Origin of the sequence: Rhodoferax lacus, from assembly GCF_003415675.1 — a bacterium.
Classification (GTDB): Bacteria; Pseudomonadota; Gammaproteobacteria; order Burkholderiales; family Burkholderiaceae_C; genus Allorhodoferax; species Allorhodoferax lacus.
Genome location: NZ_QFZK01000024.1, coordinates 1 through 50,075, shown reverse-complemented (window position 1 = coordinate 50,075; position 50,075 = coordinate 1). Strand labels below are relative to the sequence as shown.

Annotated in this window: 54 protein-coding genes and 1 rRNA gene; 28 read left to right on the top strand and 27 right to left on the bottom strand. The window is 62.2% G+C overall.

The annotated features are described in order from the left end of the window. Window positions 1-357: 357 nt before the first annotated feature. The 12 genes from DIC66_RS20580 to flgB form a co-directional block, all read right to left on the bottom strand. Window positions 358-582: a hypothetical protein gene (locus DIC66_RS20580; RefSeq protein WP_117180057.1), complete on the bottom strand. Its 225-nt coding sequence runs from the start codon at window positions 580-582 to the stop codon at window positions 358-360. Window positions 583-684: 102 nt separating this feature from the next. Beyond that, complete coding sequence (gene flgL, locus DIC66_RS20575; protein ID WP_117180056.1) at window positions 685-1,914, bottom strand: flagellar hook-associated protein FlgL; 1,230 nt, start codon at window positions 1,912-1,914, stop codon at window positions 685-687. Between the two features lie 21 nt (window positions 1,915-1,935). Further along, window positions 1,936-3,912, bottom strand: coding sequence for a flagellar hook-associated protein FlgK (gene flgK / locus DIC66_RS20570; protein WP_117180055.1), 1,977 nt, complete (start codon window positions 3,910-3,912; stop codon window positions 1,936-1,938). Window positions 3,913-3,923: 11 nt separating this feature from the next. Then, the gene (gene flgJ, locus DIC66_RS20565) at window positions 3,924-4,859 is read right to left on the bottom strand and encodes a flagellar assembly peptidoglycan hydrolase FlgJ (RefSeq protein ID WP_117180054.1); all 936 of its coding nucleotides are present in this window, start codon (window positions 4,857-4,859) and stop codon (window positions 3,924-3,926) included. A gap of 1 nt (window position 4,860) precedes the next feature. Further along, window positions 4,861-6,018: a flagellar basal body P-ring protein FlgI gene (locus tag DIC66_RS20560; RefSeq protein ID WP_117180053.1), complete on the bottom strand. Its 1,158-nt coding sequence runs from the start codon at window positions 6,016-6,018 to the stop codon at window positions 4,861-4,863. Between the two features lie 66 nt (window positions 6,019-6,084). Then, window positions 6,085-6,792 (bottom strand): flagellar basal body L-ring protein FlgH, encoded by a 708-nt coding sequence (locus DIC66_RS20555; RefSeq protein ID WP_117180052.1) that lies wholly within the window; start codon window positions 6,790-6,792, stop codon window positions 6,085-6,087. Window positions 6,793-6,822: 30 nt separating this feature from the next. After that, window positions 6,823-7,605 (bottom strand): flagellar basal-body rod protein FlgG, encoded by a 783-nt coding sequence (gene flgG / locus DIC66_RS20550; protein ID WP_117180051.1) that lies wholly within the window; start codon window positions 7,603-7,605, stop codon window positions 6,823-6,825. Window positions 7,606-7,639: 34 nt separating this feature from the next. After that, window positions 7,640-8,380, bottom strand: coding sequence for a flagellar basal body rod protein FlgF (locus DIC66_RS20545; RefSeq protein WP_117180050.1), 741 nt, complete (start codon window positions 8,378-8,380; stop codon window positions 7,640-7,642). Between the two features lie 13 nt (window positions 8,381-8,393). Continuing rightward, window positions 8,394-9,668 (bottom strand): flagellar hook protein FlgE, encoded by a 1,275-nt coding sequence (gene flgE, locus DIC66_RS20540; RefSeq protein ID WP_117180049.1) that lies wholly within the window; start codon window positions 9,666-9,668, stop codon window positions 8,394-8,396. Window positions 9,669-9,687: 19 nt separating this feature from the next. Continuing rightward, window positions 9,688-10,338 carry a flagellar hook assembly protein FlgD gene (locus tag DIC66_RS20535; RefSeq protein ID WP_117180048.1) on the bottom strand — a complete coding sequence of 217 codons (651 nt, stop codon included), beginning with the start codon at window positions 10,336-10,338 and terminating at the stop codon, window positions 9,688-9,690. Window positions 10,339-10,355: 17 nt separating this feature from the next. After that, on the bottom strand, window positions 10,356-10,760 hold the full coding sequence (flgC, locus tag DIC66_RS20530; RefSeq protein ID WP_117180047.1) for a flagellar basal body rod protein FlgC: 405 nt from the start codon (window positions 10,758-10,760) through the stop codon (window positions 10,356-10,358). 27 nt (window positions 10,761-10,787) lie between these two features. Next, window positions 10,788-11,234, bottom strand: a complete 447-nt coding sequence (gene flgB / locus DIC66_RS20525; protein ID WP_117180046.1) for a flagellar basal body rod protein FlgB — start codon at window positions 11,232-11,234, stop codon at window positions 10,788-10,790. A gap of 188 nt (window positions 11,235-11,422) precedes the next feature. Between flgB and flgA the strand changes: the two genes are divergently transcribed. The 3 genes from flgA to DIC66_RS20510 all read left to right on the top strand — a co-directional run bounded on the left by flgA (window position 11,423) and on the right by DIC66_RS20510 (window position 13,009). Further along, a complete protein-coding gene (gene flgA / locus DIC66_RS20520; protein WP_233506034.1) occupies window positions 11,423-12,178 on the top strand; it encodes a flagellar basal body P-ring formation chaperone FlgA in 756 nt (251 codons plus the stop codon). A gap of 93 nt (window positions 12,179-12,271) precedes the next feature. Next, the gene (gene flgM / locus DIC66_RS20515; protein WP_117180045.1) at window positions 12,272-12,583 is read left to right on the top strand and encodes a flagellar biosynthesis anti-sigma factor FlgM; all 312 of its coding nucleotides are present in this window, start codon (window positions 12,272-12,274) and stop codon (window positions 12,581-12,583) included. Between the two features lie 48 nt (window positions 12,584-12,631). Next, the gene (locus DIC66_RS20510; protein ID WP_117180044.1) at window positions 12,632-13,009 is read left to right on the top strand and encodes a hypothetical protein; all 378 of its coding nucleotides are present in this window, start codon (window positions 12,632-12,634) and stop codon (window positions 13,007-13,009) included. 120 nt (window positions 13,010-13,129) lie between these two features. Here DIC66_RS20510 and DIC66_RS20505 read toward each other — a convergent pair whose 3' ends face one another. From DIC66_RS20505 to DIC66_RS20450, 12 genes are all read right to left on the bottom strand, one after another. Next, the gene (locus DIC66_RS20505) at window positions 13,130-13,846 is read right to left on the bottom strand and encodes an RNA polymerase sigma factor FliA (protein ID WP_117180043.1); all 717 of its coding nucleotides are present in this window, start codon (window positions 13,844-13,846) and stop codon (window positions 13,130-13,132) included. Beyond that, the gene (locus DIC66_RS20500; RefSeq protein ID WP_117180042.1) at window positions 13,846-14,661 is read right to left on the bottom strand and encodes a hypothetical protein; all 816 of its coding nucleotides are present in this window, start codon (window positions 14,659-14,661) and stop codon (window positions 13,846-13,848) included. The genes DIC66_RS20505 and DIC66_RS20500 overlap by 1 nt, the downstream gene beginning before the upstream one ends. Next, on the bottom strand, window positions 14,654-16,147 hold the full coding sequence (gene flhF, locus DIC66_RS20495) for a flagellar biosynthesis GTPase FlhF (RefSeq protein ID WP_117180041.1): 1,494 nt from the start codon (window positions 16,145-16,147) through the stop codon (window positions 14,654-14,656). The genes DIC66_RS20500 and flhF overlap by 8 nt, the downstream gene beginning before the upstream one ends. Then, window positions 16,144-18,222, bottom strand: a complete 2,079-nt coding sequence (flhA, locus tag DIC66_RS20490) for a flagellar biosynthesis protein FlhA (protein WP_117180040.1) — start codon at window positions 18,220-18,222, stop codon at window positions 16,144-16,146. The genes flhF and flhA overlap by 4 nt, the downstream gene beginning before the upstream one ends. Further along, window positions 18,219-19,373 (bottom strand): EscU/YscU/HrcU family type III secretion system export apparatus switch protein, encoded by a 1,155-nt coding sequence (locus tag DIC66_RS20485; protein ID WP_117180039.1) that lies wholly within the window; start codon window positions 19,371-19,373, stop codon window positions 18,219-18,221. The genes flhA and DIC66_RS20485 overlap by 4 nt, the downstream gene beginning before the upstream one ends. 106 nt (window positions 19,374-19,479) lie before the next feature. Continuing rightward, window positions 19,480-20,124 (bottom strand): protein phosphatase CheZ, encoded by a 645-nt coding sequence (locus DIC66_RS20480; protein ID WP_117180038.1) that lies wholly within the window; start codon window positions 20,122-20,124, stop codon window positions 19,480-19,482. A gap of 2 nt (window positions 20,125-20,126) precedes the next feature. Continuing rightward, complete coding sequence (gene cheY, locus DIC66_RS20475) at window positions 20,127-20,516, bottom strand: chemotaxis response regulator CheY (protein WP_117180037.1); 390 nt, start codon at window positions 20,514-20,516, stop codon at window positions 20,127-20,129. Between the two features lie 61 nt (window positions 20,517-20,577). Continuing rightward, complete coding sequence (gene motB, locus DIC66_RS20470) at window positions 20,578-21,513, bottom strand: flagellar motor protein MotB (protein WP_117180036.1); 936 nt, start codon at window positions 21,511-21,513, stop codon at window positions 20,578-20,580. Window positions 21,514-21,531: 18 nt separating this feature from the next. Beyond that, window positions 21,532-22,389 (bottom strand): flagellar motor stator protein MotA, encoded by an 858-nt coding sequence (gene motA, locus DIC66_RS20465; RefSeq protein ID WP_117180035.1) that lies wholly within the window; start codon window positions 22,387-22,389, stop codon window positions 21,532-21,534. A gap of 103 nt (window positions 22,390-22,492) precedes the next feature. Then, window positions 22,493-23,029 carry a flagellar transcriptional regulator FlhC gene (gene flhC / locus DIC66_RS20460; RefSeq protein ID WP_117180034.1) on the bottom strand — a complete coding sequence of 179 codons (537 nt, stop codon included), beginning with the start codon at window positions 23,027-23,029 and terminating at the stop codon, window positions 22,493-22,495. A 31-nt stretch (window positions 23,030-23,060) separates the two neighbouring features. Further along, window positions 23,061-23,387 carry a flagellar transcriptional regulator FlhD gene (gene flhD / locus DIC66_RS20455; RefSeq protein ID WP_117180062.1) on the bottom strand — a complete coding sequence of 109 codons (327 nt, stop codon included), beginning with the start codon at window positions 23,385-23,387 and terminating at the stop codon, window positions 23,061-23,063. Window positions 23,388-23,711: 324 nt separating this feature from the next. Further along, window positions 23,712-25,220, bottom strand: coding sequence for a flagellin N-terminal helical domain-containing protein (locus DIC66_RS20450; RefSeq protein ID WP_117180033.1), 1,509 nt, complete (start codon window positions 25,218-25,220; stop codon window positions 23,712-23,714). Between the two features lie 431 nt (window positions 25,221-25,651). Here DIC66_RS20450 and DIC66_RS20445 point away from each other — a divergent pair, with 431 nt between their 5' ends. The 4 genes from DIC66_RS20445 (at window position 25,652) to DIC66_RS20430 (ending at window position 29,718) form a co-directional block, all read left to right on the top strand. Next, a complete protein-coding gene (locus tag DIC66_RS20445) occupies window positions 25,652-27,145 on the top strand; it encodes a flagellin N-terminal helical domain-containing protein (protein ID WP_117180032.1) in 1,494 nt (497 codons plus the stop codon). A gap of 196 nt (window positions 27,146-27,341) precedes the next feature. Then, window positions 27,342-28,811 carry a flagellar filament capping protein FliD gene (fliD, locus tag DIC66_RS20440; protein WP_117180031.1) on the top strand — a complete coding sequence of 490 codons (1,470 nt, stop codon included), beginning with the start codon at window positions 27,342-27,344 and terminating at the stop codon, window positions 28,809-28,811. Between the two features lie 167 nt (window positions 28,812-28,978). Continuing rightward, window positions 28,979-29,425 carry a flagellar export chaperone FliS gene (fliS, locus tag DIC66_RS20435; protein WP_117180030.1) on the top strand — a complete coding sequence of 149 codons (447 nt, stop codon included), beginning with the start codon at window positions 28,979-28,981 and terminating at the stop codon, window positions 29,423-29,425. Next, window positions 29,422-29,718 carry a flagellar protein FliT gene (locus DIC66_RS20430; protein ID WP_117180029.1) on the top strand — a complete coding sequence of 99 codons (297 nt, stop codon included), beginning with the start codon at window positions 29,422-29,424 and terminating at the stop codon, window positions 29,716-29,718. Before fliS ends, DIC66_RS20430 begins: the two co-directional genes overlap by 4 nt. Before the next feature lie 31 nt (window positions 29,719-29,749). Here DIC66_RS20430 and fliE read toward each other — a convergent pair whose 3' ends face one another. Then, entirely contained in the window at window positions 29,750-30,067 is a 318-nt protein-coding gene (gene fliE / locus DIC66_RS20425) for a flagellar hook-basal body complex protein FliE (RefSeq protein ID WP_117180028.1), read from the bottom strand. 172 nt (window positions 30,068-30,239) lie between these two features. Between fliE and fliF the strand changes: the two genes are divergently transcribed. The 13 genes from fliF to fliR all read left to right on the top strand — a co-directional run bounded on the left by fliF (window position 30,240) and on the right by fliR (window position 41,122). Further along, a complete protein-coding gene (gene fliF / locus DIC66_RS20420; RefSeq protein WP_117180027.1) occupies window positions 30,240-31,907 on the top strand; it encodes a flagellar basal-body MS-ring/collar protein FliF in 1,668 nt (555 codons plus the stop codon). Between the two features lie 27 nt (window positions 31,908-31,934). Beyond that, a complete protein-coding gene (gene fliG, locus DIC66_RS20415; protein WP_117180026.1) occupies window positions 31,935-32,936 on the top strand; it encodes a flagellar motor switch protein FliG in 1,002 nt (333 codons plus the stop codon). After that, window positions 32,936-33,622, top strand: a complete 687-nt coding sequence (locus tag DIC66_RS20410) for a FliH/SctL family protein (RefSeq protein WP_117180025.1) — start codon at window positions 32,936-32,938, stop codon at window positions 33,620-33,622. Before fliG ends, DIC66_RS20410 begins: the two co-directional genes overlap by 1 nt. Further along, window positions 33,612-35,072 carry a flagellar protein export ATPase FliI gene (gene fliI, locus DIC66_RS20405; protein ID WP_117180024.1) on the top strand — a complete coding sequence of 487 codons (1,461 nt, stop codon included), beginning with the start codon at window positions 33,612-33,614 and terminating at the stop codon, window positions 35,070-35,072. Before DIC66_RS20410 ends, fliI begins: the two co-directional genes overlap by 11 nt. A 12-nt stretch (window positions 35,073-35,084) precedes the next feature. Then, on the top strand, window positions 35,085-35,552 hold the full coding sequence (locus tag DIC66_RS20400) for a flagellar export protein FliJ (protein ID WP_117180023.1): 468 nt from the start codon (window positions 35,085-35,087) through the stop codon (window positions 35,550-35,552). Next, a complete protein-coding gene (locus DIC66_RS23520) occupies window positions 35,549-36,856 on the top strand; it encodes a flagellar hook-length control protein FliK (protein ID WP_233506033.1) in 1,308 nt (435 codons plus the stop codon). Before DIC66_RS20400 ends, DIC66_RS23520 begins: the two co-directional genes overlap by 4 nt. Window positions 36,857-36,970: 114 nt before the next feature. Continuing rightward, window positions 36,971-37,552, top strand: coding sequence for a flagellar basal body-associated FliL family protein (locus DIC66_RS20390; RefSeq protein ID WP_233506032.1), 582 nt, complete (start codon window positions 36,971-36,973; stop codon window positions 37,550-37,552). A gap of 22 nt (window positions 37,553-37,574) precedes the next feature. Further along, window positions 37,575-38,579, top strand: a complete 1,005-nt coding sequence (gene fliM / locus DIC66_RS20385; protein ID WP_117180022.1) for a flagellar motor switch protein FliM — start codon at window positions 37,575-37,577, stop codon at window positions 38,577-38,579. Beyond that, the gene (fliN, locus tag DIC66_RS20380; RefSeq protein WP_117180021.1) at window positions 38,569-39,003 is read left to right on the top strand and encodes a flagellar motor switch protein FliN; all 435 of its coding nucleotides are present in this window, start codon (window positions 38,569-38,571) and stop codon (window positions 39,001-39,003) included. The genes fliM and fliN overlap by 11 nt, the downstream gene beginning before the upstream one ends. Before the next feature lie 14 nt (window positions 39,004-39,017). Next, window positions 39,018-39,311: a FliO/MopB family protein gene (locus DIC66_RS20375; RefSeq protein ID WP_233506031.1), complete on the top strand. Its 294-nt coding sequence runs from the start codon at window positions 39,018-39,020 to the stop codon at window positions 39,309-39,311. 47 nt (window positions 39,312-39,358) lie between these two features. Then, entirely contained in the window at window positions 39,359-40,063 is a 705-nt protein-coding gene (fliP, locus tag DIC66_RS20370) for a flagellar type III secretion system pore protein FliP (RefSeq protein ID WP_199534811.1), read from the top strand. Between the two features lie 10 nt (window positions 40,064-40,073). Then, on the top strand, window positions 40,074-40,343 hold the full coding sequence (fliQ, locus tag DIC66_RS20365; protein ID WP_117180019.1) for a flagellar biosynthesis protein FliQ: 270 nt from the start codon (window positions 40,074-40,076) through the stop codon (window positions 40,341-40,343). 17 nt (window positions 40,344-40,360) lie between these two features. After that, window positions 40,361-41,122: a flagellar biosynthetic protein FliR gene (gene fliR, locus DIC66_RS20360; protein WP_117180018.1), complete on the top strand. Its 762-nt coding sequence runs from the start codon at window positions 40,361-40,363 to the stop codon at window positions 41,120-41,122. A 185-nt stretch (window positions 41,123-41,307) separates the two neighbouring features. Here the strand turns inward: fliR and DIC66_RS20355 are convergent, their stop codons facing one another. Continuing rightward, window positions 41,308-41,937, bottom strand: coding sequence for a response regulator (locus DIC66_RS20355; protein WP_117180017.1), 630 nt, complete (start codon window positions 41,935-41,937; stop codon window positions 41,308-41,310). Beyond that, on the bottom strand, window positions 41,934-43,052 hold the full coding sequence (locus tag DIC66_RS20350) for a hybrid sensor histidine kinase/response regulator (RefSeq protein ID WP_117180016.1): 1,119 nt from the start codon (window positions 43,050-43,052) through the stop codon (window positions 41,934-41,936). The genes DIC66_RS20355 and DIC66_RS20350 overlap by 4 nt, the downstream gene beginning before the upstream one ends. A 180-nt stretch (window positions 43,053-43,232) precedes the next feature. Here DIC66_RS20350 and DIC66_RS20345 point away from each other — a divergent pair, with 180 nt between their 5' ends. The 8 genes from DIC66_RS20345 to DIC66_RS20310 all read left to right on the top strand — a co-directional run. Then, on the top strand, window positions 43,233-43,676 hold the full coding sequence (locus tag DIC66_RS20345) for a hypothetical protein (RefSeq protein ID WP_117180015.1): 444 nt from the start codon (window positions 43,233-43,235) through the stop codon (window positions 43,674-43,676). A 35-nt stretch (window positions 43,677-43,711) separates the two neighbouring features. Continuing rightward, window positions 43,712-44,074 (top strand): response regulator, encoded by a 363-nt coding sequence (locus DIC66_RS20340; protein WP_117180014.1) that lies wholly within the window; start codon window positions 43,712-43,714, stop codon window positions 44,072-44,074. A 42-nt stretch (window positions 44,075-44,116) separates the two neighbouring features. Next, window positions 44,117-46,270 (top strand): chemotaxis protein CheW, encoded by a 2,154-nt coding sequence (locus tag DIC66_RS20335; RefSeq protein WP_117180013.1) that lies wholly within the window; start codon window positions 44,117-44,119, stop codon window positions 46,268-46,270. 11 nt (window positions 46,271-46,281) lie between these two features. Then, window positions 46,282-46,770: a chemotaxis protein CheW gene (locus DIC66_RS20330; RefSeq protein ID WP_117180012.1), complete on the top strand. Its 489-nt coding sequence runs from the start codon at window positions 46,282-46,284 to the stop codon at window positions 46,768-46,770. Window positions 46,771-46,824: 54 nt separating this feature from the next. Continuing rightward, window positions 46,825-47,682, top strand: a complete 858-nt coding sequence (locus tag DIC66_RS20325; RefSeq protein WP_233506030.1) for a CheR family methyltransferase — start codon at window positions 46,825-46,827, stop codon at window positions 47,680-47,682. A 39-nt stretch (window positions 47,683-47,721) separates the two neighbouring features. Then, a complete protein-coding gene (gene cheD / locus DIC66_RS20320) occupies window positions 47,722-48,426 on the top strand; it encodes a chemoreceptor glutamine deamidase CheD (RefSeq protein ID WP_117180011.1) in 705 nt (234 codons plus the stop codon). Between the two features lie 9 nt (window positions 48,427-48,435). Then, entirely contained in the window at window positions 48,436-49,518 is a 1,083-nt protein-coding gene (locus tag DIC66_RS20315) for a protein-glutamate methylesterase/protein-glutamine glutaminase (protein ID WP_117180010.1), read from the top strand. 449 nt (window positions 49,519-49,967) lie between these two features. Beyond that, a 16S ribosomal RNA gene (locus DIC66_RS20310) occupies window positions 49,968-50,075 on the top strand; the annotation flags it as partial.

Below are 50,075 nucleotides of genomic sequence, written 5' to 3'. Positions count from 1 at the left end.
AGGGGCCGCACACGCAAGTGCACAAAGCCCGGATATACGACTGCAATCTTCTCCTGTACGCCGTCAGATTCTGAAAGCTTGCACAAACGGGGGCGTCCATATACGCCCCAAGGCGGGACAGCCCCCTCGGGGGGCAGCGCAGCACACGCAGTGGCAAGCATGGACGCCACGTCCCGCCGCCGGGCCGCCTAAAGGCGGGACAGCCCCCTTGGGGCTGAGGCCTGCGGCTCACGGTCTGCCTGCGCAGACCGGGACAGGCCAAAGAGCAGCATGCCTCTGGCATCGGCACGACCAGCGCAGCACAAGCGTCAGGCGCTGAGCGCCTTCCTGGGCAGTGGCAAGCGTGGGGGCGCTATTTCAGCGGAATAGCTGCCGCGCGGTGATGACGATCAAAAAGCTCTCCTGGGCGCTCAGTGCCGGAAAGAGGTCCTTGAGGGTGCGATAGGCCAGGTGCTCCTGCGAGACATTGCACCATTGGGTGCCGGGGTCAAAGAAGGGACGCAGGGATTCGTAGGTCGGGGGGTAGGCCAGGCCGCTGGACGGGCCGGTGCGCAGAGGCGCTGCTGGGGAGTTGGAAGTCACGGGAGATGACACTGTTTGTAGTTGGACCTTCGCATGGTCGCACCGATAGCCTCAATGCACAAGCCAACAAACAGCTTGCAGGCTGCAGCAGCAAGGTGTGCGTCAGCTTATGTAGTTGAAGAGCGAGAGCTTCTGGATTTGCGCATACGACTGCAGCGCCGCCTGGTAGCCGGTCTGCTGCTTCTGGAAGTCGGAGATGGCCTGCACCATGTCCACGTCTTCCGCGCGGGACTTGTTGGCGGTCTGTTCGATGGTGCGCTTGTCATTGGTGCTGGAGATGCTGTCGGCGCGGTTGAGCAGGTCGCCCGCCTGGCCACGCACCGCGGAGATGCGGGCCATGCTGATGTCGATGTTGTTCAGCGCCTGCGACACAGCCTGGGTGGCTGCCGTGCTGTTGTTGGCTGCACTCAGGTCGGTCACCGCATGGTCCAGCGTTGCAAACACACTGGAGTTGGGATCCACCGTGACCGTGTCCCCCGCAGCGGGTGTGCCATTGACCGTCAGTGACAGTCCGGGCATGGTCGTCACGTTGAAGCCCCCGGCCGCGGTCCACGGTGCAGTAACGCCGGCTGTGGTGGTGGGAGCGCCGGTGACAGGTGTCTCGGTGATGCTGTAGGTCACCGTGTTGGCGGCAAAGCCGGTGACCTGAATGGAATACGAGGAGCCGTTGATCAGGGCTGAATTGGTCTTGCTGATGTTGCCGGTGCTCAGGGTTCCCGAGGCACTGCCCACCTTGACGTTGTAGACCCCGTCGCGTGCGGCCTGCAGCATGAAGGCGCTGTCGCCGTCCAGCGCTGATGCAATTGCATAGGTGGCGCCGGCTGCGGTTCCCGGCAGCCCGTTGAAGGCATAGTCGGGCGCGGTGGCCGGTCCGGCAAACGGTGTGAGGGCGCTGCCCAGTGCGCCAAACAGCGGCTGGCCGTTGCTGTCCAGGGTGTTGGCCAGGCTCAGGATGTGCTGGCGCAGGCCGGTGATCTGGTTGGCAATGGTTTTGCGGTCTGCTGCGGCAAGGGTGCCACTGCCCGCGTTGACCACCAGTTCGCGCACCTGCTGCATCGCATCGGTGATATCGCCCAGCGTGCTCTCGGCCGACGCAATCGAATTGCGCTGGACCTCCAGCGCACGCTGGTCGGTGGCAATGCGCGACAGGCGGTTCAGGGCGCGCTCGGCCTGTGCGGCAGCGGTGGGGTCGTCCGAGGGCGTGTTGACCTTCTTGCCGGACGACAGGCTCTCCTGCACATTGGACAGGGTGTTCTGGCGGTTCTGCAGATTGGCGATGGTGCTGTCGTAAGCGTTGGACGTGCCCAGGCGGGAAAAAGAGGTGACAGACATATGGTGGCTCCTGTGTCGGGCTTAGCGGCCCAGCGTCTGGATCAGGGTGTCGAAAATGGTTTGTGCAACCTGGATCATCTTGGCCGAGGCCTGGTAGGCCTGCTGGTACTGCAGCAGCTTGGCGGCTTCCTCATCCATGTTGACGCCCGAGACGCCGGTGCGGTCCTTCTCGGCATTCTGTGCGATGTTGGTAGACACCGTGGCGGAGTAGTTGGCGCTTTGCGCGCGCACACCGATTTCCGAAATCAGGCTGGCATAGCCATCGGACATGGCCGCGCCGTCAAAGGTGGGCACATCGCGCAGCGCCATCAGTGCCGAGGCGTTGCCGCCATTGAGCTTGAGGTCCAGGCTGGTGGTCTTGATGTCCTGGAGGGTGAAGGTATCCAGGTTTTGCGGTGCGCCTTGCAGTGTCAGGGACCAGGCGCTGGGTGTGCCGGTGCCCAGAATCGGCTTGCCCGAGGTGTAGGTGAAGCTGCCCGCCACGTCGCTGCGCGTGTAGCTGCTGGCCGATGTGAAGGTGATGGTGACGGGCACGTTGGTGGGCGGGTTCACGCCGGCCACCAGCGACGAGAGTTGCAGGCTGCCCTTGTTGGTTGTGCCCATCTTGCCGGCAATCGGGCTGGCCACAGCCAGCGCGCTGGGGGTGGAGAACTCCCGTGTGATGTTGCTGGCTGCAGTGCTGAAGGGCTGCAGGTAGAAGCGGTCACCGGTATTGGCACCGGCCAGGTTGGTCAGGGTCAGGCCGTCAAAGGTGATGGGCACTGCGGCGTTGGTCGGGTCAAAGGTAATGGGCACAGACGGGTTGGCAACGTTCACCGGAACGCTGACCCCATCGGACACGCGTGTGATGCTGACCTGCGTCGGCGATGTCACGGTGACCAGGTAGTCCGATGCCACCAGTGTACTGGTGTTGGTAACCGCCAGTGTCAAATCGGTGGCGGCACCTGAACCATAGGTCACACTGCCGGTATTGAGGGTGGCAGGTGCCGTGGGTGTCAGGATGTTGTTGACACTCACCGGGGTGAACAGGTCGCCGCCGGGCTGTCCATTGAGGTCCAGGCCCAGCGCGTGCTGGGCGTTCATGCTGCCGGTCACGGCCGTGGTCAGGCGCCCCAGCAGGTTGCGGCCCTCCACCAGGTCGGTGTTCTGGAAGCGCAGCAGGCCCGAGATCTCGCCGCCACCCAAGCGGCTCTCGTCCATGGTGACCGCATTGCCAGCCTGCGTGATCACCAGCTTGTTTTGCAGCGTGTCGCCAAAGTCATTCTTGGCCAGCGACAGGGTGGCTGCACTGGCGCCCAGCACCAGCGCCTGGCTGCCGCCGATGTACACACCCACCGAGCCATCGTCGGCCGCAATGGAGGTGGTCTGCACGTACTGATTGAGGTTCTTGATCAATTGGTCGCGCTTGTCCAGCAGGTCATTGGGGGGCTGGCTGTTGCCCATGGCGCGCGCAATCTGCTCGTTCACGGCGGCAATGTTTTTTGCCAGCGTGTTCACTGCACCGATTTTCTCCGTGAGGGACTGGCTGATGCCGGTCTGCAAATCGTCCAGGCTTTGCGAAGCCGCGCGCATGCGCCGCGCCGTCTCGTCAATGCGGGTCAGCGCCACCGTGCGGGCGGTCAGGTCCGTGGGGGCACTGGCAACGTCCGAGAAGGAGTTCATCATGTCGTTGATGGAGGCGCCGATGCCGTCTGTTCCGCCCTGGAAGATGTTGCTCAGTTGCGCCAGGTAGTCCGAGCGCGTGGCATCGGCGGCCTGGGTGGATGCGGCCAGCGCGCTTTGGCGTGTCAGGAACTGGTCGTAATTGCGCTGGATGGTGGCAACCGTGACGCCCTTGCCGATATAGCCCGCGCCGGTGTACTGGCCAGCCACCGTCTGCTGGATCACGCTTTGGCGCGAATACCCGGCGGTGTTGACGTTGGCAATGTTGTTGCCCGTGGTCTGCAAGGCCAGCAGATTGGCATTGAGTGCCTGTGTACCGATGTTGAGAATGCCCATGGTCTGTTCCTTCAGACCTGCACACGGCGCATCTGCAGCGTGGTGTTGATGGCCCGGCTGAGCTTGGCGGCGTATTCCGGATCGGTGGCATAGCCGGCCTTTTGCAACCCGCTGGCAAAGGCCTGGGGGCTGCTGGTCTGCAGCTTGGCCTGCGCGTAGCGCGGGCTGTCGCCAATCAGCTTGGCATAGTCCTTGAACGACTCTTCGTATGAACCATAGGCGCGGAACTTGGCGACCGTCTTGTGGGCCACGCCGTTCACATACTCGGTGGTGGTGACTTCAGCCACCTTGCCGGTCCAGCCTGCGGTGGCCTTGATGCCAAACAGGTTGAACGAGGGCGCGCCGCCTTTTTGCCGGATCTCGTGCTGGCCCCAGCCGGTTTCATGGCCGGCCTGGCCGATCATGTAGCCGGCCGGTATGCCGGTGGCCTTCTCGACCTGGGCGGCCGCGTCCGAGAGCTTGTTCACAAACTCCACCTGCCCGGCCGTGGGCGCGCGGCCAGACTTGCCCGCGTTGCTGTGGCTGCCGACATTGCGCGCCGGGTCTGCGGGCGCGGTCGTTGGTGTGGCGGGTGTGGTGGCCGTTGCCGGTGTATTGCCCAGGGCTGCGGCCTTCTGTTCTGCAGCCTGGCGGGTCAGCTGGGCCGCAATCAGTTGCGAGAGGCCGCCGGGCTGGCCCGACATCTGGACCGCAAACTGCTGGTCCAGCAGGTCGGTGCCCAGGTCGGAGCCGGCGTTGTCGTTCATGCCGGACTTCATGCTGGCATTGGCGTCGCGCATGCTCTTGATCAGCTCCTTCATGAACAGCGACTCAAACTGCTTGGCCGCCTCCTTGATGGATTCGGGCGTGCTGGTGCCCGCCTCGAGCTTGAGCTTGGCCAGCGACTGGCTGTCTGCCGCCAGGCCCTGGGTGAAGGACGATGTGCCGTGAATGGAACCGTAGCTCATGTCAGATCACCTCCAGCTCCGCGTTCAGGGCACCGGCCGACTTGATGGCTTGCAGAATGGCCAACAGGTCCTGCGGCGTGGCGCCCAGGGAATTGAGCGCCTTCACCACGTCAGCCAGCTGGGCTGCTGCGGGCAGCTGGATCAGTTTGCCGGGCTCTGCCTTGATGTCGATGGTGGGCTTGTCGGTGACCACGGTCTGGCCGCCCGACAGGGCATTGGGTTGGCTCACCTGCGGGTTGCTCGAGATGCTGATGGACAGGTTGCCGTGCGCAATGGCGCAGGCATTCAGGGTCACGGCCTGGTTGAGCACGATGGAGCCGGTGCGCGAGTTGATGATGACCTTGGCCGACTGGATGCTGGACTCGATGGGCAGCTCTTCCATTTCGGCAATGAAGCCGATGCGCTCGTTGGGTGCTGCGGGTGCCAGCACCTGCACCGTGCGGCCGTCCAGCGCGATGGCCGTGCCCGGGCCGTATTTGGTGTTCAGGGTTTGCGCCACCTTGCGGGCGGTCTGGAAGTCCGAGGCGTTGAGCGACAGGCTGATGCTGCTGCCCTCCAGGATGGCGGTGGGAACAGCGCGCTCCACCTGGGCGCCGTCCGGAATGCGGCCCACGCTGAGGTGGTTGACGGTGACCTTGCTGCCGCCAGCTGACGCCCCGGCCCCGGCCACGATCAGGTTGCCCTGGGCCATGGCATAGACCTCGCCGTCCACACCCTTGAGCGGGGTGGCAATCAGGGTGCCGCCCTTGAGCGACTTGGCATTGCCCACCGAGGATACGTTGATGTCCAGCGTCTGGCCCGGGCGTGCAAAGGCGGGCAGCTGGGCGGTGACCAGCACGGCGGCCACATTCTTCATCTGCAGCTGGCTGAGCTGGGCCACCGGCAGCGTCATGCCAAGCTGGCGCAGGTAGTTGGACAGGCCCTGGGTGGTGTAGGGCATCTGCGTGGTTTGGTCGCCCGTGCCGTCCAGGCCCACGATCAGGCCAAAGCCGCTCAGCTGGTTGCTGCGCACGCCTTCAATGGAGGCGATTTCCTTGAGGCGGGCGGCCAAGGCCGGGGCCGAAAAAAACAGGCTGAAAAGGGTGAGGCAGACCAGCACCAAGGACTTCAGCAGCTGCTGCTGGCCGGTGCCTGAGGGTGCGTGGTTCTGGGTTTTCATTGTGCAAGGTCGGTAACGGGGGGATTCGATGGAATCCTTTACCCCTCGGCACAATTCTGGAACTCTTTAGAACGGGTTAAAGCTCAAAAAGAAGCGGGATAACCAGCCAACTGTCTGCGCTTCGCCCTGCGCACCGCGTCCACGCGACTCCACCCGCACATTGGCCACCTGGGTTGAGCTGATGATGTTGTTGGGCTGCAGGAGGCGCGGATCCACCGTGCCACTGAAGCGCATCACGTCCACATTCTGGTTCACGCCGATCTGCTTTTCACCGGCCACCACCAGGTTGCCGTTGGGCAGCACCTCGATCACGGTGGCGCTGATGGAGCCGGTAAAGGTGTTGGCCGCGGTGGTGCCGCCCTTGCCCGAGAAATCGTTGTTGGTCTTGGAGGCCATGTTCAGATTCATCAGGTCCATGCCGATCAGGCTGCTGAGCGGCGCCGCCGAGAGTGTGTTGTCAGACGACGTGTTGCGGTTCACCGTGGAGGCGGTGACCTGGCTGGCGGCCAGGCTTTCCACAATCTGGATGGTGACGATGTCGCCCAGCAGGCGGGCGCGGCTGTCTTCAAAGGCCGGACGGTAGCTGGCCTGCTGGAACAGGCTGCCGTTGGGCGGCCTGCGCGTGGCCGCGGCGTTTGCCGCGGGCGTGGGGCTGGGCTTGGGCTCGGCAAAGTCCACCACCACTTTTTGCGGCAGGGGTGCGCAGGCGGCGCACAGGGCGACGGCCAGGGCGGCTGCGCTGCGGCGGGCCAGGTTGCGGGTGCGGGGTGTCATGGGGTGCCTCGGGTCTTCTGGCCTGCGGGATTACAGCTGGCCGAGCTTTTGCAGCATCTGGTCGGAGGTTTGGATGGCCTTGGAGTTCATTTCATAGGCGCGCTGGGTCTGGATCATGCTGACCAGTTCCTGCACCACGTTCACATTCGAGGTTTCCACAAAGCCCTGCATGATGCTGCCCAGGCCATTGCTGCCGGCGGTGCCGGCATTGGGCTGGCCGGAAGCCGCGCTTTCGGCATACACGTTTTGTCCCTTGGGCTCAAGTCCTGCCGGATTGACAAAGCTGGCCAGGGTGATGGTGCCTATGGTCTGCGGCGCCACGGTGCCGGGAATGGCAGCTGTGACGGTGCCGTTGGCCGCCACCGACAGGTTGGTGGCATTGCTGGGTACCGTGATGCCGCCCTGCACCAGGAGGCCGTTGGAGTTGACCATGCGGCCCTGGTTGTCGAGCTGGAAGGAGCCGTCCCGGGTGTAGCCGGTGGTGCCGTCGGGCATGGTCACCTGGAAGAAGCCGTTGCCCTGCACCGCCATATCCAGGTTGTTGCTGGTCTGCTGCATGCTGCCCTGGGCAAAGCTGCGGCTGGTGGCCACGGTGCGCACACCCAGGCCGACCTGCAGGCCGGTGGGCAGGGTGCTTTGCTCGGCGGTGTTGGAGCCGACCTGGCGCAGGTTCTGGTACATCAGGTCTTCGAACACCGCATGCGCCTTCTTGAAGCCGTTGGTGGAGACATTGGCCAGGTTGTTGGAGATAACGTCCAGCTGCATTTGCTGGGCTTCCATGCCGGTCTTGGAGATCCAAAGGGAGTTGATCATGATGCGGTTCCTTTTCCTTGTTCTGGTCGGGTGCTTAGCCTTGCAGGCCGAGCAACTGCGCGGCAGAGCGGTCATTGGCTTCGGCGGTGGTCATCAGCTTGGTCTGGGCTTCAAACTGGCGTGCGGTCTGGATCATGCCGACCATGGCCTCGATCACATTCACGTTCGAACCCTCCAGCACGCCCACATGCAGGCGCGCGGTTTCGTCGTTGTTGAGTGGCTCGCCCGAGAGGCTGCGAAACAGCCCGTCCTCGCCGCGCTTGAGCGGGTCTTCCGCCGTGGGCGTGACCTGCTTGAGCTTGGTCACCACCTGGATGGGTTGGCCTGGCGCCTTGGCGCTGATGCTGCCGTCATGGCCCATGGTCACGTCCGACCCCGCAGGCACGGTAATGGGCGAGCCGCCGATGTCCAGCACCGTGCGCCCATTGGCGGTGGTGAGTGTGCCGTCGGCGGTCACTTCAAAGCTGCCGTTGCGGGTGTAGGCCTCGTTGCCGTCCAGGCCTTGCACTGCAAACCAGCTCTTGTCGGTGGTCATGGCGTCCAGGGGGCGGTTGGTCTGCTGGGCCTGGCCCGGCAGGCTGGAGAAGCCGGCCGTGGCTTCCACCGCAAACACACGGGTGCTGGCACCTTCGCCGTTGAGCGGCACGGCGCGGTAGGTTTCGAGCTGGGCCCGAAAACCGTTGGTCGAGGCATTGGCCAGATTGGAGGACAGAATCGCCTGCCGGTTGGCGGCGGCATTGGCCCCGGTCATGGCGGTGTAGATCAGGCGATCCATGTTCTAGCTCCGGTTAGCGCAGGTTGACCAGGGTCGACATGACCTGGTCCTGGGTCTTGATGGTCTGGGCATTGGCCTGGTAGTTGCGCTGCGCGGTCATCATGTTCACCAGCTCGGCCGTCAGGTCCACGTTGGACTCTTCCACCGCGCCCGAGCGCAACTCGCCAAAGCGGCCCACCGTGGGCTGGCCCAGCACGGGCGCGCCGGACTTGTAGCTCTCCAGAAACTCGCCACCGCCCACCGGGGCCAGGCCCTGCACGTTGCGGAAGTCGGCCAGTGCAATCATGCCGCCGCTCTTTTGCGTCTGGCCGTTGGAGTAGCGGGTGGTGATCACACCCTTGTTGTCGATGGCCAGGCCGGTGAACTCACCCGAGGTATAGCCGTCCTGCGACAGGTTGGAGACGGCAAAGTTGGTGCCGTACTGGGTCACGCTGGCGGTGTCAACCGTGACTGCAAAGGGCTGTACGGCCGTGCCGGCAGGTGGCGTAATGGTCAGGCCGGCGGCAGGGGGGAAGGTGGAGCTTGCCAGGCGCACGCCATTCTGGTCGAACTGAAGCTGGCCCTGCAGGGTGGCTGTCGCTGCCGTGGAGCCTGTGTAGACCTCCCATTTGTCGATGCCGGGGACGGCTGCCACCGGTGGCGCTGCGGCAACGGCTGCCTGCGAGGCGATGCGCTTGAAGTACAGATTGAGTGCCTGCGGCTGACCCTGCGAGTCGAACACGGTAAGCGAGGTGCCATACGTGGACAGCGGTGTGTTGGGCGTGACGCTGGTGGCCACCGGTGCCCGCGCGTCCAGGTTGAACTCGGCCACGATGGCGCTGGTCTGCTTGGCGGCAATCGGCGCGCCTGTTGGCACCACCAGGTTTTGCGGAGTCTGGCTGGTGCGCACACCATTGATGTCGGTGGGATAACCCATCAGGAAGGAGCCGCCGTTGTTGACGATGTTGCCATCCTTGTCCAGCTTGAACTGGCCATCGCGCGTGTAGGCGGTGGTGCCATCGGTCTTGGTCACCTGGAAGAAGCCGCCGCCATTGACGGCCACGTCCAGCGTGTTGCCGGTGATGCTGACATTGCCCTGGCTGAAATTCTGCGAAATGGTGGACAGTGCCACGCCGATGCCCGCCGTGTTGCTGGTGCCGCCCGCGCCGATGGCAGAGGCCACCAGGTCGGAGAATTCACCGCGTGAGGACTTCATGCCAACGGTGTTGGCATTGGCGATGTTGTTGCCGATCACGTCCAGGCTCTGGCTGGAGGCGCTCAGGCCGGAGAGTCCTGTTTGAAAGCTCATGGTGGATTCCTTGTGGTGGTTAGAGGATGGATTTGATGGCGTCGTACTTGATGCTGGTGCCGCCCTTGAGCGCCAGGTTCATCGCGCCGCTGGAGTCGGTGCCGACCGAGGCAATCGTGTCGCGCACCAGCGGTGTGGCGGTGACGCTGGCACTGCCCTGCTTGGCCGTGACCGTGAAAGTGGGCGCACCCGAGCCGGTGTATTTGGAGGCGTCCCAGTTGATGTTGTGGGTGCCTGCGGCCAGGGCGCCCATGTCAAACTGGTCAATCACCTGTCCGCCCGGGGTGATCACCTGCACCTGCACGTTGGTGGCGTCGGTGTCCAGGCTCACTGCGGCGGTGCCCGCGCCGGCGTTCACGCTCATGGTATTGCCGTCGGCCACCACCTGGTGGCCAATCATGGCCGCACCCTGCATGACCTGCATGGAGGTGTACTGGGCCGACATGGACTTGATGGTGTCGTTGAGCTGCTGGATGCCCGAGACCGTGTTGATCTGCGCAATCTGGCTGGTCATCTGCGCGTTGTCCATGGGGTTCATGGGGTCCTGGTTGCTCAGCTGGGCCACCAGCAGTTTCAGGAAGCGGTCTGTCTGCGCCTGCGCGCTGGTGCTGGCACTGCTCAGGGCGGTGCTGGATGAGGCAGAAGAGGAGGAGGTGACGGCGGCGACCATAGGATTTCCTTAAGGACTTATTGGCCCATTTGCAGGGTTTTGAGCAGCAAGGTCTTGGCGGTGTTCATCACCTCGACGTTGTTCTGGTAGGAGCGCGAGGCAGAGATCATGTTGACCATCTCTTCCACCGGGTTCACGTTCGACTGGGTCACATAGCCGTCGGTATCGGCCGAAGGGTGTGTGGGGTTGTAGGTGCGCTTGAGCGGCTCCTGGCTTTCCTGCACGCGGCTCACCCGCACGCCGGTGGCGTCCTGCGAGCCCATGGGCACGGTCTCGAACACCACCTGGCGCGCCTTGTAGCCCTTGCCGTCCGGGCCAGCCACGGCGTCTGCATTGGCCAGGTTGCTGGCCACCACATTGAGGCGCTGGGCCTGCGAGCTGACGGCGCTGCCGGACACATTGAAGATGGAAAACATGGACATGGTGGGCTCCTGCGGTATGTCTCAGACCTACTGGCCCTGAATGGCGCTCAAGATGGTCTTGGAAGTGCCGTTAATAAAGCGAAGAGTGGCTTCGTAGTGCACGGCGTTGTTGACGAAGCTGGCACGTTCCTGGTCCAGGTCGACACTGTTGCCATCCATGGCGGGCTGGGTTTGTAGCGTGTACGCCAGGGCAGGAGATCCGTCGGGCTTGAGGCTGCCCAGCGTGCTCTGCATGGGAATATGTCGCGCATTGCTGGCTCCTGTGGTGCTGCTGCTGGCATTGAGGGAAAGCGGGGTGGAGGCCGAGCTGCTGCCCAGTGCAGCGTTCATGGCTTCCTTGAAATTGACGTCGCGGCCCACATAGCCGGGTGTGTCGGCGTTGGCAATGTTGCTGGCGATGACCCGCTGGCGCTCGGCCCGGATCACCAGAGCCTTGGCTTGAAAGTCCAGTCCACTGGTCAAATTGGCAAACATGGCGGTCCTCGTTGGGGGAAAGACAAGCTGCAGGGGGAGCCTGTGGCTTGCGACGTGAGGCAATTATGGGAAAAGCTTTAATTTTTGAGCCCGGGAATAGCGGGGGTTTTGGCCTGTATTTGGGGTCTTAGTCTGTGGGGGGCTTGCCTATAGTTGCCCGCATGTCCCCCGCACACAGGAGTCCCGTTATGCGTCATTACCTATTTGTGAGCCCTGCCCGGCGCAGCTGGCCCAGGCTGGCCGTGCTGTTGTGCGTGGTGGCCTGGATGCTGATGCTGCGCGATGCCCGGGCACAGACCCAGATGCCGGAGCCCGATTACCCCGCCATGGCCCTGAAGTGGGCGCGCGGTGTGGTGGCCCAGTCGCAGCCCGACCCGGCGGTGCGCTTGCGCATGGAAGTGTCGGTGGGTGCGCTGGACAGCCGCCTGAAGCTCGCACCCTGCGGCAATGTGGAAGCCTATTTGCCGCCCGGTGCCCGCCTGTGGGGCCACAGCCGCGTGGGCCTGCGCTGTGTGGATGGCATGGCCCGCTGGAATGTGTCGGTGCCGGTGCAGGTGAAGGCCTATGGCAATGCCTGGGTGGTGCGCGGCCAGATCATGGCCGGCAACCCGGTGACCCAGAACGATGTGGCTTCAGTGGAAGTGGATTGGGCCGAAGAAACCAGCCCGGTGCTGCAGGACCCGGCCTTGTGGCTGGGCCAGACCGCCTCACGCACCCTCAGCAGCGGGCAGGTGCTGCGCCAGGGTGTGGTGCGGCCCACCCAGGTGTTTCAGGCCGGGACCCAGGTGCGGGTGGTGGCTGAGGGCCCGGGATTCCAGGTCACCAGCGATGCCCAGGCCCTGGCTGCCGGGGTGGTGGGCCAGTCGACCCGCGTGCGCATGGACAACGGGCGCATCACCAGCGGCACAGTGCTGGACGCACGTACGGTGAAAATTGACCTGTGAGGGCCGGGACCATGCAATTTTTCCTAAAGTCCGTTAGATTCGAGCCGATAACCACCATACGAGGCTACGCGTATCGTAGTTTTGGAGCACGCAATGAAAGTATCCGGCCACACCACACCCGACCTGCTGGCGTCAAAGACGCCATCAACGAACACCCCCAAAGCCCCTGCGGAGGCGGCGCAGACAGCCACGTCCGCAGCCTCCAATGCCGGGGTGGCGGTGGTCATCACCAGTACCGCACGCGCCCTGGGCAAGGACCAGCTTTCCGAGGTGGATGCCAAAAAGGTCGCCACCATGAAGGCCGCCATTGCCAACGGCAGCTTTTCACCCAACGCGGAGGCGATTGCCGACAAGCTGCTCTCCAATGCCAAGGAAATGCTGGCCGCCGCACCCAAACAAGCCTAAGCCGGGGGGCCTCAACCCGTGCCATAACGCTGGCAAAGGGAGTCTGAGATGCAAAACCCCGCAATCCAACAACTCGACCTGGTCGAACGTCAGTTCAACCAGGTCGCGGCATTTCTGGCGGCCGGTGACGCAGCCCACCTGCAGGCCGCCGCAGCCCTGTTGCAAATCCTGAGTGTGGAGCTGGCCCGTTTGCTGCCCCCCCAAAACAAGGTGCAGGCCAACCAGGCTGAGCTGCACCGGCGCGTGCTGGCCATGGCCAAAGGCCTGCAGATGCTGCGCGACAACCTGTCACGCCAGGCCGCCATGAACCTGCAAGCGCTCAAGGTGGTGGTGCCCACAGCGGCCAAGTCCACGTATTCGGGCGGTACATCGGTGTATGGATCGGTGGCGCGGCAAAGCGGCGCCTTCAACGTGCTGGCGGCCTGAAGAGGCCGATAAAACAAAGGTGCAACTTGGCGAGCAAGGATTCGCCGCCGGGCCGCCCCAAGGCGAATCGCGGCCCCCTTGGGGGGCAGGAAGCCACACGAAGTGGGCGACCGTGGGGGCTTAATGTGATCGCATTTTGGCCCGCAGGCGCGCAATCGACTGGCTGTGCAGCTGGCAGATGCGGGACTCGGTCACATCCAGCACGGCAGCGATTTCCTTGAGGTTCATGTCCTGCTCGTAGTACATGCTCATGATGTACTGCTCGCGCTCGGGCAGCAGCTTGATGGCAGCCACCAGGGCTTCGCGCAGTTTGTGGTCGCGCAGCACGTTGAGCGGGTCGGCCTCGCTGTCGGCCACATGGCGGTCCAGGTAGGAGTCGTCGTCTTCGTTGCGGCCTGACATGTCTTCCAGGTAGACCAGCTGCGTGCCACGCACCTTGCCCAGCAGGCTTTGGTAGTCGGTCAGGCTCATGCCCAGTTCGGATGCAATCTCGGACTCCAGCGGCGTGCGGCCCAGCTTGTGCTCCACACGGCGCATGGCGGTCTCGATGTCTTTCTGGCTTTTGCGCGAGCCGCGCGACATCCAGTCGTTCTCGCGCAGCTCGTCGAGCATGGCGCCGCGTATGCGCTGGGTGGCAAAGGTTTCGAACTGCACGCCCTGCGAGGACTCAAACCGGGTGAGGGCGTCGGCCAAGCCGATCAGGCCGACCTGTATCAGGTCATCCACTTCCACGCTGGGTGGCAATTTGGCCATCATGTGGTGCGCCAGACGGCGCACCAAGGGCTGGTATTGCTTGATCAGCGCGTTGCGGTCGAGTTGACCTTTGGCCGTGTACATCAATGGCTCCTGCTCATTTCCCCAAACCTTACCCGTTCACGCGGCCGTTCGGCCGATTGTTCAAATCCTGCATCCTCTTGCGCCGTGCCGCATGGCAATGGCATCGCATGCTCCAGCAGCCGGGTGACCAGGCGGCGCATGTCGGCTTCAATGTGTGCTTCGGGCTGCAAAGGATCAATACGTACAGGACGGACATCGTACGCCAGAAAATTCCGGGCACATTCGCGCAGGGCATGGGCCACTCCAGCGGCTCCGGTACCTTGCGCGGCATCTTGCATCATATTCAGGATGGTGGGCTCCAGGCGCCCTTTGCGCAACAGGCGTTTCAAGGCCAGGTAGCTGGTCAGCAGCGAGCTTTTTTCACCCGATACGCTCAGCAGCGGCCGCACGGTCGAGCCACCCAGCAGGCGGATCAGTACGTCCGAGCCGGCATAGAGCACCAGTACGCCGCTGCTCTGCAAGGCCTGACCCAGGCGCTGCAGGCTGTGGGCGGGCTTGGCGCCCGGCGCGCACAGCGATTGCAGGCCCATGGCGGCAGGCAGCACGTTCCAGGCCGGCCCATCGTCCTCCAGGGCGCTGTGGCCAAACTGGTAGTCCAGCAGCTGCTGCAGACCGGGGTTGTTGACGGTCTCGGACATGGTGGCATCGAGCACCGTCACGCTGTAGCCGAGTTCGCTCAGGGCGCTGCTCAGTTGCCAGAGCAGGGGCTGTTCGGTGCGCGCGTCGCCATGCGACACCACGGCCAGCAGCTGGGGGGCCAGGGGTGCGGCCAGGCCCAGCAGCCCGACAGCCTGGTTCAGGGGTACATCATGCATGGAGCATTCCGGCGGTGGACTGGCTGGCGTGGCTGAAGATAAAGCCCAGGTCGGCGATCTTGGGGTCGTACACCGAATGGCCGGACGAGCGCATGGACGAGCGCACCAGCTTGTTGGCATTGGCCGCTTCCCAGTCTTCGGGTACGCGCTGGCCGGTGGTCACGCCACGCAGCACCAACTGGTGGCGGATGGCCACGTCCAGGGCGGGGCCCAGCTTGACGGCTTCATCAATCTTGGAAAAGATCACCTGCTGGTTGGCCGGCTGCTTGAAGTTGGCCACCGTGTCTTCCAGCGTGTCGCCATGGCCGCCAGCGTTGAGCACCAGCAGACGCTTCACGCCGGGTATTTCCAGCAGGTCCATCATCTCGCGCTTGCGCGGGTCGCGCGGGGCCAGGCCGGTGGTGTCAATCAGTACCATTTTCTTGTTGGACAAGAGGCCCAGCAGGTCTTGCAGGGCGGCGCGGTCATGCGCCAGGTGGGCCACGATGCCCAGCATCTTGCCGTAGGCGCGCAGCTGTTCCTGGGCCCCCACGCGGTAGGAGTCGAGTGTGATCAGGCCCACGCTGCTGGGGCCATGGGTGCGTGCGCACAGGCCGGCCAGCTTGGCCGCGGTGGTGGTCTTGCCAACGCCAGTGGCACCCACCAGGGCGAAGATGCCGCCTTCCTGGTGCAGGGCCGGGCCCTGGGCATCGGTGTGCAGATTGCGTTCCAGCACATCCAGCACCCAGTGCATGGACTGGGCGGCGTCGGCGTTTTCGGGCAGACGTTCCAGGATCGTGCGCGACAGCGTGGGCGAGAAGCCCGCGCGGATCAGCTTGAGCATCAGGTTGGCCTGGATCGGGTTCTGGCGCGCCTGGCCCAGCCAGTTCAGGGTGTTGAAGCGGTCTTCAATCAGATCCTTCATGGCATTGAGCTCGCGGCTGATGCTGGGCGACAAGGCCTGCGGGGCTGCGGCTTCGGGCTCGGGCCGGACCTTGATCACCAGGGGCTTGGGCTCGGGCGCGGCCGGCTGGAAGCTGTGGGCCGCCGGGCTGCTGGAGGAGGAGGGACGGGGCTCCTGCGGGCGGGTCTCGGGCGTGTCGTCACGCGGGATGCGGATGAGTTTGCTGCCCTCCGGAGCCTCTTCCTGGCGCCGGCGGGCCATGCGCTCACGCACATAGTCCTGGAAGGACAGGGTGCTCATGGCCAGTTGCGCAGCGTCGTCTTCCACGGCGCTGGCCACTTCCTTGAAGCTGGGTTCTGCGGCGCGCTGCGGGCTCGCGGTCTGGCGCTCCTGGCCAAAGCCGGCGTTGCGCTGGCCCGACTGGCCAAACGATGCGCTGTTGTCCTCGCCCAGGGTGGCCAGGCTGTCTTCGCCCGTTGCCACCACCTCGACGCCGTTTTCAATGGGGCGGTTGGACAAAATCAGTGTGCCGTCGCCAAAGGCCATGCGGGCCTTGGCCAGGGCTTCACGGGAGGTTGCGCCGGTAAAGCGTTGGATGTTCATGTTGCACCTCTAAGAATCGGACCAATGCGGATCGTGTGGGTTTCGGGTATTTCGCTGTGTGCCAGCACCTGCAGACGGGGTGCCACGCGGCGCAGCAGCCGGGCAATCGAGCCGCGGATCTGGTCCGGCACCAGCAGGCAGGCAGGCAGACCAATCTCTTCCTGGCGCATGGCAGTCTCGGCAGCGGTCTTGGAGAGCATGTCGGCCACGCCGGGGTCCAGGGCCGGGCCGGCCGTGTTGCCCAGGGCCTGCACCAGCAGGCGCTCCAGACCGGGGTCGATGGCAATCACATTGAGCTCGCGGGTGGGGCCATAGATCTGCTGCACGATGGCGGGCGACAGCGCCACGCGTACGCGCTTGGCCAGCTCGACAGGATCGGTGGTGGAGGTGGCGTTTTCGGCAATCGACTCGATGATGGTGCGGATATCGCGGATGTGCACCGACTCGTCGAGCAGCAGCTGCAGGACTTTCTGGAAGACGGCAATCGAGACCATTTTGGGCACGACCTCTTCGATCAGTTTGGGGGCCAGTTTGGCGACGTGTTCCACGAGTTGTTGGGTCTCTGTACGGCTGAGCAATTTGGAGGCTTGAACTTGCATCAAGTGTGACAAATGGGTGGCCATCACAGTCTCCGAATCAACCACGGTAAACCCGGCCATTTGCGCTGCTTCCTTTTGCCCGGCGTCGATCCAGTGGGCCGGCAGGCCAAACGCCGGATCGGTGGTGGCCGTGCCAATCAGCGGTGTGGTGATGCCGCCCGGGTTGATGGCCAGGAAGCTTTGCGGGAAGGCCTCGCCCTCGCCGACGATGACGCCGCGCAGGGTGATGCGGTAGGCACTGGGCTTGAGCTCCAGGTTGTCGCGCACATGCACGGGGGGCGGCAGAAAGCCCACCTCTTGTGCAAACTTGCGGCGCACGCCCTTGATGCGGTTGAGCAGGTCGCCCTGGCGCGTTTTGTCGACCAGCGCAATCAGGCGGTAGCCCAGCTCCAGGCCGAGCTGGTCCACGGGCTGTAGATCGTCCCAGGAGGCTTCACCGTCATTGGTGGCCACAGGTGCCACCACCTCGGCCTCGGTAACCACCGGGCGGTTGGCCAGGGCCCAGGCGCCGTAGAACAGCACCGCGGCAATGGCCAGGAACACAAAGTGCGGCATGCCGGGGATGATGCCCAGCACGAACATGATGGTGGCGGTGATGGCCAGCACCCGTGGCGAGGCAAACATCTGGCCCACGATCTGCTTGCCGATATCGGTGTCCTTGCCCACGCGCGAGACCACCATGGCCGCAGCCACCGAGATCAAGAGGCCCGGAATCTGTGCCACCAGCGCGTCACCCACGGCCAGCAGGATGTAGGTGTTGGCCGCTTCACTGGCGCTCAGGTCGTGCTGCAGCACACCGATGGTCAGACCGCCAAAGATGTTGATCAGCAGAATCAGGATGCCGGCCACGGCGTCACCGCGCACGAACTTGGAGGCACCGTCCATGGAGCCGAAGAAGTCGGCTTCTTCGCCCACCTCGGCACGGCGGCGCTTGGCTTCCTTCTCGTCAATCAGGCCGGCGTTCAGGTCGGCGTCTACGGCCATCTGCTTGCCGGGCATGGCGTCCAGGGTGAAGCGGGCAGACACCTCGGCAATACGCTCGGAGCCCTTGGTCACCACCACAAAGTTGATCACCACCAGAATGGCAAACACGATCAGGCCCACGGCAAAGTTGCCGCCAATCAGGAAGTGGCCAAAGGCCTCGATCACGGCACCGGCCGCACCGGCGCCGGTATGGCCTTCGAGCAGCACCACCCGGGTGGAGGCCACGTTGAGCGACAGGCGCATCAGGGTGGTCAGCAGCAGCACGCTGGGGAAGGCGGCAAAGTCCAGCGGCTTGACCATATAGGCGGCCACCATCATCACCATCAGGGCCACGGCGATGTTGATGGTGAAGAACGCATCCAGCAGGATGGGTGGCAGGGGCAGCACCATCATGGCCAGGATGGCCACCACCAGCATGGGGGCGGCAGCGCCCTGGACCACGTGGGCGTTGCTGCCGTACCACTGCTGCAGGCTTTTCAGCTGGGCGTTCATACGGTCACCGCTTTCAGGGTTTTGGAGTGGGGATCAAGTTCCGGCGGCACAAAGGGTTGTGGCACTTCGTCGGGCATGGGGCCTTCGCCCTTGAGAGCGGCGCGCAGGCGGTACACATAGGCCAGCACCTGGGCCACGGCGGTGTACAGGGCTGAGGGAATGTCGCGGTCCAGCTCGGCATTGGCATACAGGGCACGCGCCAGCATGGGCGACTGCAGCACCGGGATGGAGTGGTTCTTGGCGATGTCGCGGATCTTCAGGGCCAGCAGGTCGCTGCCCTTGGAAATCACCTGGGGCGCGGCCATGGTCTTCTCGTCGTATTTGATGGCCACGGCAAAGTGGGTCGGGTTCATCACCACGAAGTCGGCTTTGGGCACGGCGGTGACGCTGCTCTTTTGCGACATCTCGCGTTGCCGCTGGCGCTGCTTTTGCTTCATCTGCGGATTGCCGTCGCTTTCCTTGCCTTCCTGTTTCACTTCCTGGTGCGACATCTTCATCTCGCCCATGTGCAGGAACTTCTGCAGCGGCACGTCCACCAGGGCGGCCAGCAGCAGCACCAGCAGCATCAGGCCCAGGCCATTGGTGATCCACTGCACCAGGTGTGCCACGGCCGAGGCCGAGGGCTGCAGCAGCAGCGAAGAGATAGGCACCAGGCCGTTGCGCAAAAACAGCGTGGCCACGGTGAACATCACCGCGGTGATGAGCAGCATCTTGCCCGTGGTGATGATTTTCTTTTTGCTCAGCAGGTTGGCAAAACCGGTGAGCGGGTTGAGGCGGCTGAAGTCGGGCATCAAGGGGGTCAGGCTGTTGACCCAGCCGCCGGATGCCACGGCGGCAATGATGATGGCGGTCATGACAATGGCGGCCAGGGTGGCGCTGGCGGCCAGCCCCACGGTAACCGAATCACTCAGGCGCGGGAACAGGGTGCGGGGGCTTAGCAGGGTGCTGCCGTCAAAGCTGAGCTGCCGGATCATGTCCAGGCGCAGGTGGTCAAAGAAGGCCGGTGCCAGCACCAGGATGGCCACAGAGCCCACGCCCAGCACGGCCAGGTGGGTCAGGTCTTCGGAGCGGCTTACCTGTCCGTCATCGCGCGCTTTTTGGAGCTTGCGCTGTGAGGCGGGTAAATTGCGGTCTTGGCTTCCGGATTCCATGGTCAGAACTTTGTGTAGTTCTGACCATTGTCGTAAGCCCCTCCCGTTTCTAAAGGCTAAATAGCAGGGGGAAAGGCGGCCTGTTCAGTCGCCCTTTCAATTCTGTCTAGAACCCCAGGCTGGCGAGCAGATCGTCCACTTCAGACTGGTTGGTCACCACGTCCACTTTGCCTGTGGCATCCACCACCGGACCATCGAGTGCAGGCACATAGGGTTCGTGGGTGGAGGGGGCTTTGACGGTGGCGTCCGGCGGCGCTGTCTGTATCAGCAGCTGCACCAGTTGCTCTTCGATGGTGGCCGCCAGGTTCACCACCTTGGCAATCACCTGGCCGGTGAGGTCATGGAAGTCCTGCGCCATCATGATGGCGGTCAGGCTCTCGTCGACCTTGCGGCTGGCGCGGTCCACGTCTTCAATGAAATTCATCACATGGCCCTTGGCCACAGCGGCCACCGGATCCTTGACGATGAGCTGGCCTATGCGGTGGGTCTCTGAGGTGATGAAGTCGTGCTGGGCCTTGGCCTGGTCGACCTGGTTGAGCACTTTTTCAGCGGCCTCGCCGGTGAGGCGGGCGATGTAGGAGAGGCGGCTCTTGGCGTCGGGCAGTTCGCCTGCCCAGTTCTGCACCTTGGCGGTGAGGCCCAGGCCGTTGAGGGAGTCGTGTAGCTGGCGTGTCAGGGCTCCGAGCTGCTGGTGCACATCCGCCGCCGAGGCGGATGCAGGATCTACGGGGGTGGAGTCCTGCGTGGCCATGCTTACTTCAGCCCAACTTTGGTCAGGATGTTGTTGACCTTGTCTTCCAGCGTGGCCTTGGTAAAGGGCTTGACGATGTAGCCGGCAGCACCCTGCTGGGCCGCCATCACGATGTCTTCCTTGCGGGCTTCTGCGGTCACCATCAGCACCGGCAGGTGTTTGAGCTTGTCGTCCTTCTTGATTTCTCCCAGCAACTGGAAGCCGTTCATATTGGGCATGTTGATGTCACTGACCACAAAGTCAAAGGTGCTGTTGCGAAGCTTTTGCAGGGCAATGACTCCGTCTTCGGCCTCATCTGCGTCGGCATAGCCGCTCTCCTTGAGCAGATTGCGCACGATGCGGCGCATGGTGGAAAAGTCATCAACGATTAAAAAGCGTAATTCTTTGGACATGACTTGCTCTTTCGAGGTCGATTTTTCTGTTGATCATTAGTATGACCGAAATTTTCGGTCACTATGGTGTCGTTTTCGCCGCCGCAGCGGGTGGCACCGCCTCGGGTTCCGCTTCCACGGGCGCACTCTGGCCCAGCAAGCGCTCCTGCGCTTCCTTGGTCATGACCAGAATGCTGATGCGCCGGTTGATGGCGGCGTTGGGATTGTCGGGCTCAAAAGGCACGCTGGAGCCCATGCCCACCACCCGAGCCAGTTTGCCTTCGGGCATACCCGCGATCATCAGCTCGCGCCGGGCCGCATTGGCGCGGTCGGCAGACAGCTCCCAATTGCTGTAGCCGCGCACCGGGTCGCCAAAGGCCTGGCGGTCGGTGTGGCCGTCCAGACTGATCTTGTTTTCCACGTCCAGCAGGGCCAGGCCGATTTCACGCAGGATGTCGCGCATATAGGATTTGACGTCGGCACTGCCGCTGTCAAACATGGGCCGCTTCTGGTCATCCACGATCTGGATCCGCAAACCGTCGGGCGTGAGCTCCATCTTGATCTGCTTGCTGAACTCGGCAAGCTTGGCGTTGTTGGAAATGGTCATCGCAATCTTGGCACCCAGGGCCGAGAGGCGACGCGAGTCGGCCTTGACCTCGGCCGCCCGGAACTGTTCGGTGGCCACTTTTTTGGCGCGCTTCTCGTCGCCATCGGCCCTGGAGGTCTGGCCCACGCTCTGGCTGATGTCGTTGCCGCCACCATTGAGCAGGCTGTTGCTCGAGCCCGAGCCGCTTCCGCCTGCCAGGGCCACCTTCAGTGGGGACTGGAAGTAGTCGGAGATGCCCTTCTTGTCACCCTCGGAGGTGCTGCCCAAGAGCCACATCAACAAAAAGAACGCCATCATGGCGGTCACGAAGTCGGCGTAGGCAATCTTCCAGGCGCCACCATGCACCGCGTGGCCGCCCTTCTTGACCCGCTTGATGATGATCGGCTGTAGTTTCTTGGCGTCCCCTGCCATGCTCAGACTCCCATGGCCTTACTTCTTCTTCACGAAGGCTTCGAGCTCGGCAAACGTGGGCCGCTCGGTGGAGTACAGCACCTTGCGGCCGAATTCGATGGCAGTAGACGGGTTGTAGCCCTGCATGCTGGCCAGGAGGGTGGTCTTGATGCATTGCAGCTCCTTGCCCGACTCTTCCACCTTTTGCTCCAGCAGGCCAGCCAGCGGCTCGGCAAAGGCATAGGCCAGCAAAATACCCAGAAAGGTACCCACCAGGGCCGAGCCGATCATGCCGCCCAGCACGGCCGGGGGCTGGCCCACCGAGCCCATGGTATTCACCACGCCCAGCACGGCGGCCACAATGCCGAAAGCCGGCAGGCCGCCGGCAACGCGCTGGATGGCGGCCACAGCGGCGTGTTCTTCATGGTGGTGGGTTTCGATCTCGCTGTCCATGAGGGACTCGATTTCGTGGGCGTTGAGGTTGCCGGACACCATCATGCGCAGGTAGTCGGTGATGAACTCCACCACATGGTGGTCATGGCCGACGGTGGGGTATTTCTTGAAGATGGCCGATTCGTGGGGGTTCTCCACGTCGTTCTCGATCGCCATCAGGCCCTCCTTGCGGGCCTTCTGCAGGATGTCGAACATCAGGGCCATCAGGTCCATGTAGCGCGCCTTGCTGTACTTGCTGCCCTTGAAGCAGGCGCCCAGCCCCTTGAGGGTGGACTTGACCACCTTCATCTGGTTGTTGGCCAGGAAGGCGCCTACCGTGGCGCCGCCAATGGTCAGCATTTCCCAGGGCAGGGCGTGCAAGATGACGCTGATGTTTCCGCCGTGGATGATGAACACGCCGAATACGCAGGCCAGGCAGACGAGCCATCCGATGATTACAAACATAGGCGTGAGTGTGACAGCGAGGCCCGGGAGCCTAGGGGTTTAAATGGGGGGCTTTTGACGGCCTGTACCCATCATATCGTCCTGCCGGGGCCTGCACTTGAATTCAATGCAGCAATATGCCGCCCGCACCGGCACCTTTGCCAGCGCGTGCCGGTGGCGAGCACAGGCCGCATTCGAAGTGGCGGCTGTTCTCATAGGCTTCGGACACAAAGTGGCCGCCGCACTTGGAGCACTTGGTCATGGACAGCATGTTGTTGTCAATGAACTTCACCAGGCGCCAGGCGCGGGTGATGGACAAGAGGGGCTCCACGCCGCAGGCGGCGATCTGCTCCATGTAAAGCTTGTAGGCCTTCATGATGGCGTCAATGTCTTCCAGCGCGCTGACCTTGGTGAGGTACTCGTAGGTGTTCTGGAACAGCGAGGCGTGGATGTTGGGCTGCCAGGTCAGGAACCACTCGGTGGAGAAGGGCAGCTGGCCCTTGCTGGGGGAGCGGCCGGCCACTTCCTTGTACAGGCGCAACAGGCGCTCGTAGGACAGGTCGGTTTCGCTCTCCAGCACCTGCAGGCGCGCGCCCAGGTTGATCAGGGCCACAGCCCGCTCGACTTGCTTGGAATCATTCAAAACGCTTTTGGTGGCCATGGTGCTGCTCCGGAATATGTGGTGGTCTGGCTTACAGGGCTTCGGCAAAGCGGCCGGCCATCAGGATGCTGGCGTGCAGGCGGGTGGTGGAGTCGTTGTCCACCTTGGCAGCGGTGTGGTTGGTCAGCAGGTTCCAGACCACTTCATCGTCCATGCGGAAGCGGCACAGCAGCATGTTGCCGGAGGCAATCTTGAAGATCTGGGCGGGAGACAGGGCGCCGATCATGGTGGCCGACTCTTCGGACATGCCCAGGCGGAACAGGGCTTCGGCCTTGTCCTGGCGGATCAGGTTCTGGGCCAGCATCAGATAGGTCAAATTGGCTTCCCGGATTTCAGAAAGAATTTGTTCGTTTGTCATGGCTGGCTCCAGAAGTGAAACATGTATGTAGGGGGTGAACAGCATCTATTCATTTGCCGTTCACCATGGATGCAATTCTGGAAGCCTGAGCCAGAAACTTGAATCAGGGTTTGGATGGTTCGCATGTCAGTGCGCCAGCGCAGGTGTGTAAGGGAACTTCCTACAGCGCTGTCTGGCTGTGGACTTCCGGCTGGCACCCGCCTGCATACGCGTGCTGCGGTTTCACCAAGCACAAAGCACTGCAAGGCCAACCCTGGAGCGCAGCCCCAGGGTTGGCCTTGCAGTGCAAAGCGGTACGTCAGAGGCCTGAGGGCCCCGAAGCGATTACTTCAGCAGTTGCAGCACCTGCTGTGGCAACTGGTTGGCCTGCGCCACCATGGCCGTGCCGGCTTGCTGCAGGATCTGGGCGCGCGACAGGTTGGCGGTTTCCAGCGCAAAGTCGGTGTCCTGGATGCGTGAGCGCGAGGCGCTCAGGTTTTCTGCCGTGCTTTGCAGATTGGAGATGGCTGATTCAAAGCGCGACTGCAGGGCACCGAAGCTGGCGCGCTGGCCGTTGACGCTGGCCAGGGCCGAGTCCACGGTGGACAGGCTGCGGGTTGCCGAATCCACGGTGGACACGTCCAGCGTGTTGGCGGCCTGGAGCTGGCTGCCTGCGGTTGCGGCATTGAAGTAACCCGTGCCCGCGACTGCCTGGCCACCGGTGGCCACAACGCCGAAGGTCTTGTCCGAATCCAGGGTCAGCGCACCGTTGATGGTGGCTGTGACACCGGCTGCAATGGCTACGCCTCCCGCCGACACAGAACCTGTGGCCGCGTTGTTGACCAGCACAATGTCGGCGCCCGATGCGTTGGACAGCGTGATGCCGGTGCCGGCGGTGTTGAGCTTGGCGCTCACGCCGGTTTGGGAGGTCTTGTCGTTGAACGCCGTGATCGCAGCAGCCAGGCTGTCCGCGGTGCTCCCGGCAGCAGGGCCTGTTGAAAAGGCCACATTCACAGCGGTGCTGTTGTCGGAGGTGATCGCAATCGTGTAGCTGCTGGCAGCGGTGAACGCGGTCAGGTCAATGTCGGTGCGCGCCGTCGCGGTGACACCCGTGGTGCCGGACTGGGCATTCACGGCTGCGGCCACCGTCTTGGCACTGGCTCCGGCTGCCACGGTAATGGCGGTGCTGCTGCCGCTGGCGCCGTTGACGGTCAAGGTGCCTGCTGTAATGCGGCTTGTGGCACTGGCGACGGCAGTGGACAGCACGGCATTGGCGGTGGAGCCGGTCACCAGGTCACCGGTTGCGCCTGCGGTGGCGGCCACCACCGAACCAATACGGTTGTTGCCATATTTGCTGGTGCTGAAGTTGGCCGTCGTTGCGGTAATGGTCTGGTTGGCATTGGCGCCCACCTGGAAGGTGGCCGAGCCAAAGCTGCCGTCCAGCAGCTTCTGGCCGTTGAACTCGGTGGTCTTGGAGATGCGGTCCAGCTCGGAGGCCAGTTGCCCCACTTCGGCGTTCAGTGCGGCACGGTCGCTGGCCGAGTTGGTGGCGTTGGCGGACTGCACGGCCAATTCACGTACCCGCTGCAGGATGGTGGTCGCAGAGCCGAGTGCCCCTTCCGCCACCTGCGCCAGCGAGATGCCGTCGTTGGCATTGCGTGCGGCTTGTGTGGTGCCCCGAATCTGGGAGGTCATACGGTCGGCAATGGCCAGGCCTGCGGCATCGTCCTTGGCGCTGTTGATGCGCAAACCCGAGGAGAGTCGCTGCATCGACATCGCCAAGGAAGACTGCGACGTGCTCAGGTTGCGCTGGGCCGTCATGGACGAGATATTTGAATTGATGGTGGATGCCACGGCGAAACTCCTTTAAAGATGTACAAATCGGCTTCGCTGCCGATTGCATAGCCTGCTTACCCACAGACAATCAGAAACGATGGGTAAATTGTGGAGAGGTCGCGCCGGGGTGATTTGCCGATAAGAGCGGTAAATACCCGGCAAATGTGCAATTCAGACGCCGCTGCAGGCCGGCCGGGCGCCTATGTGCAAATACTGGGCGGCAAAGACCGTGCTCTTCTGCTTGAGAGCACCAAGGCCTTGCGCTGGCAATGCGCCGCTGCAGATTGTTCTCAAGTTTGTCCGCAGGCATCCGAAAACTATTCCAACGGGTCTCAAACACCTGTCGTCCGGAGATGCCAAGGGGCTACCCCGGTCATGGCGGTCAGCAGCGATGCTGGCGTTTAGATCGGCAATTCGCCGGATATAGATAGTTTTTTAGGAGTTATCCCATGTCAAACAGCATCAACAGCAATATCAATTCCCTGTCTGCCCAGCGCAACCTGACATCTTCCCAGGCCTCGCTGTCGACAGCCATGCAACGCCTGTCTTCCGGTTTGCGCATCAACAGCGCCAAGGACGACGCCGCTGGCCTGAACATCTCGGAGCGCATGACCTCGCAAATCCGCGGCCTGACACAGGCTTCCCGCAATGCCAATGACGGCATCTCGCTGGCGCAAACGGCTGAAGGTGCATTGGGCTCTGCCACCACCATTCTGCAGCGTGTGCGTGAACTGGCTGTGCAGTCCGCCAATGCCACCAACTCCGCCAGTGACCGTGCCGCCCTGAATGCTGAAGTGGGCCAGCTCTCTTCGGAACTGGACCGCATCGCCAAGACCACCGAGTTCAACGGCCAGAAGCTGCTGGACGGCAGCTTCGGCTCGGCCACCTTCCAGGTGGGTGCCAATGCCAACCAGACCATTACCGCCACGACGGCCAACTTCAGCACCAGCAAGTACGGCAACAACCGCATTGGCTCGGTGGTGGCGACTACCGCCGGTGGAACCGGTGATCTGGTGACCGGGTCCACTGCCGGTTCGAACGTTTCCAAGGGCGTGGTCAGTGCTACCAGCACCATCGTTGCCGATGCCACTTTTGCCGTGAACGGCGCGGTCGGCTCCAAGGTGATTGGCGTGGCCGCTGGCGACAGCGCCAAGACAGTTGCTGCCAACGTAAATGCACAAACCGGTGTGACCGGTGTATCGGCCACTGCCCGTACCGAAGTGGACGCCACCTTCAAGGTTGCCGACAGCTTCACCATGACGGTCAAGTCGGACAACTCGTCTGCCGTGACCGTGTCGTTTGCCACAGGTGCAGCGGCCAATGCGGATGGTTTGGCTGCCGCGATCACCGCGTTCAACGACAAGAGTTCGCAAACCGGTGTGACTGCCAAGCTCAATTCGGCTGGCAACGGCCTCACACTGACCAATGCTTCGGGTGCTGACATTGCCATCACCAACTCGTCTGCCACGGGTACGGCCACCATCGGTGGTGCGGCTGTAGTGGTTGCCACCGGTGTCGCCTATGTAACCGGTGCCGTGACTCTGGACTCTGACAAGACGTTTGGCGTGGTCAGCACCACCGGTGCTGCCGGCGTGAGTTATTTCCTGGGCGCTCAGTCCAGCCAGCTCCAGGCCGCCAGCACCATGGACGTGTCCACCGTTGACTCTGCTACCCGCACACTGAACACCGTGGACTCGGCACTCGCTGCAGTGAACGGCCAACGTGCCAGCTTCGGTGCCTTGCAGTCACGCTTTGACACCACCATTTCCAACCTGGCTACCACCAGCACCAACCTGAGCGCAGCCCGTTCGCGTATCCAGGACACAGACTTTGCCGCAGAAACGGCCAACCTGTCCCGTGCGCAGATCCTGCAACAGGCCGGCACCGCCATGGTGGCCCAGGCCAACCAGCTGCCCCAGGGCGTGCTGGCCCTGCTGCGCTAAGGTGCAGGCAACTTGGGCGCCCAAGCGCTCAAGTTGTTCCACAAATGGTCGATACTGAAACGACGGGGAACAAAAGTTCTCCGTCGTTTTTTTGCTTTTTGGGGCAATACCCGGTGCAATCCGGGCTAGTTCCGGGTTTATGTTCCACGCCAAGATGGGACACTTGCCAGGTTTTGATGGCTAAGGAGTTGCTGGTATGGCTACGATTTCATCTGCAGGTATTGGAAGTGGGTTACAGGTTGAAAGCATCATCACGCAACTGGTGGCGCTGGAAAAAAATCCGCTGAAAACCCTGACCGCCAAGGCCACCCTGGTGCAAAACCAGATTTCCGCCATTGGCACCATCCACTCCGAGTTTTCTGCCCTGGCAGATGCCGCCAAGGCGATGATGAGCCCCACTGCGTGGTCGGCGCGCACGGCCTCCAGCTCCAACACCGCCGCGGCTACCGTGACGGCCACGGCCACTGCCAATGCCACCTCCATCAGCCTGGATGTGGACAGCCTGGCCAAGCCGCAGTCGGTCACGTCACCCACCCTCCCGGCCGGTGGCCTGGTGGGCGCCGGCACCCTGGTGCTGCGTACCGGGTCGTGGGCAGCAGGGGTTTTTACCCCGGGTGGCGCCAGTTCGGATATCACTATTACCGCCGAGGCCACGGACACCGTGGCAAGCCTGGCGGCCAAGATCAACAGCGCCAATTCCGGCGTGGTGGCAACGGCCTTCAATGACGGCACCAGTGACCGCTTGCTGTTGCAGTCCAAGGTGACTGGCACCTCTTCGGGCTTTCGCTTGCAGGTCACCACCGACGCGGACAGCGTCGCCACTGACAACGCAGGGCTGTCGCGCCTGTCGTTCGACCCCGCAGCAGGTGCTTTTGGCATGGCAACGGCAGGCTTGCCGGTGCAATATGGCTCCAATGCCAATGCGCGCATCAATGGCATGGCCGTGACATCCCAGACCAATACCCTGACCAACAACATTCCCGGCGTGACGATTGTGCTCAGCGCCACCACCACCACCAACTACGGGCTGGTCAATGAAGCGCTGGCGCCGGTGACGGTGGCGGTCCGTGAAGATGTGACCCCGGCCGTCAAAAGTGTGCAGGCGTTTGTGACGGCCTACAACACGTTGGCGGCGTCGCTGGCCGATGGGACCAAATACGATTCAGCCACCAAGACTGCGGCCATATTCCAGGGCGACTCCACGGTTGTCGGCATGCAGAACGTGCTGCGCAATATGCTGGGGTCCATCAGCGCGGGCAGTGCCTACCAGCGGCTGGCTGACGTGGGCATTCAAAGGCAGCTCGATGGCTCGCTGACGCTGGACACCACCAAGCTGAGCACGGCGGCAAACAATGGAACCGAACTGCAGAAGCTGTTTACCGCCAACAACAGCAACCCGCTGACCGACGGCTTTGCGAAAAAGTTCTACGCCTTGGCCACAGGCGTTCTGGCCACAGGGGGGCTGGTGACCAACAAGGCCAATGCCCTGCAAAAAGTGCTCAACAACAACGGCACCGAGCAGACGCGGGTGAACGACCGTGCGGCAGCGGTGGAGGCGCGCTTGCGCAAGCAGTACACCGCACTGGATACGCAGATGGCCGGCCTCAACGCGCTCAACGCCTACGTGGCGCAGCAGGTCACCACCTGGAACAAGTCGACGGCCTAGCGCCTGCCTGGCTTGCAAACCGCCGGGTCTTCCCTTTAAATGGGGGGCCCGCGCTGCAAAATTGCTGAAAAACCTTTACGCAGGTTCACCCGGATTTCCCCGGAAAAAGTCCTTCAGTCAGCAGCAGTAGTGTCGATAATTAATGCAAGAACATAAGGAATTGCATCATGTTTACCTCTGTCGCCAATCGGTCTGCTGCTGCCTACAAGCGTGTTGGTGTTGAAACCAGTGTGAGTTGTGCGGACCCCCACAAACTGGTAAGTCTGCTGTTTGACGCGCTGCTGCAGGCGCTGGGTGGCGCGCGCATGGCCATGACGGCCGGCGACGTCGGGCTCAAGGGCCGCAAGATCGGCACGGCGGTGCGCATCCTCGAAGAGGGCCTGATTGCGCCCTTGAATCTGGAAGAGGGCGGAGAGCTGGCCGCCAACCTGCACAACCTGTACCGTTACTGCGTGAAACAAATCACCCTGGCCAATGTGCGCAACGACATGGGCCTGCTGGAAGAAGTCAGCCGCCTGATTGAGCTGGTGTCCAGCGGCTGGAACCAGATCGACGGCAAGCAGCCGGCGTATCTGCAGCCCGTGTCTGCATCGGCTTCGGGAGCACACGCATGAGCCAGCAACTGATTGACTACTACAAGGCCATTGAAGACAGCAGCGCCAAGATGCTGGGCGCGGCCAAAGCCGAAGACTGGGATGGCGTGATGCGCTACGAAGGTGCATGCGCCGTACTGATCGAACAGCTGCGCTACCGGGCCCAAACCGAGAAGCTGGACCAGTTGGCCATTGCCGAGAAGTCCAGAATCATGCTGCGCATCCTGCACAACGATGCCCAGATCCGCTACCTGGCCGAGCCCTGGCTGGCCCACTGCGAGCAAAAGCTGGACGGACCGCAGCTGCTGCACTGAACCACCAAGCCGCTTTTCCAAGCGGCTTTTTTCATACCTGCATGTTCATGATGTCGGTGTAGGCCTGCACCATGCGGTTGCGCACATGCAGCGTGGCCGTGAAGCCGATTTGGGCTTTCTGGATGGCCACCATGGTTTGTTCCAGGCTCACACTGGGGTTTTCCATCTGCACTTCCTGCTGCAGGCGGGTGGATTCGTTCTGCGCGGCGCTGACCGAATTCAGGGCGCTCTTGAGGGCGCCAGAGAAGCCGCCCCCGGAGTCAGCCACGCCCGCCGTGGCGCCAGGACGCACACCCGCGCCGGGGCGCACCGAGGTGGGCATCGTCAGGGGTGAGAGTTTGAGGTCCATGGCAGTTTCCGGGTGAACTTGATTGGGGCTAATACTAGGGCGCAAGGCGCGGGGGCATTATTTTCAAATAGGCGGTAAACACGGCGCTTTTCAAGCTAATGTTTTGCGGGGTGGGTCGAATAATCAGACCCAATCGCAGGGTGAAGTGGACCTTGCACTATTGGAAGCCCGTATGCCAGCACCTACCGCCATCACCGTGAACCCGACCATCGTCCAGCGCTTCAGCGGCCTGGACCAGGGGCAGCGCATGCGCCTGGTGTTGGGCATTGTGCTGTTTGTTGCCATTGCCATCGGTGGCCTGGTGATGGGCCGCCAGGCCGAGTGGCGGGTGCTGTACTCCAACCTGGCCGACAAGGATGGCGGCGCCGTCATCGCCCAGCTGGGCACCATGAACATTCCCTATAAGTACTCCGACGGTGGTGGCGCCATCCTGGTGCCCGCCGACCGGGTGCACGATGCACGCCTGAAGCTGGCGTCTCTGGGCCTGCCCAAGGGCTCGGTGACGGGCTTCGAGATGATGGAGTCCAACCGCTTTGGCATGACCCAGTTCCAGGAACGCCTGACCTTCCAGCGCGGCCTGGAAGGCGAATTGACCCGCTCCATCCAGTCCATCGGCTCGGTGTCCAATGCCCGTGTGCACCTGGCGCTGCCTAACCAGAATGGTTTTTTCCGCGACCAGCAAAAGCCCTCGGCCTCGGTGCTGCTGAGCCTCAACGCCGGGCGCAGCCTGGACAAGGCGCAGCTGGCCGGCATTGTGCATCTGGTGTCCTCCAGCGTGCCGGAAATGGAACCCTCTGCCGTGAGCGTGCTGGACGATACCGGCAAGCTGCTCTCCAAGGCCGGTGATGGCTCCGCCTCCGGACTCAACATCGATGCCGAGCAACTGCAGTATGCCCAGCAGCTGGAGGCGGTGTACAACCGCCGCATCCTGGACATTCTGGAGCCTCTGGTGGGCGCACAGAACGTCAAGGCGCAAGTGACCGCCGATGTGGACTTCTCGCAAAGCGAGTCCACCACCGAGTCGCACAAGCCCAACCTGGCGCTGGACACCAGTGCCGTGCGCAGCCAGCAAACCGTGGAAAGCACCAACGGTGTGGCCAGCACGCCCGCCGGCGTGCCCGGCGCTACTTCCAACCAGCCGCCGGCCCAGTCTTCTGCGCCCATCAACGGCCAGCCCCAGCCACTGACGGCCGCCGGCCAGAGCGGTGCCAACAACAGCGTCAAGAAGGAGTCCATCGTCAACTACGAGGTGGACAAGACCATCAATGTGGTCAAGGGTGCTTCGGGCGTGGTCAAGCGCATCAATGCGGCGGTGGTCATCAACAACTTCAACAAGACCGATGACAAGGGCAAGACCACCAGCACACCGCTGACCGATGCCCAGATTGAAAAGATGACCGCCCTGGTGCGCGAGGCTGTGGGCTTCAACAAGGACCGGGGTGACTCCGTCAACCTGATGAATGCGCCGTTTGCGACCGAGAAGGTGGAGGTGGCTGACATCCCCCTGTGGCGCCAGCCGATGGCCCTGGACCTGGCCCAAAGCCTGGCTTGGCCCTTGGGCACCCTGGCCCTGGCTGCTCTGGTGCTGCTGGGCTTTGTCAAGCCGGCCCTGAAGACCCTGGCAGAGAGCCGCCCGCACGCACGTGACATGCAGCTCGATGCCACCGAGTCCGAGGAGCCCGAACGCCCCCAACTGGCCGCACCCCGGGCAAGCAATGAGCCTGCGGTGATCAGTGATTCCGAGCTGCGCATGGAAGAGGCACGCAAATTGACGCGTGACAACCCGGCTGCAGTGGCTAACATAGTGAAAACCTGGATCAACGGGGAAGCGGCCGCTTAAGTAATCGGGCGCACCGAATAAAACACTATGTCAAACGAAGACGGACTCCAAAGCGCTGCCATCCTGATGATGTCTCTGGGAGAAGCAGAGGCGTCAGAAGTGTTCAAGCATTTGTCACCCAAAGAGGTGCAAAAGCTGGGCGAGGCGATTGCCAAGACCTCCCAGATCACCCGCGAGCGGGTGGACGATGTGGTGCTCAAGTTCCATGGCGTGGCAGCCTCGCAGAGCCTGTTGGTCTCCAACTCGGGCGACTATGTGCGCTCAGTGCTCAAGCTGGCACTGGGTGATGACAAGGCCGCGCTGCTGATTGACCGCATTTTGCAGGGCGGCGACGTCTCCGGCATCGAGAGCCTGAAGTGGATGGACCCGCTGTCGGTGGCCGAACTGCTGCGCAACGAACACCCGCAAATCGTGGCCGCCATCCTGGTGCACCTGGAGTTTGACCAGGCCGCAGACGTCCTGAAGCAACTGCCCGAGCGCCAGCGCAACGAGGTGATGTTGCGCGTGGCCACCATGGAAGGCATCCAGCCCACGGCGCTCAAGGACCTGAATGAAGTGCTGTTCAATGTGCTGGCCGGCGGCGACAAGATCCGCAAGGCCTCGCTGGGTGGCGTGAAGACGGCCGCCGAGATGATCAACCTGATGGGCACCGCCATCGAGGGCACGGTGATCGAATCCATCCGCAGCCACGATGCCGATCTGGCGCAGAAGATCATGGACAAGATGTTTGTGTTCGACGACGTGCTCAAGCTCGACGACAAGGCCATCCAGATGGTGCTCAAGGAAGTGTCCACGGATGTGCTCATCGTGGCCCTCAAGGGTGCGCAACCCGAACTCAAGGACAAGATCCTGGCCAATATGTCCACCCGCGCTGCGGCCACCCTCAAGGAAGACCTGGAATCTCGCGGCCCCATGCGCCTGTCCGAGGTGGAGGCGCAGCAGAAGGAAATCCTCAAGACCGTGCGTCGCCTGGCGGACGAGGGCCAGATTGTCATCGGCGGCGGAGGTGGCGAAGACGCCATGGTCTGATGTCACGCGCCCATTCCTCCTTTATTGCGGCCGAAGACGTTGTTGCCGCCAGCGACTGGGCCTTTGACCCGGTCGACCAGGCGGCCCTGCGCTTTGCCGCCAAGGTCAAAGCACAGGCCGAAGCCGAAGACCGTGCCCGCGATGGCGCAGCCCACCAGGCCGGTTATGCCGAAGGCTATGCCCAGGGCCATGCCCATGCCACGCTGGAAGGCCAACGCCTGATCAGCGAATACATTGCCACCCAGGGTCAGGATGCGGCTCACCAGTTTCTGGGGTTGTTCCAGTCGGCACAGGAGCAGGTGGAACAGTCGCAACAAATGCTGGCCAAGGGCGTGCTGGAGCTGGCCTGCGAACTGGCCCGCCAGGTCCTGCGGCGCGAACTCAGCGTCAACCCCAATGCCTTGCAGCCGGTGCTGCAGGAAGCCCTGGGCATGTTGACGGTGGACACCAAGCTCGCGGCGGTGCGCATGCACCCGGTGGATCTGGATGTCATGGCCGAAGACCTGGGCCGCGAATTTCCCAACCTCAACTTGACGCTGGTGCCCGATGCCAGCCTCACTGCCGGTGGCTGTCTGGTGGAAGCTGCAGGCACCGTGGTGGACGGCACGGTGGAGCGCCGCTGGCACAAGGCCGTGGCCAGCCTGGGCCTGGAGTCCACCTGGGAGCAGGAACTTGATGTCCACTGAAGCCCCAGACCTGCTGGAAACTCCGGCCACCCTGGCCGGATCACCCCCGCAATGGCAGGATTTTTTCCAGCGTGCGCAAGCGCGTGTGGTGCGCAGCTCCACGCCGGAAATGCGTGGCACGCTCACACGCCTGGCCGGTCTGGTGCTGGAGGCCAGTGGCCTGCGCGCGCCCGTGGGCTCGCAATGTGTGGTGACCTCTGGCAAGCGCGAGCCGGTGCTGGCCGAAGTGGTGGGCTTTGCCAATGACCGCGCGTTTCTGATGCCGGCTGGCGATGTGCACGGCCTCTCCAGTGGTGCCAGTGTGGCGCCAGCGGCCAGCTATGTGCCGGTGCCCTCCCTGCACAAGGCCAGCGCGGCTGACTTTGCGTCGGACACCGGCATGCTGCGCCTGCCTCTGGGCGAAGGCCTGTTGGGGCGGGTGGTGGATTCGCAGGGCATGCCGCTGGACCGCATGGGCCCCATTCCGAACGTGGTGGCCAGGCCCATGGAGCGCAAGACCATCAATGCCATGGACCGCGACCCGGTGCGCCACAGCCTGGACACCGGCGTGCGCGCCATCAACGCCCTGCTGACTGTGGGGCGCGGCCAGCGTATTGGCCTGTTTGCAGGCTCTGGCGTGGGCAAGAGCGTGCTGCTGGGCATGATGGCCCGCTACACCCAGGCCGATGTGATTGTGGTCGGGTTGATCGGCGAGCGGGGCCGTGAGGTCAAGGAATTCATTGAAGACATTCTGGGCGCCGAGGGCCGTGCCCGCTCGGTGGTGGTGGCCGCACCGGCGGATGCGCCGCCGCTGCTGCGCATGCAGGGTGCGTCCTACGCCACGGCGATTGCCGAGAGCTTCCGGGACCAGGGCCAGCACGTGCTGCTGCTGATGGATTCGCTCACCCGCTATGCCATGGCCCAGCGCGAAATTGCACTGGCCATTGGCGAGCCACCGGCCACCAAGGGCTATCCGCCAAGCTGCTTTGCCAAGCTGCCGCAGCTGGTGGAGCGCAGCGGCAATGGGCTGAACGGCGTGGGGTCGATCACCGCCTTCTATACCGTGCTGTCCGAAGGCGATGACCAGCAGGACCCGATTGCAGATGCTGCGCGCGCGATTCTGGACGGACATATCGTGCTGTCCCGCACCCTGGCCGAGGCCGGGCACTACCCCGCCATCGACATCGAGCAGTCGGCCTCGCGCGTGATGCACAACGTGGTCTCGCGTGAGCACTTTGAGCTGGCGCGGCGCTTCCGGGCGATTTACTCCAAGTACGAAAAAAGCCGCGACCTGGTGCAAATCGGCGCTTACGCCCCGGGCTCGGACCCGGGTCTGGACGAGGCCATTGCCCTGCACGACGACATGGGCCGCTTCCTGCAGCAGGACATGTTCGAGTCCGCTCCCCTGGCGCCGGTGGTGCAGCAGATGGCCCAGGCCTGCAATGCCGCGTATACCGGCAACCCGGTCTGATGAAAGCCGGCCATGCCTAAATTCAGAGCCCTGGAGCTGGCCATAGAGCAGTCCACCCAACAGCGGGATGCGCAGGCGCGCAAACATGCGCAAGCCCAGAAGACCCTGCAATTTGCCCAAGGCCAGTTGCAGCAGTTGCAAAGCTATTCCAACGACACAGACGCGCGCTGGGTCGGCGGCCACTCCGTCAACCTCTCGGTGGAGCTGATCCGGCACCACTACCAGTTCATGGACCGCCTGCAGCATGCGGCCACGCAGCAGATGGGGGTGGTGGCCAATCTGGAGCGGCAACTGGCCACGGCGCACCAGGCCCTGCTGCAGGCCGAATACCGGCTGGCAGCCTTCAAGCAGGTGCTGAAAGGGCGGCGCATGGAGCAGCAGGTGGTGCAACAGCGGCGCGAGCAGCGCGCTACCGACGAATTTGCCGCCATGCGGCACTTCAGGGACCGCGCTGACAGAAACACGCAGGAGCATGTATGACGATTGAAAAAAGCCCGGCTGCGGCCAACCACTCCAAGGCCTCTGGCACTGCGGCCAGCCACGGTGCCCGTGCCAAAACAGATGCAGGTGATGCAGGGGCGGGTGGGGCTGGAGGGGGAGGGTTCATGGCGATACTGGGCGCCTTGGGGGAGGCTGCGGCTGACGCTCCGGGGCAGGCCTTGGTGCCCGATGCAGCAACCGACGTGCCGACAACTGCCGCCCCCTTTGATGCCAGCACCTTGCTGCAAAACAACCCGCAGATTGCCGCGGCAGCGCAGGATGCCAGCGTGTTCGCGCAACAAGCCACTGCGCTGGTGCGAGACCCCGCTGCCTTGGCGCCAAGCGCAGCCGAATTGGCATCCGACCCTGCGGCCATGGCCCAACAGGCCGCGCTGCTGAGTGCCACGCAGCCCCTGCCTGCTGCGCCGGTAGCAGCGGCTGGCCCCGTGCCAGGCCAGGCACCCGCACCCAAGGGCCTGGCTGCATTGGGCGAGGGGGCAGGCAAAGCAGCCGCGGCAACTGCCGCAGCGCCCGGGTTGGAGGTCGCGGAGTCTTCCACCCACAGCTTGCAGCAGGCCCATGTGCACACCAAGGCGGGCAAAGCGGCCCTGCCGCCGGGTGCCGACAGCAGTGCGCCTGGCAACAGTAGCGCAGCGGCGGGCAGTGAACGGGTCGAGCCCCACAAATTCATGGCGGCCCTGGAACAGGCCAGGGACCCGGCGGGTGGGCGCACGCTGGAACCGCTGCTGGCACCCCTGCTGGCCAGGCAGGAAAAGCCGCAGGGAGAGCGCAAGGGCAACGCGTTCCAGAATGTCGAGCCCACCTATTCAGGCACTGCGCTGGGCGTCAGTGCCCCCGATTTTTCGCAGCCGGGGGCGGGCGCTCCCGTGTTGGCACCCGAGATGCAGGTGGCCGAGCAGGTGAGCTACTGGGTCTCGCAGAATGTGCAAAACGCCGAGCTCAAGCTCGACGGCCTGGGCCAGTCTCCGGTGGAGGTCAGCATCAGCCTGCAGGGCAACGAGGCGCAGATCAGCTTCCGCACCGATGAAGCGGCAACCCGCGATGTGCTGCAGGGGGCTGGCGCCCAATTGAAGGAGATGCTCCTGCGCGAGGGCCTGGTGCTGACCGGCGTCTCGGTAGGCGGCTCGGGCAGTGGCCAAGCCGATGGCGGCCAGCGCCGCGACCGGCAAACCGCCCGCCAGGGTGTGACTGCCCCCCTGCAAGTGGCCCGTGCGGAAACCGGCGTGAACCTGCGCGGCAACAGGACAGGCGGGGCCGGCCGCTCCGTTGATCTTTTTGTGTAGGGTGGCGCGCAAAGGCGAAAATCAGGATAGGCTGTGCAATTACAGGCCTTATTGAACCTTAGAGAGGGTTTTTGGGGTCAATAATCAGCCGAATACAGTGATTGAGGAATAACAGTGGCTACAGCACCTGAAGCAAGCGCAGACGACAAGGCCCCGGCCAAAAAGAGCAAGAAAATGCTGATCATCATCGGCGCGGTAGTTGCCGTGCTGGCGCTGGGTGGCGCTGGGTTCTATTTCCTGGTGCTCAAGCCGCGTGCAGCTGCGGCAGCCGAAGAAGACGGCGGTGATGCGCCCAAGGCGGCCGCGCACGATGGCAAAGTCACGCCCCCGGCCTATTTGCCCATGGACAATATGGTGGTGAACCTGGCCGACGCAGGCGGTGACCGCGTGGCCCAGGTGGGCGTTACCCTGGTGGTGGCCGATGCCCACGCCTCCGATACCGTCAAGGCCTTTTTGCCCACCATACGCAGCGGCGTGTTGATGCTGATTTCGCAAAAGACGGCGGTCGAGTTGCTCACGCCCGAGGGCAAGGAGGCACTGGCCAAGGCCATTTTGCGGGAAGCCATCACCCCATTTGGTGGCGGTGAAGAAGAAGCCCCCGCAGCCGAGGCCGAAGGCGCCAAGAAGAAAAAGAAAGCGGCGCACGCCGAGTACCCGGTGACGGGCGTGCTGTTCTCCAGTTTCATCATCCAGTAAGCAGCGCGAGGCCTGTAACACCATGAGCGAGTCTTTTCTCTCCCAGGAAGAAGTCGATGCCCTGCTCGAAGGCGTCACGGGTGAGAGCCAGAAATCGGTCGAAGAAGATGCCGAGCATGGCGAGGTACGGGCCTACAACATTTCCAGCCAGGAGCGCATCGTGCGTGGGCGCATGCCCACCATGGAAATTGTCAATGAGCGCTTTGCCCGCAACCTGCGCCAGGGGCTGTTCAATTTCATACGCCGCAGCCCCGAAATTTCGGTGGGGCCGGTGTCGGTGCAGCGCTACAGCGCCTTCCTGCGTGAGCTGGCCGTGCCCACTAACTTCAACATCGTGGCGATTCGCCCCCTGCGTGGCAGCGGCATGATTGTGTGTGAACCCAGCCTGGTGTTTGGCGTGATCGACACCCTGTTTGGCGGTATTGGCAAGTTCCAGACCCGCATCGAGGGGCGCGACTTTTCGGCCACCGAGCAGCGCGTGATCAACCGGCTGGTGGATGTCATCACCGAAGAGTACAAGAAGGCCTGGAAGGGCATTTACCCCTTGGAGCTGGAATACCAGCGCTCCGAGATGCAGCCCCAGTTCGTGACCATTGCCACGCCCAGCGAGATTGTGATTTCGACCTCGTTCCAGCTGGAAATTGGAGACATCGCGGGCTCCATCCATTTCTGCTTCCCGTATTCGACACTGGAGCCGATCCGCGATGTGCTGTACTCCAGCACGCAGGGCGACTCGGTTGAAGTGGACAAGCGTTGGGTGAATGTGCTGACCCGGGAAATCCAGGCCGCCGAGGTCACCTTGGTGGCCCATCTGGCCACGGCCGAGGCCACGGTGGAGCGGTTGTTGTCGCTTAAAAAAGGTGACTTTATTGAGCTCGAGCGTGAATCCCGTATCCAGGCGACCGTGGATGGTGTTCCAATCTTCGAGTGCAACTACGGCACGCACAATGCCAAATACGCAATCCGCATAGAGAAGGCTTTACGCGGTAACGACCAGAACTGGTTAGGGGATAGACATGGCCACTGAAGATATACCCGACGCAGGCGCGGACGACGGCATGGCCGATTGGGCCGAGGCCCTGATGGAGCAGAAGTCCAGCGATGGTGCGGGCGATGCACAACCCGGCTCGGTGCTTTCGGGCGATGCGCCGCGCCCCTTCAGCTCAGGCGGTGGCGATGCATCCATGCAGGACATCAACATGGTGCTGGACATTCCGGTGCTGCTGTCGGTGGAGCTGGGCCGCACCAAGGTGCCCATCAAGCACATCCTGCAACTGGGCCAGGGCTCGGTGGTGGAGCTCGATGCGTTGGCTGGCGAGCCCATGGATGTGCTGGTCAACGGCTACCTGATCGCCCAGGGCGAGGTGGTGGTGGTGAACGACAAGTTCGGTATCCGCCTGACCGATGTGGTGACGCCATCCGAGCGGCTGCGCCGCGTCAGCAAGAGCTGAAGCTGCAGGCTGGAATGACGCAGTCCCTGATTCTGATCGGATTGTTTTTGTGCGTGCTGGTGAGCCTGCCCTTTCTGATTGAACGCCTCAAGAAGCACTACGGCCTGTCCATTCCCGGCATTTCCGGGCCTTCCCGCGTGGTGTCTGTGCTGTCGCTGGGCGCGCAGCAACGCGTGGTGACGGTAGAGGTGGGGCCACACAATGCCCGCGTCTGGCTGGTGCTGGGTGTTACCCCCCAGTCCATCCAGTGCCTGCACACCACGCCCGCCGAGAGCGTGCCTGCCAACCCGGTGGCCGAGTCCGCATGAGAGTCCAGAGCGCGTTTGGCAAGGCCACCCTGGTGCTGCTGGCACTGATGCTGCACGGCTTGGCGCACGCCCAGACCCAGGGCCAACTGCCCCTGATCATTGGCAGCAGCCAGGGCGGCACCAGTTATTCGGTGCCCATCCAGACCCTGCTGTTCTTTACTGCGCTGTCGTTTTTGCCGGCCGTGCTGTTGATGATGACGGGCTTTACCCGCATCGTCATCGTGCTCTCGCTCTTGCGCCAGGCGCTGGGAACGCAGTCGGCACCGCCCAACCAGGTCATCGTGGGGCTGTCCCTGTTTCTCACCCTCTTTGTGATGGGGCCGACTCTGGACAAGGTGTATGCCGATGCCTACCTGCCCTACACCAACAACACGATTTCCTTTGAGCAGGCGCTTAGCAAGGGAGAGGGCCCTATACGCAGCTTCATGTCCAAGCAGACACGCCAGTCGGACTTCGCCCTGTTTGTGAAGCTGGCCAAGTTGCCTGCGGACACCACGGTGGATGCGGCACCCATTCGCGTGCTGGTACCGGCCTTTGTGATCAGTGAACTGAAGTCGGCCTTCCAGATCGGCTTCATGATCTTCATCCCTTTCCTGGTGATTGACATGGTGGTGGCCAGTGTGCTGATGTCCCTGGGCATGATGATGCTGTCGCCGGTGCTGGTGGCCTTGCCGTTCAAGCTGATGCTGTTTGTGCTGGCCGATGGCTGGAACCTGCTGGTGGGTTCGCTGGCAGCCAGCTTTGTGAACTAGAGGACGCCGCATGAACTCTCAAATGGTGTTGACCATGGGCCAGGAAGCCCTGCTGATGTTGCTGATGGTATCTGCCCCCGTGCTTGGCACGGCGCTGCTGGTCGGTTTGCTGGTCAGTCTGTTTCAGGCCGTGACCCAGATCCACGAGGCCACGCTGGCTTTTGTGCCCAAGCTGATTGCGGTGATTGCCGTGTTTGCGATTGCCGGCCCCTGGATGCTGACCATGCTGGTGGAGTACATACGCCGCACCATGGAAGCGATTCCCGGCTCGGTCACCTAGGCCACAGGGTTGCCAGCGTGATCAGTATTTCCGAGGCGCAACTGGCGGCCTGGATCTCGCCCATTTTTTGGCCCTTTGTCCGTGTGCTGGCGGTGTTCACCTCGGCGCCGGTGTTTTCTTCCAGGGTGTTTCCAGTGCGGGCGCGTGTGGCGCTGGCGTTTCTGGTGGCCCTGGCCTCACAGGCCAGTCTGCCGCAGGCTGACATCATCGGCTTCAACGACCCGCGGGCCCTGGGGGTATTGCTGCAGCAGGTGGGTGTGGGCATCTCCATCGGCTTTGCCGTGCGCCTGGTGTTCGCCGCCGTGGAACTGGCTGGCGAGGTGGTGGGCTTCCAGATGGGGCTGAACTTCGCCTCGTTCTTTGATCCGGCCATGAACAACCAGTCCAGCGCGGTGGCGATCTTCTTCTCGCAGATGACCTCGTTGCTCTTTGTGGTGATGAATGGCCACCTGATGGTGCTGATGGCGGTGAACCGCAGCTTCCAGGCCTTTCCGATTGACCAGAACTTTTTGCAGGCCATGGGTCAGATGAAGCTCTACAAACTGGGCGCCGACCTGTTTGCCAGTGCCTTGTGGATTGCCCTGCCCATGGTGGGCTTGCTGATGTTCACCAATCTGGCGCTGGGCATCATTTCACGCGTGGCGCCGCAGCTCAACATTTTTGCCATCGGCTTTCCCATCACCTTGCTGGTGGGCCTGATCGGCATTGCCTTTACCCTGCCCATGCTGGACCAGCCCTTCATCACGCTCATGGGCCGCGTGATCGACATCTTCGGCTGAACGGGCCGGAAGCCCTGTTTTTTCGCAGGGCCGCCCCAAGAAAAAATGCGGCCCCCTCGGCGGGCAGCGCAGCACACGCAGTGGCAAGCGTGGGGGCCACGTCCCGCCGCCGGGCCGCCCCAAGGCGGGACAGCCCCCTCGGGGGGGCAGCGCAGCACACGCAGTGGCAAGCGTGGGGGCTACATTCACACCAGTTCGTTGCGGATAGCGTAGACCGTCAGTTCGGCGTTATTGCCAAGCTTGAGTTTTTCCAGCAGGCGCGCGCGGTACACGCTCACCGTCTTGGGGCTGAGCATCAGCTCCTCAGCGATTTCAGACAGCTTGCGGCCCGAGGCTATCTTCAGCAGGGTCTGCAGCTCGCGCTCCGACAGGGTGGAGTGCAGGGTTTCGGAACTGGGTTCTGACAGGTTGTTGACCAGCATTTCTGATACGGCAGCGCTCACATACTTGCGGCCCTGCGAGATGGTGCGCACGGCCGCCACCAGCTCGGTGGGGTCGCCAGCCTTGTTCAGGTAGCCGTGTGCACCGGCGCGCAGGCAGCGGATGGCGTACTGGTCTTCAGCAAACATGGAGACGATCAGCACGCGCACCGCAGAGCCGCCCTCGCGCAGGCTGGCCAGCACCTCCAGCCCCCCTCGGCCGGGCAGGTTCAAATCGAGTATGAGCACATCGCAGGGCGTGGTGCGCAGCACCTCGCGCACCTCGGAGTAGCTGCCGGCCTCGCCCGTGACCTGGATGTCGACAGCTTCGCTCAGGGTGTCGCGGATGCCACGGCGCACCATGGCATGGTCATCGCATAAAACAACTTTGATCACAGGAAATCGGCCTCGGTAGGTGTGCTGGTGTCCCCGTCCAGGGGAATGGTGAGTATGACGGTGGTGCCATGTCCCGGCCGGGTGCTGATGTCTAGCCAGCCACCGGCCACCTTGGCGCGCTCCTTCAAGCCCCGTATGCCAAAGGCATCGGGGTTGTTGAGCGCGGCGTCTGAAATGCCGGCGCCGTTGTCGCTGATTTCCAGTGTCAAAACACCCTCGGCATTGGACAGGTCCAGCTTGACCTGGCTGCATTGGGCGTATTTGGAGATGTTGGTCAGTGCTTCCTGTGCCGTGCGGTAGGCCGTGAGCTGGATGGACTTGTTCGATTGCATGCCGGGCTGGTTGCAAACCAGTGAGGTCTTGACGCCGCTGCGCCGCTGGAAGCTTTCGGCCAGCCATTGAATGGCGGGGTAGAGCCCTTGGTCCAGGATGGCCGGGCGCAGGTTCATCATGATGCGTTGGCTGGCGCCTATGGCGTGTTGCAGCATGTCGTTGGCGGTGGCCACGTGTTCGCGCATGTCGTCTGTCTGGCCGTGGCGGGCCATCCAGGCCAGGTCGAGGCGAACCGCAGCCAGGGAGCCGCCGATGTCGTCGTGTATCTCACGCGCAATGGACGCGCGTTCATTCTCGATGGCGGTTTGCAGGTGCTGGGCAAAATGGGCCAGGCGCCGCTCGGATGCCGCCAGTTCGGAGACCGCGCGGGCTTCGGCGGCTTTGGCCTTGAAGACCTCCAGCGTGCTCCCAATCACACGGGCCAGCTTGTGCAGGTCATCCTTGGGCAGGTAATCGCTGATGCCCATCTGTATGGCGGCCACTGCTGCGGATTCACCGATCGCACCCGACAACAAAATGAAGGGCAAACGCACGCTGCTGGTCTGCAACAGGCCCCAGGCGTCCAGCGCGGTGAAGCCGGGTAGCCGGTAGTCGGCCAGGATGATGTCAAAAGGCTGCTCTGTCAGTTGCCGGGAGAAGTCTGCCAGCGAATCAACCCGGACAATTTGAAACGGCAGCTTGTCTTTGGTGAGTGCTCTGCAGACCAGCGTGTGGTCCAGTTCGGAGTCCTCCAGATGCAAAATAGTGAGACGCGGGAGGAGTGCTGGGTTTGCCGTGGACATTGGCGCTGATTATCTGTTTGCGCTGACGCAAGGTGCAAGTTCTTTTGCTTGCGAAAAGCCTCCTGGCTGGCCAAAATGGTCACAATGCCCTAGTTTCCTGCTAACCTCGCCATAGAAGAAAAGTGGTGCTAACAAGATGAAGTACTTTCCTATACAGAGCGGCTTGGAGGAATCCTGACGATGCAAGTGTCACTGACAACACCGAGCGCGCCATCCGTGCAAATGCCACTGATGCTGGTGGCGGAAGTGCAAGACTCTTTGTTGGTGGTGGTGCATGACTTGAACCGCCTTGATGGCCTGCTGGCGCACACCATGGAAAACCTGATGGAGCGCTTTACTTCTGCCAGTGCCAATCTGGCCAACCCCGAATTGATTTCGTCCAAGGAGCTGGATCTGGTTCGCAGTACCTTGCGTGCTGCCGTGACCGAATTGCAGTTCCAGGACATGGCCTCCCAACTGATTTCCCATACTTCCAAGATTCTGCAAGGCTGCGCCTATCGGCTGGCCTCGGAGTCCATGGGGTCTGAGGACGGTGAGGCCGTTCCCTTTGTTGAAGAGGTGCCTGAGCGGCCCAACCCGGTAACCCAGGACGAGATGGACGCAGGTTCCATCGAACTTTTCTGAATTGAAAGCCAAATAATGACGAGCTGGAGCATTTGATGCCTGTAATTCTTGCTGTTGACGACTCTCCTTCCATGCGGAAGATGGTGTCCTTTACGCTCACCGGAGCGGGTTACCAGGTCGTGGAGGCCGTGGATGGACAGGATGCCTACGAGAAGGCACAGGCGCAGTCCTTTGATTTGGTGCTGACCGACCAGAACATGCCGCGCATGGATGGGCTGGGCCTGACCCGCAAGCTGCGCGACCACCCCCAGTTCAAGACCACCCCGATCCTGATGCTCACAACAGAGTCCAGTGACCTGATGAAGCAGGCCGGTCGTGCGGCGGGTGCCACCGGCTGGCTGGTGAAGCCTTTTGATCCGGCCAAGCTGCTGGACGTTATCAAGAAGGTCATCCGCTAAGCAGCGGCCACCACCCGAACAAGAAATTTGCAGGAGTAACACATGTCCGAAACGCATCAAGACAGTGGCAGCGGCGGCGATATCGATCTGAGTCAGTTCTACCAAATCTTCTTTGAAGAGGCGGGCGAGAACCTGGATCTGATGGAGACCATGCTTCTGAATCTGAACTTGGAAACCGCCGATGACGAAGAGCTCAACGGCATTTTCCGCTGCGCGCATTCGGTCAAGGGTGGGGCTGCAACATTTGGCTTTGCCGACGTGGCCGAGCTGACGCACAAGATGGAGTCCCTGCTGGACCGTTTGCGTCGCCACGAGTTACAACCCAACTCGGCGATGGTGGACGTGCTGCTGGAGTCTGCCGATGCTTCGCGCAGCCTGCTGGCGCGGCACCAAACGGGAGATACCAGCCCGGCACCTCCAACCGGTGACCTGGTGAAGCGGATTGCCGATTTGGCTGCGGGCAACGCGCCTGTTGCTGCGGCTGTTGCACGTCCAGCACCTGCACCCGTGGTGGCCCCGGTGGCGGCGCCCAAGCCAGCAGCGCCGGTTGTGGCCGGTGAACGCCAGCTTGAAATCAAGGTGGGGCCTTTGGAGAACCCGGCACAGGCCGATGCCATTGCCGAACTGTTCCGCGATATTCCCGGCTTGGGCACGATTCAGCCGCTCAGTTCGGACCGCAAGGAATTCCGCCTGTTCGCCGTGCAGACCGCCTCGACGGACGATGATTTGCTGGACCTGTTCACTTTTCACGTGTCGCGCGAGCAAATTGAAATACGCGATGCTGCGGCAACGCCCGCTGCGGCCTTTGTGCAGGATGCCAGCCACGGCTTCTTTGATGGAGCCCCGGGTGCACCATCAGCGCCCACCGCAGCACCAGTGGCTGCCGAGGCCTCTGCCGGTTTTGGATTCTTTGACGGCGCACCGGGTGCACCATCCGCTGCCCCTGAGGTGGCTGCGGTCGAGATGGCAGCCGAAATCAAGGCCAGCCCCAAAGCCGTCGTCAAGGCAGCGGCGTCTCCTGCGGCCCAGCCCGAAGCGGCCACCATCCGTGTGGCCATCAGCAAGGTGGACCAGCTCATCAACCTGGTGGGCGAACTGGTGATTACCCAGGCCATGCTGGCGCAAAACAGCCGCGCGCTGGACCCAGCCATCTACCAGCAGTTGCTGACCGGCTTGGCCGATCTGGACCGCAATACCCGCGATCTGCAGGAATCGGTCATGTCGATCCGCATGATTCCCATGTCCATTGTGTTTAGCCGTTTTCCGCGCATGCTGCGCGACCTGGCAGGCAAGTTGGGCAAGAAGGTCGATTTCGTCACCCAAGGCGAGGCCACTGAACTGGACAAGGGACTGGTCGAAAAGATCACCGACCCGCTGACCCATCTGGTGCGCAACAGCTGCGACCACGGCATTGAGATGCCGGCCGACCGTTTGGCAGCTGGCAAGTCCGAAACCGGAACGATCACCCTGTCGGCATCGCACCAGGGTGGCTCCATCGTGATCGAGGTGCGCGACGACGGCAAGGGCCTGTCGCGCGAGAAGATCCTGAACAAGGCCCGTGAGCGCGGCTTGGATGTGTCCGACCAGATGTCGGACGCCGATGTGTGGGGGCTGATTTTTGCTCCCGGATTCTCCACCGCAGAAGTGGTGACTGATGTGTCCGGCCGTGGCGTTGGCATGGACGTGGTCAAGCGCAATATCGCAGCCCTCAATGGCACAGTCGAAATCGACTCGGCCGAAGGCTTTGGCATGCGGGTGGCGGTGCGCCTGCCGCTGACACTGGCCATCATGGACGGCATGTCGGTGGGTGTGGGTGACGAGGTCTACATCCTGCCGCTGTCATCCGTAGTGGAGTCGTTCCAGGTCAAGTCGGATGCGGTCAGCACCGTGGGGCAGGGCTCGCAGCTGGTCAAGGTGCGCGACGAATACATGCCGGTGATCGAGCTGGAAAAAGTGTTCCAGGTGCCGCGCTTTGATTTCGAAAAGAACAGCGACATCATGGTCGTGGTGGAGGCCGATGGCAGCCGCGTGGTGCTGCTGGTGGACGAGTTGCTCGGCCAGCAGCAGGTGGTGGTCAAGAACCTGGAGTCGAACTACCGCAAGGTACCCAATGTGTCGGGTGCCACGATTTTGGGTGACGGCAAGGTCGCACTGATTCTGGATACCGGAGCCCTGGTGCGCCGGTCCAGGCACTAGAGGAGCACGCAATGGGAATGATGGAAAAAATGGACGAACTCACAAGCACCGGCGCCCGCGAGTACCTTACCTTTCGCCTGGACCAGGAGGAGTATGGGATCGATATCCTGAAGGTGCAGGAAATCCGGGGCTACGAGCCGCCAACGCGCGTTGCCAATGCGCCCGGCTTCATCAAGGGCGTGGTCAATCTGCGTGGCACGATCGTGCCGATTGTGGACATGCGCCTGAAGTTCAACTGCGCCAAGGCGGAGTACGACAGCTTTACCGTGGTCATCATCCTGAATCTGCGCCAGCGCATTGTGGGCATCGTGGTGGATTCAGTGAGCGATGTGATGGAACTGCCACCCGAGTCCCTGAAAGCCGCGCCCGATATCGACAGTGTGATCGATAGTGGCGCCGTCATGGGCCTGGGCTCGCTGGGCGACCGTATGCTGATTCTGCTGGATATAGAGCGCCTGATGTCGGCGCCAGATATGGGCCTTGTCAGTTCAGGTGAATAGTTTGGCCTTTGGGAGGCCGGTGAAACCAATAGTTAAAAGTTTGATGGACGCAAAATGAGTACACACGCTGCCATCGATTCCACAGGTGACGCAACCGGCATGCAGGGCCGGGAGTTCGCTTGGACCAATGCCGATTTTGACCGGGTGCAGGATCTGATTTACAGGCGCGCTGGCATCAGCCTGCATGACGGCAAACATGCCATGGTCTACAGCCGCCTGTCGCGCCGTCTGCGTGACACGGGCCACCAGAGCTTCAAGGAGTACCTGAGCTGGCTGGAGTCTACGGACGGCCCCGAGTGGCAAGAGTTCGTTAATGCGCTGACGACCAACCTCACTTCATTCTTTCGCGAGCAGCACCATTTCCAGATTTTTGCGGAGCACTTGAAATCCAAGCCTGCGACCCATCCCTGGCGCGTGTGGTGCAGTGCGGCCTCTACCGGCGAGGAGCCGTATTCGATTGTGATGACGGCCTTGGAGGCCCTGGGTAGTCGGCCCCGTTTTTCGCTGATGGCCAGTGATATCGATTCCAAGGTGCTGGCGACTGCTGCCAACGGTGTGTACAAGGGCGAGTCGCTCAAGGGCATCAGTGCGGCCCAAATGCAGGCGTATTTCATGCGGGGCAAGGGCTCCAACTCGGGGTTGGTGCGGGTCAAGCCGGAACTCAAGCAATTGGTGGAGTTCCTTATCGTCAATCTCATCAAGGACGATTGGCCGTTCAAGGAGGCATTTGATGTGGTGTTCTGTCGCAATGTGATGATTTACTTTGATGCCGAGACGCAGCGGCGTGTTCTGGAACGCATACACCGCGTCATGAAGCCGGGAGGCGTCCTTTTTGTTGGTCATGCGGAAAATTTCAGTGATTCCCGCGATCTCTTTGTTCTTAAAGGGAAGACCGCATATGAGCGCCGTTAAGCACATGCCGGATGGTTTTTTCCACGCGGGAGGCTACACATGAGCCAATTCCTGTCGGGTGCCATTGCGGCCTCAGCCAAGTCTGCCCTGTCTATTCCACCTACAAAAACATTGCCAAGCGGCCGCGTGTCCCGTGTCGACCAGTTCAAGGCACAGCCTCGCAAGCCGGGGGAAGCGTCCTTCTTCTATGCGGACCACCACTTTCAATACGACGCGGTCAAAGTGTTGCCGGGTGAGTACTTTGTATCGAATGAAGAGATTGTGATCATGACGGTGTTGGGCTCCTGCATTGCGGCCTGCCTGTGGGACGGCCGCGCACGCATTGGTGGCATGAACCATTTCATGCTGCCCGATGGCGATACCGGCGACGGGTCAGGCCGCTACGGTTCCTACGCAATGGAGTTGCTGATCAACGAGATGCTCAAGCTCGGTGCGCGCCGCGAGACCATGCAGGCCAAGGTTTTTGGTGGTGCCCAGGTCATGGCCGGGTTCACGACTATGAATGTGGGGGAGCGCAACACCCAGTTTGTGCAGGACTACTTGTCAACTGAGCGCATTCCGATTGTTTCCGAGGACGTGCTGGACATTCATCCGCGCAAGGTGTGCTTTTTCCCGGTCACAGGCAAGGCGTTGGTGAAGCGGCTTGCCCATTCCCATCCGGAAACGCTGGCGGTGGAAGAGCGACGGGGAAATGCAGCCACCGTTGCCAAGTCCAATGCGGGCGGCTCTGTAGATTTGTTTTGAGGACCTGGTTTGACCAAGAAGATTCGCGTTGTGGTGGTGGATGACTCCGCATTGGTGCGCAGTTTGCTGGCGGAGATCATTAACCGCCAAGCAGACATGGAGTGTGTTGGCACTGCCAACGACCCTCTGATTGCCCGTGAAATGATCCGGGAACTCAATCCCGACGTCATCACCCTGGATATTGAGATGCCCAAGATGGATGGCATCGAGTTCTTGGGGCGGCTCATGCGCCTGCGGCCCATGCCGGTGCTGATGATTTCCACGCTGACCGAGCGCGGTGCAGACATCACCATGCGTGCCTTGGAATTGGGGGCTGTGGATTTCGTTGCCAAGCCCCGTATTGGCGTGGTGGACGGCATCAATGACTTGGCCAGCCAGATTGTGGACAAGGTCAGGGTCGCATCGCAGGCACATGTGCGCCGTAGTGTTGCGCCAGCAACTACTGCAGTGCCTTCGCAGGCTGCTGCTGCTCCACGCAACCAGGCCATTGGGCGCATTTCGACAGAAAAGCTGATCTGTATTGGCGCCTCCACCGGAGGCACTGAGGCTATCAAGGAGATTCTGGTGCGCATGCCTGCTGATTCGCCTGGCATTGTGATCACGCAGCATATGCCCCCGGGGTTTACGACAAGTTTTGCGGCGCGGCTGAATGGCTTGTGCCAAATCTCAGTCAAGGAAGCGGCAAACGGAGATCGCATCCTGCCTGGGCACGCCTACATAGCGCCAGGAGGCAAGCAGTTTCGCATCGACAAGAGTGGGGCCAATTACGTGTGTGTCGTAGAAGATGGGGAGCTGGTTAACCGGCACAAGCCTTCAGTGGAAGTGCTGTTCAAGTCAGCCGCACGCGTAGTGGGACGCAATGCGTTTGGCATCATGCTCACCGGTATGGGCAATGATGGCGCCAAGGCAATGAAGGAAATGCGCGACTGCGGCAGCTATAACTATGTGCAGGACGAAGCGAGCTGCGTGGTGTTTGGCATGCCGCGCGAGGCTATCCTGCACGGAGCAGCTGACGAGGTGCTGCCACTTTTGTCGATAGCGCCGGCCTTGCTTACCAAGCTGAGCGGAAGCAACGACCGCTACAGAGTTTAGTAACAGCGTCTGCTCAGGTGCGTAGGCGCATCCCAGGCTCCCTGCGCCCGCCCATATCTTTCGATTCTTTTTACGACCTTCTTTGAAACCTGTTGAAAGCGTGCCATAATCGAAGGCTGCGCTGATGACGGTGCAGGCGGGAATCGGGATAGAGTAAATAAAAAGACTTTATCAAGAAACTTGCAAACAGCCTTAAAACTGTGTCATAATTCAAGGCTTCGCTGATCACAGTGAAGTTAGCAAGAAGGTGGTAAAAAGCCTCTTGTGTTCCTTAAAAATTTACAGCCGATAAGCGTGGGCGTTTGAGGTGAATAGCCAAGTTCTTCGGAACTAGGTCTTAACTGACCTACAAACGCTCATGAAGTAAAAAAGATGTGAAAGTCAGAGATGATATTCACGTCGATTCCAATTTATGAGTTGCATAGAAATATGCGAAAAAATTCAAGATCGAACTATAGAGTTTGATCCTGGCTCAGATTGAACGCTGGCGGCATGCCTTACACATGCAAGTCGAACGGCAGCACGGGAGCAATCCTGGTGGCGAGTGGCGAACGGGT

What these genes read in the sequence shown, in the direction of transcription:
- flgL (WP_117180056.1), bottom strand. Translation starts at nt 1,914, where the DNA reads ATGTCTGTCACCTCTTTTTCCCGCCTGGGCACGTCCAACGCTTACGAC.
- flgK (WP_117180055.1), bottom strand. Translation starts at nt 3,912, where the DNA reads ATGGGCATTCTCAACATCGGTACACAGGCACTCAATGCCAATCTGCTG.
- flgJ (WP_117180054.1), bottom strand. Translation starts at nt 4,859, where the DNA reads ATGAGCTACGGTTCCATTCACGGCACATCGTCCTTCACCCAGGGCCTG.
- DIC66_RS20560 (WP_117180053.1), bottom strand. Translation starts at nt 6,018, where the DNA reads ATGAAAACCCAGAACCACGCACCCTCAGGCACCGGCCAGCAGCAGCTG.
- DIC66_RS20555 (WP_117180052.1), bottom strand. Translation starts at nt 6,792, where the DNA reads ATGACACCCCGCACCCGCAACCTGGCCCGCCGCAGCGCAGCCGCCCTG.
- flgG (WP_117180051.1), bottom strand. Translation starts at nt 7,605, where the DNA reads ATGATCAACTCCCTTTGGATCTCCAAGACCGGCATGGAAGCCCAGCAA.
- DIC66_RS20545 (WP_117180050.1), bottom strand. Translation starts at nt 8,380, where the DNA reads ATGGATCGCCTGATCTACACCGCCATGACCGGGGCCAATGCCGCCGCC.
- flgE (WP_117180049.1), bottom strand. Translation starts at nt 9,668, where the DNA reads ATGAGCTTTCAAACAGGACTCTCCGGCCTGAGCGCCTCCAGCCAGAGC.
- DIC66_RS20535 (WP_117180048.1), bottom strand. Translation starts at nt 10,338, where the DNA reads ATGGTCGCCGCCGTCACCTCCTCCTCTTCTGCCTCATCCAGCACCGCC.
- flgC (WP_117180047.1), bottom strand. Translation starts at nt 10,760, where the DNA reads ATGTCCATGTTTTCCATCTTCAATGTGTCCGGCAGCGCCGTCAGCTCG.
- flgB (WP_117180046.1), bottom strand. Translation starts at nt 11,234, where the DNA reads ATGTTTGCCAATTTGACCAGTGGACTGGACTTTCAAGCCAAGGCTCTG.
- flgA (WP_233506034.1), top strand. Translation starts at nt 11,423, where the DNA reads ATGCGTCATTACCTATTTGTGAGCCCTGCCCGGCGCAGCTGGCCCAGG.
- flgM (WP_117180045.1), top strand. Translation starts at nt 12,272, where the DNA reads ATGAAAGTATCCGGCCACACCACACCCGACCTGCTGGCGTCAAAGACG.
- DIC66_RS20510 (WP_117180044.1), top strand. Translation starts at nt 12,632, where the DNA reads ATGCAAAACCCCGCAATCCAACAACTCGACCTGGTCGAACGTCAGTTC.
- DIC66_RS20505 (WP_117180043.1), bottom strand. Translation starts at nt 13,846, where the DNA reads ATGTACACGGCCAAAGGTCAACTCGACCGCAACGCGCTGATCAAGCAA.
- DIC66_RS20500 (WP_117180042.1), bottom strand. Translation starts at nt 14,661, where the DNA reads ATGCATGATGTACCCCTGAACCAGGCTGTCGGGCTGCTGGGCCTGGCC.
- flhF (WP_117180041.1), bottom strand. Translation starts at nt 16,147, where the DNA reads ATGAACATCCAACGCTTTACCGGCGCAACCTCCCGTGAAGCCCTGGCC.
- flhA (WP_117180040.1), bottom strand. Translation starts at nt 18,222, where the DNA reads ATGAACGCCCAGCTGAAAAGCCTGCAGCAGTGGTACGGCAGCAACGCC.
- DIC66_RS20485 (WP_117180039.1), bottom strand. Translation starts at nt 19,373, where the DNA reads ATGGAATCCGGAAGCCAAGACCGCAATTTACCCGCCTCACAGCGCAAG.
- DIC66_RS20480 (WP_117180038.1), bottom strand. Translation starts at nt 20,124, where the DNA reads ATGGCCACGCAGGACTCCACCCCCGTAGATCCTGCATCCGCCTCGGCG.
- cheY (WP_117180037.1), bottom strand. Translation starts at nt 20,516, where the DNA reads ATGTCCAAAGAATTACGCTTTTTAATCGTTGATGACTTTTCCACCATG.
- motB (WP_117180036.1), bottom strand. Translation starts at nt 21,513, where the DNA reads ATGGCAGGGGACGCCAAGAAACTACAGCCGATCATCATCAAGCGGGTC.
- motA (WP_117180035.1), bottom strand. Translation starts at nt 22,389, where the DNA reads ATGTTTGTAATCATCGGATGGCTCGTCTGCCTGGCCTGCGTATTCGGC.
- flhC (WP_117180034.1), bottom strand. Translation starts at nt 23,029, where the DNA reads ATGGCCACCAAAAGCGTTTTGAATGATTCCAAGCAAGTCGAGCGGGCT.
- flhD (WP_117180062.1), bottom strand. Translation starts at nt 23,387, where the DNA reads ATGACAAACGAACAAATTCTTTCTGAAATCCGGGAAGCCAATTTGACC.
- DIC66_RS20445 (WP_117180032.1), top strand. Translation starts at nt 25,652, where the DNA reads ATGTCAAACAGCATCAACAGCAATATCAATTCCCTGTCTGCCCAGCGC.
- fliD (WP_117180031.1), top strand. Translation starts at nt 27,342, where the DNA reads ATGGCTACGATTTCATCTGCAGGTATTGGAAGTGGGTTACAGGTTGAA.
- fliS (WP_117180030.1), top strand. Translation starts at nt 28,979, where the DNA reads ATGTTTACCTCTGTCGCCAATCGGTCTGCTGCTGCCTACAAGCGTGTT.
- DIC66_RS20430 (WP_117180029.1), top strand. Translation starts at nt 29,422, where the DNA reads ATGAGCCAGCAACTGATTGACTACTACAAGGCCATTGAAGACAGCAGC.
- fliE (WP_117180028.1), bottom strand. Translation starts at nt 30,067, where the DNA reads ATGGACCTCAAACTCTCACCCCTGACGATGCCCACCTCGGTGCGCCCC.
- fliF (WP_117180027.1), top strand. Translation starts at nt 30,240, where the DNA reads ATGCCAGCACCTACCGCCATCACCGTGAACCCGACCATCGTCCAGCGC.
- fliG (WP_117180026.1), top strand. Translation starts at nt 31,935, where the DNA reads ATGTCAAACGAAGACGGACTCCAAAGCGCTGCCATCCTGATGATGTCT.
- DIC66_RS20410 (WP_117180025.1), top strand. Translation starts at nt 32,936, where the DNA reads ATGTCACGCGCCCATTCCTCCTTTATTGCGGCCGAAGACGTTGTTGCC.
- fliI (WP_117180024.1), top strand. Translation starts at nt 33,612, where the DNA reads ATGTCCACTGAAGCCCCAGACCTGCTGGAAACTCCGGCCACCCTGGCC.
- DIC66_RS20400 (WP_117180023.1), top strand. Translation starts at nt 35,085, where the DNA reads ATGCCTAAATTCAGAGCCCTGGAGCTGGCCATAGAGCAGTCCACCCAA.
- DIC66_RS23520 (WP_233506033.1), top strand. Translation starts at nt 35,549, where the DNA reads ATGACGATTGAAAAAAGCCCGGCTGCGGCCAACCACTCCAAGGCCTCT.
- fliM (WP_117180022.1), top strand. Translation starts at nt 37,575, where the DNA reads ATGAGCGAGTCTTTTCTCTCCCAGGAAGAAGTCGATGCCCTGCTCGAA.
- fliN (WP_117180021.1), top strand. Translation starts at nt 38,569, where the DNA reads ATGGCCACTGAAGATATACCCGACGCAGGCGCGGACGACGGCATGGCC.
- DIC66_RS20375 (WP_233506031.1), top strand. Translation starts at nt 39,018, where the DNA reads ATGACGCAGTCCCTGATTCTGATCGGATTGTTTTTGTGCGTGCTGGTG.
- fliP (WP_199534811.1), top strand. Translation starts at nt 39,359, where the DNA reads ATGCTGCACGGCTTGGCGCACGCCCAGACCCAGGGCCAACTGCCCCTG.
- fliQ (WP_117180019.1), top strand. Translation starts at nt 40,074, where the DNA reads ATGAACTCTCAAATGGTGTTGACCATGGGCCAGGAAGCCCTGCTGATG.
- DIC66_RS20350 (WP_117180016.1), bottom strand. Translation starts at nt 43,052, where the DNA reads ATGTCCACGGCAAACCCAGCACTCCTCCCGCGTCTCACTATTTTGCAT.
- DIC66_RS20345 (WP_117180015.1), top strand. Translation starts at nt 43,233, where the DNA reads ATGCAAGTGTCACTGACAACACCGAGCGCGCCATCCGTGCAAATGCCA.
- DIC66_RS20340 (WP_117180014.1), top strand. Translation starts at nt 43,712, where the DNA reads ATGCCTGTAATTCTTGCTGTTGACGACTCTCCTTCCATGCGGAAGATG.
- DIC66_RS20335 (WP_117180013.1), top strand. Translation starts at nt 44,117, where the DNA reads ATGTCCGAAACGCATCAAGACAGTGGCAGCGGCGGCGATATCGATCTG.
- DIC66_RS20330 (WP_117180012.1), top strand. Translation starts at nt 46,282, where the DNA reads ATGGGAATGATGGAAAAAATGGACGAACTCACAAGCACCGGCGCCCGC.
- DIC66_RS20325 (WP_233506030.1), top strand. Translation starts at nt 46,825, where the DNA reads ATGAGTACACACGCTGCCATCGATTCCACAGGTGACGCAACCGGCATG.
- cheD (WP_117180011.1), top strand. Translation starts at nt 47,722, where the DNA reads ATGAGCCAATTCCTGTCGGGTGCCATTGCGGCCTCAGCCAAGTCTGCC.